At 66.1% G+C, this 55941-nt stretch carries 55 protein-coding genes and 2 tRNA genes (2 of these 57 running past the window's edge); 31 read left to right on the plus strand and 26 right to left on the minus strand.

The features are described 5' to 3' along the window. Window positions 1-460: the final stretch of a lytic transglycosylase domain-containing protein gene (locus ACQR50_RS09870; protein ID WP_428968180.1), read on the plus strand. The gene continues 1406 nt to the left of window position 1, outside the view; the window shows 460 of its 1866 coding nt (coding positions 1407-1866); the start codon falls outside the window, past its left edge; its stop codon occupies window positions 458-460. A gap of 113 nt (window positions 461-573) precedes the next feature. Continuing rightward, a complete protein-coding gene (gene moaB, locus ACQR50_RS09875) occupies window positions 574-1101 on the plus strand; it encodes a molybdenum cofactor biosynthesis protein B (RefSeq protein ID WP_428968181.1) in 528 nt (175 codons plus the stop codon). On the opposite strand, the gene ACQR50_RS09880 is transcribed toward moaB, so the two are convergent. Continuing rightward, window positions 1102-1434 carry a VOC family protein gene (locus tag ACQR50_RS09880; RefSeq protein ID WP_428968182.1) on the minus strand — a complete coding sequence of 111 codons (333 nt, stop codon included), beginning with the start codon at window positions 1432-1434 and terminating at the stop codon, window positions 1102-1104. It abuts the gene before it with no gap. Between the two features lie 102 nt (window positions 1435-1536). Here ACQR50_RS09880 and ACQR50_RS09885 point away from each other — a divergent pair, with 102 nt between their 5' ends. Together ACQR50_RS09885 and ACQR50_RS09890 are read left to right on the plus strand one after the other, a co-directional pair. Then, window positions 1537-2604, plus strand: a complete 1068-nt coding sequence (locus tag ACQR50_RS09885) for a PA0069 family radical SAM protein (RefSeq protein WP_428968183.1) — start codon at window positions 1537-1539, stop codon at window positions 2602-2604. Window positions 2605-2652: 48 nt separating this feature from the next. Beyond that, complete coding sequence (locus ACQR50_RS09890; RefSeq protein ID WP_428968184.1) at window positions 2653-2787, plus strand: hypothetical protein; 135 nt, start codon at window positions 2653-2655, stop codon at window positions 2785-2787. A 241-nt stretch (window positions 2788-3028) separates the two neighbouring features. Here ACQR50_RS09890 and dnaE read toward each other — a convergent pair whose 3' ends face one another. Continuing rightward, window positions 3029-6517 (minus strand): DNA polymerase III subunit alpha, encoded by a 3489-nt coding sequence (gene dnaE, locus ACQR50_RS09895; protein WP_428968185.1) that lies wholly within the window; start codon window positions 6515-6517, stop codon window positions 3029-3031. Between the two features lie 112 nt (window positions 6518-6629). Between dnaE and ACQR50_RS09900 the strand changes: the two genes are divergently transcribed. Continuing rightward, window positions 6630-7202, plus strand: a complete 573-nt coding sequence (locus ACQR50_RS09900) for an HdeD family acid-resistance protein (RefSeq protein WP_428968186.1) — start codon at window positions 6630-6632, stop codon at window positions 7200-7202. 47 nt (window positions 7203-7249) lie between these two features. On the opposite strand, the gene ACQR50_RS09905 is transcribed toward ACQR50_RS09900, so the two are convergent. The 5 genes from ACQR50_RS09905 to ACQR50_RS09925 all read right to left on the minus strand — a co-directional run bounded on the left by ACQR50_RS09905 (window position 7250) and on the right by ACQR50_RS09925 (window position 13384). Further along, window positions 7250-7729 (minus strand): glutathione peroxidase, encoded by a 480-nt coding sequence (locus tag ACQR50_RS09905; protein ID WP_428968187.1) that lies wholly within the window; start codon window positions 7727-7729, stop codon window positions 7250-7252. Continuing rightward, window positions 7726-8319 (minus strand): GNAT family N-acetyltransferase, encoded by a 594-nt coding sequence (locus ACQR50_RS09910; RefSeq protein WP_428968188.1) that lies wholly within the window; start codon window positions 8317-8319, stop codon window positions 7726-7728. The genes ACQR50_RS09905 and ACQR50_RS09910 overlap by 4 nt, the downstream gene beginning before the upstream one ends. Beyond that, entirely contained in the window at window positions 8316-9035 is a 720-nt protein-coding gene (locus ACQR50_RS09915; protein WP_380773210.1) for an ABC transporter ATP-binding protein, read from the minus strand. The genes ACQR50_RS09910 and ACQR50_RS09915 overlap by 4 nt, the downstream gene beginning before the upstream one ends. Then, the gene (locus tag ACQR50_RS09920; protein WP_428968189.1) at window positions 9028-10278 is read right to left on the minus strand and encodes a lipoprotein-releasing ABC transporter permease subunit; all 1251 of its coding nucleotides are present in this window, start codon (window positions 10276-10278) and stop codon (window positions 9028-9030) included. Before ACQR50_RS09920 ends, ACQR50_RS09915 begins: the two co-directional genes overlap by 8 nt. A 664-nt stretch (window positions 10279-10942) precedes the next feature. Continuing rightward, a complete protein-coding gene (locus ACQR50_RS09925; protein WP_428968190.1) occupies window positions 10943-13384 on the minus strand; it encodes a TonB-dependent receptor in 2442 nt (813 codons plus the stop codon). A gap of 245 nt (window positions 13385-13629) precedes the next feature. Here ACQR50_RS09925 and ACQR50_RS09930 point away from each other — a divergent pair, with 245 nt between their 5' ends. Further along, entirely contained in the window at window positions 13630-14106 is a 477-nt protein-coding gene (locus ACQR50_RS09930; RefSeq protein WP_184104078.1) for an Hsp20 family protein, read from the plus strand. A gap of 307 nt (window positions 14107-14413) precedes the next feature. Here ACQR50_RS09930 and ACQR50_RS09935 read toward each other — a convergent pair whose 3' ends face one another. After that, on the minus strand, window positions 14414-16063 hold the full coding sequence (locus tag ACQR50_RS09935; RefSeq protein WP_428968191.1) for a CTP synthase: 1650 nt from the start codon (window positions 16061-16063) through the stop codon (window positions 14414-14416). A 106-nt stretch (window positions 16064-16169) separates the two neighbouring features. Then, window positions 16170-16535, minus strand: a complete 366-nt coding sequence (gene secG, locus ACQR50_RS09940; RefSeq protein ID WP_042482793.1) for a preprotein translocase subunit SecG — start codon at window positions 16533-16535, stop codon at window positions 16170-16172. A gap of 287 nt (window positions 16536-16822) precedes the next feature. Between secG and ACQR50_RS09945 the strand changes: the two genes are divergently transcribed. The 8 genes from ACQR50_RS09945 to eda all read left to right on the plus strand — a co-directional run bounded on the left by ACQR50_RS09945 (window position 16823) and on the right by eda (window position 24063). After that, on the plus strand, window positions 16823-17143 hold the full coding sequence (locus tag ACQR50_RS09945) for a MarR family transcriptional regulator (RefSeq protein ID WP_042482995.1): 321 nt from the start codon (window positions 16823-16825) through the stop codon (window positions 17141-17143). Further along, complete coding sequence (locus ACQR50_RS09950) at window positions 17079-17453, plus strand: SH3 domain-containing protein (protein ID WP_428968192.1); 375 nt, start codon at window positions 17079-17081, stop codon at window positions 17451-17453. The genes ACQR50_RS09945 and ACQR50_RS09950 overlap by 65 nt, the downstream gene beginning before the upstream one ends. Next, window positions 17450-18376 carry an N-acetyl-gamma-glutamyl-phosphate reductase gene (argC, locus tag ACQR50_RS09955; RefSeq protein WP_428968193.1) on the plus strand — a complete coding sequence of 309 codons (927 nt, stop codon included), beginning with the start codon at window positions 17450-17452 and terminating at the stop codon, window positions 18374-18376. The genes ACQR50_RS09950 and argC overlap by 4 nt, the downstream gene beginning before the upstream one ends. 9 nt (window positions 18377-18385) lie before the next feature. Then, a complete protein-coding gene (zwf, locus tag ACQR50_RS09960) occupies window positions 18386-19849 on the plus strand; it encodes a glucose-6-phosphate dehydrogenase (RefSeq protein ID WP_428968194.1) in 1464 nt (487 codons plus the stop codon). Between the two features lie 100 nt (window positions 19850-19949). Next, the gene (gene pgl / locus ACQR50_RS09965) at window positions 19950-20660 is read left to right on the plus strand and encodes a 6-phosphogluconolactonase (RefSeq protein ID WP_056437543.1); all 711 of its coding nucleotides are present in this window, start codon (window positions 19950-19952) and stop codon (window positions 20658-20660) included. Further along, the gene (gene edd / locus ACQR50_RS09970; protein WP_428968195.1) at window positions 20657-22474 is read left to right on the plus strand and encodes a phosphogluconate dehydratase; all 1818 of its coding nucleotides are present in this window, start codon (window positions 20657-20659) and stop codon (window positions 22472-22474) included. The genes pgl and edd overlap by 4 nt, the downstream gene beginning before the upstream one ends. Window positions 22475-22495: 21 nt before the next feature. Then, on the plus strand, window positions 22496-23461 hold the full coding sequence (glk, locus tag ACQR50_RS09975) for a glucokinase (RefSeq protein WP_428968196.1): 966 nt from the start codon (window positions 22496-22498) through the stop codon (window positions 23459-23461). Continuing rightward, window positions 23458-24063 (plus strand): bifunctional 4-hydroxy-2-oxoglutarate aldolase/2-dehydro-3-deoxy-phosphogluconate aldolase, encoded by a 606-nt coding sequence (gene eda, locus ACQR50_RS09980; protein ID WP_042482810.1) that lies wholly within the window; start codon window positions 23458-23460, stop codon window positions 24061-24063. The genes glk and eda overlap by 4 nt, the downstream gene beginning before the upstream one ends. 90 nt (window positions 24064-24153) lie before the next feature. Here the strand turns inward: eda and ACQR50_RS09985 are convergent, their stop codons facing one another. Next, window positions 24154-25068 (minus strand): LysR family transcriptional regulator, encoded by a 915-nt coding sequence (locus tag ACQR50_RS09985; protein WP_428968197.1) that lies wholly within the window; start codon window positions 25066-25068, stop codon window positions 24154-24156. 94 nt (window positions 25069-25162) lie between these two features. On the opposite strand from ACQR50_RS09985, the gene bla reads away from it, so the two are divergent. Further along, window positions 25163-26026 carry a subclass B3 metallo-beta-lactamase gene (gene bla, locus ACQR50_RS09990; RefSeq protein ID WP_428968198.1) on the plus strand — a complete coding sequence of 288 codons (864 nt, stop codon included), beginning with the start codon at window positions 25163-25165 and terminating at the stop codon, window positions 26024-26026. Window positions 26027-26029: 3 nt separating this feature from the next. On the opposite strand, the gene mltG is transcribed toward bla, so the two are convergent. From mltG to fabD, 6 genes are all read right to left on the minus strand, one after another. Further along, window positions 26030-26998 carry an endolytic transglycosylase MltG gene (gene mltG / locus ACQR50_RS09995; RefSeq protein WP_428968199.1) on the minus strand — a complete coding sequence of 323 codons (969 nt, stop codon included), beginning with the start codon at window positions 26996-26998 and terminating at the stop codon, window positions 26030-26032. A gap of 313 nt (window positions 26999-27311) precedes the next feature. Beyond that, window positions 27312-28568 (minus strand): beta-ketoacyl-ACP synthase II, encoded by a 1257-nt coding sequence (gene fabF, locus ACQR50_RS10000; RefSeq protein WP_056438398.1) that lies wholly within the window; start codon window positions 28566-28568, stop codon window positions 27312-27314. A 120-nt stretch (window positions 28569-28688) separates the two neighbouring features. Beyond that, window positions 28689-28925, minus strand: coding sequence for an acyl carrier protein (locus ACQR50_RS10005; protein ID WP_007403554.1), 237 nt, complete (start codon window positions 28923-28925; stop codon window positions 28689-28691). 131 nt (window positions 28926-29056) lie between these two features. Then, on the minus strand, window positions 29057-29797 hold the full coding sequence (fabG, locus tag ACQR50_RS10010) for a 3-oxoacyl-[acyl-carrier-protein] reductase (RefSeq protein WP_219020126.1): 741 nt from the start codon (window positions 29795-29797) through the stop codon (window positions 29057-29059). A gap of 2 nt (window positions 29798-29799) precedes the next feature. Then, entirely contained in the window at window positions 29800-30228 is a 429-nt protein-coding gene (locus tag ACQR50_RS10015; RefSeq protein WP_428968200.1) for a GxxExxY protein, read from the minus strand. Between the two features lie 28 nt (window positions 30229-30256). Beyond that, window positions 30257-31216, minus strand: coding sequence for an ACP S-malonyltransferase (fabD, locus tag ACQR50_RS10020; RefSeq protein ID WP_428968201.1), 960 nt, complete (start codon window positions 31214-31216; stop codon window positions 30257-30259). Between the two features lie 257 nt (window positions 31217-31473). Between fabD and rpsF the strand changes: the two genes are divergently transcribed. The 4 genes from rpsF (at window position 31474) to ACQR50_RS10040 (ending at window position 33442) form a co-directional block, all read left to right on the plus strand. Continuing rightward, complete coding sequence (gene rpsF / locus ACQR50_RS10025; RefSeq protein ID WP_037567458.1) at window positions 31474-31884, plus strand: 30S ribosomal protein S6; 411 nt, start codon at window positions 31474-31476, stop codon at window positions 31882-31884. Further along, the gene (rpsR, locus tag ACQR50_RS10030) at window positions 31884-32108 is read left to right on the plus strand and encodes a 30S ribosomal protein S18 (RefSeq protein WP_007403456.1); all 225 of its coding nucleotides are present in this window, start codon (window positions 31884-31886) and stop codon (window positions 32106-32108) included. Before rpsF ends, rpsR begins: the two co-directional genes overlap by 1 nt. A gap of 12 nt (window positions 32109-32120) precedes the next feature. After that, a complete protein-coding gene (rplI, locus tag ACQR50_RS10035) occupies window positions 32121-32714 on the plus strand; it encodes a 50S ribosomal protein L9 (protein ID WP_056437565.1) in 594 nt (197 codons plus the stop codon). A 386-nt stretch (window positions 32715-33100) separates the two neighbouring features. Further along, window positions 33101-33442, plus strand: a complete 342-nt coding sequence (locus ACQR50_RS10040) for a hypothetical protein (protein ID WP_428968202.1) — start codon at window positions 33101-33103, stop codon at window positions 33440-33442. 164 nt (window positions 33443-33606) lie between these two features. Here ACQR50_RS10040 and mutL read toward each other — a convergent pair whose 3' ends face one another. Next, a complete protein-coding gene (gene mutL, locus ACQR50_RS10045) occupies window positions 33607-35394 on the minus strand; it encodes a DNA mismatch repair endonuclease MutL (RefSeq protein ID WP_428968203.1) in 1788 nt (595 codons plus the stop codon). Between the two features lie 134 nt (window positions 35395-35528). Between mutL and ACQR50_RS10050 the strand changes: the two genes are divergently transcribed. From ACQR50_RS10050 to ACQR50_RS10085, 8 genes are all read left to right on the plus strand, one after another. After that, window positions 35529-36569: a rod shape-determining protein gene (locus ACQR50_RS10050; RefSeq protein WP_042482832.1), complete on the plus strand. Its 1041-nt coding sequence runs from the start codon at window positions 35529-35531 to the stop codon at window positions 36567-36569. A 24-nt stretch (window positions 36570-36593) separates the two neighbouring features. Next, complete coding sequence (gene mreC, locus ACQR50_RS10055; protein WP_428968204.1) at window positions 36594-37463, plus strand: rod shape-determining protein MreC; 870 nt, start codon at window positions 36594-36596, stop codon at window positions 37461-37463. Beyond that, the gene (locus ACQR50_RS10060) at window positions 37460-37984 is read left to right on the plus strand and encodes a rod shape-determining protein MreD (RefSeq protein WP_184106538.1); all 525 of its coding nucleotides are present in this window, start codon (window positions 37460-37462) and stop codon (window positions 37982-37984) included. Before mreC ends, ACQR50_RS10060 begins: the two co-directional genes overlap by 4 nt. Window positions 37985-37986: 2 nt before the next feature. Further along, complete coding sequence (gene mrdA, locus ACQR50_RS10065; RefSeq protein ID WP_428968205.1) at window positions 37987-40053, plus strand: penicillin-binding protein 2; 2067 nt, start codon at window positions 37987-37989, stop codon at window positions 40051-40053. After that, window positions 40050-41162: a rod shape-determining protein RodA gene (rodA, locus tag ACQR50_RS10070; protein WP_056437668.1), complete on the plus strand. Its 1113-nt coding sequence runs from the start codon at window positions 40050-40052 to the stop codon at window positions 41160-41162. The genes mrdA and rodA overlap by 4 nt, the downstream gene beginning before the upstream one ends. A gap of 105 nt (window positions 41163-41267) precedes the next feature. Next, a tRNA-Lys gene (locus ACQR50_RS10075) sits at window positions 41268-41343 on the plus strand. Between the two features lie 78 nt (window positions 41344-41421). Next, window positions 41422-41784, plus strand: a complete 363-nt coding sequence (locus tag ACQR50_RS10080; RefSeq protein WP_056438408.1) for a DUF6481 family protein — start codon at window positions 41422-41424, stop codon at window positions 41782-41784. Then, window positions 41781-42452, plus strand: a complete 672-nt coding sequence (locus ACQR50_RS10085) for a spermidine synthase (protein ID WP_428968206.1) — start codon at window positions 41781-41783, stop codon at window positions 42450-42452. Before ACQR50_RS10080 ends, ACQR50_RS10085 begins: the two co-directional genes overlap by 4 nt. Before the next feature lie 115 nt (window positions 42453-42567). Here ACQR50_RS10085 and ACQR50_RS10090 read toward each other — a convergent pair whose 3' ends face one another. The 6 genes from ACQR50_RS10090 to ACQR50_RS10115 all read right to left on the minus strand — a co-directional run bounded on the left by ACQR50_RS10090 (window position 42568) and on the right by ACQR50_RS10115 (window position 47997). Next, window positions 42568-42744, minus strand: coding sequence for a DUF4169 family protein (locus tag ACQR50_RS10090; RefSeq protein WP_428968207.1), 177 nt, complete (start codon window positions 42742-42744; stop codon window positions 42568-42570). After that, complete coding sequence (locus tag ACQR50_RS10095) at window positions 42744-44123, minus strand: phospholipase D-like domain-containing protein (protein WP_428970682.1); 1380 nt, start codon at window positions 44121-44123, stop codon at window positions 42744-42746. Before ACQR50_RS10095 ends, ACQR50_RS10090 begins: the two co-directional genes overlap by 1 nt. Before the next feature lie 154 nt (window positions 44124-44277). After that, a complete protein-coding gene (locus ACQR50_RS10100; protein WP_428968208.1) occupies window positions 44278-45312 on the minus strand; it encodes a sulfate/molybdate ABC transporter ATP-binding protein in 1035 nt (344 codons plus the stop codon). Then, window positions 45309-46154, minus strand: coding sequence for a sulfate ABC transporter permease subunit CysW (gene cysW / locus ACQR50_RS10105; RefSeq protein WP_428968209.1), 846 nt, complete (start codon window positions 46152-46154; stop codon window positions 45309-45311). The genes ACQR50_RS10100 and cysW overlap by 4 nt, the downstream gene beginning before the upstream one ends. Continuing rightward, window positions 46151-46927, minus strand: a complete 777-nt coding sequence (gene cysT, locus ACQR50_RS10110; RefSeq protein ID WP_428968210.1) for a sulfate ABC transporter permease subunit CysT — start codon at window positions 46925-46927, stop codon at window positions 46151-46153. Before cysT ends, cysW begins: the two co-directional genes overlap by 4 nt. Before the next feature lie 59 nt (window positions 46928-46986). Next, window positions 46987-47997 (minus strand): sulfate ABC transporter substrate-binding protein, encoded by a 1011-nt coding sequence (locus ACQR50_RS10115; RefSeq protein WP_428968211.1) that lies wholly within the window; start codon window positions 47995-47997, stop codon window positions 46987-46989. Between the two features lie 228 nt (window positions 47998-48225). Here ACQR50_RS10115 and ACQR50_RS10120 point away from each other — a divergent pair, with 228 nt between their 5' ends. Further along, window positions 48226-49665, plus strand: a complete 1440-nt coding sequence (locus tag ACQR50_RS10120; RefSeq protein WP_428968212.1) for an NAD-dependent succinate-semialdehyde dehydrogenase — start codon at window positions 48226-48228, stop codon at window positions 49663-49665. A 13-nt stretch (window positions 49666-49678) separates the two neighbouring features. On the opposite strand, the gene ACQR50_RS10125 is transcribed toward ACQR50_RS10120, so the two are convergent. After that, window positions 49679-50044: a winged helix-turn-helix transcriptional regulator gene (locus ACQR50_RS10125; protein WP_428968213.1), complete on the minus strand. Its 366-nt coding sequence runs from the start codon at window positions 50042-50044 to the stop codon at window positions 49679-49681. 92 nt (window positions 50045-50136) lie between these two features. Between ACQR50_RS10125 and ACQR50_RS10130 the strand changes: the two genes are divergently transcribed. The 3 genes from ACQR50_RS10130 (at window position 50137) to ACQR50_RS10140 (ending at window position 51544) form a co-directional block, all read left to right on the plus strand. After that, complete coding sequence (locus tag ACQR50_RS10130) at window positions 50137-50745, plus strand: NAD(P)-dependent oxidoreductase (protein ID WP_428968214.1); 609 nt, start codon at window positions 50137-50139, stop codon at window positions 50743-50745. A gap of 141 nt (window positions 50746-50886) precedes the next feature. After that, window positions 50887-50962 (plus strand) — tRNA-Lys (locus tag ACQR50_RS10135). A gap of 57 nt (window positions 50963-51019) precedes the next feature. Next, on the plus strand, window positions 51020-51544 hold the full coding sequence (locus tag ACQR50_RS10140) for a hypothetical protein (protein WP_428968215.1): 525 nt from the start codon (window positions 51020-51022) through the stop codon (window positions 51542-51544). 43 nt (window positions 51545-51587) lie between these two features. Here ACQR50_RS10140 and ACQR50_RS10145 read toward each other — a convergent pair whose 3' ends face one another. Together ACQR50_RS10145 and ACQR50_RS10150 are read right to left on the minus strand one after the other, a co-directional pair. Continuing rightward, window positions 51588-53159, minus strand: a complete 1572-nt coding sequence (locus ACQR50_RS10145; protein ID WP_428970683.1) for a S10 family peptidase — start codon at window positions 53157-53159, stop codon at window positions 51588-51590. A 430-nt stretch (window positions 53160-53589) separates the two neighbouring features. Next, a protein-coding gene (locus tag ACQR50_RS10150) for a M1 family metallopeptidase (protein ID WP_428968216.1) crosses the window boundary here: on the minus strand, window positions 53590-55941 show its 3' portion. It continues 234 nt past the right edge of the window; 2352 of the gene's 2586 nt are visible here — the last part of the coding sequence; its start codon lies beyond the right edge, outside the window — the gene reads right to left on this strand; its stop codon occupies window positions 53590-53592.

Consider the following 55941-nt stretch of genomic DNA (forward strand, 5'->3'; position numbering starts at 1 on the left):
CAGCGCGCTGACCAAGCCGTCGACCAATATGGATATCGGCCAGCGGCATCTGGAACGCCTGCGCGACATGACCGGCGTGACCGGGGGCCTGCTGCCCAAGGTGATCGCGGCCTATAATGCCGGGCCGAAGCCGGTCGGCGAGTGGAACAGCTTGGTCCACGACAATGGCGATCCGCTGCTCTATATCGAGAGCATTCCCTATTGGGAGACGCGCGGATACGTCACCATGGTCCTGCGCAATTACTGGATGTACGAGGGCCAGACCGGCAAGCCGAAGTCGCCCAGCCGCGCGGCATTGGCGCAAGGGCTGTGGCCGCGCTTCCCGGGCTTGCCGGGTGCTTCGGCGATCCGCCTGCAACGCCCGAACGTCGCACAGGCGAGCGTAACGCCCAAGACGACCCTCGCACTGAATGCGACGGTCAGCCCGCAGTCGAATACGACGATGCCTCAGGCGAACTGATCGAGGCCGGGGACTCCCTTGGCCTTCGACTTCGCTCGGGCTGAACGAAGTCGAAGGCCACGCCCTGCCAACCAAGCCGCCCCCAAAATCCGCGCCGAGACGTTCACTCCGCCATGCCTATCGACCCGACCCGCAGCTTCACTCCCGTCCGCATCGCGGTGCTGACCGTCTCCGACACCCGCGCGCTGGCCGAGGACAGGTCCGGCGACACGCTGGTCGGCCTGCTTGCAGACGCGGGTCATGAACTGGCCGATCGCACCATCCTGCGCGACGATGCGGACCAGATCGTCGCCCAACTCAACCGCTGGATCGACGACGCCAGCATCGACTGCGTGCTGACCACCGGCGGCACCGGCGTCACCGGCCGCGACGTCACGCCCGAAGCCGTCGAACGCGTCGCGACCAAGATGATCCCCGGCTTTGGCGAACTCTTCCGCTGGCTGAGCTATCAGACCATCGGCACCTCGACCATCCAGTCCCGCGCCTGCGCCTGTGTGGCGCGCGGCACCTATATCTTCGCGCTCCCCGGCTCGACGGGTGCGGTCAAGGATGCCTGGAACGGCATCTTGCGCGACCAGCTCGACAGCCGCCACCGTCCCTGCAACTTCGTCGAGCTGATGCCCCGCCTGCTGGAGCGCTGATCAGTCCGCCTGCATCGCCGCCAATTCATGCCCGTCGACATCGCGGAAGTGAAAGCGCCGCCCGCCGGGAAAAGCGAAGATCGGCACGACGATCGACCCGCCCGCCGCCTCCACGGCGGAAAGCGTCGCCTCAAGATCGTCGACACGGATGACCGGCAGCGGGGCCTTCACCTTGTCCGATGCGGCATCGAGCCCGACATCGGTATCACCGCTCATCGTCGCGGCATAATCCGGCCCGAAGTCGGTGAAGGTCCAGCCAAACGCCTCTGCATAAAAAAGCTTCGCCGCCGCCCGATCGCCGACCGGCAATTCGAGATATTCCAGACGCGCCATTCGACCCTCCGTTCTTAATACGTTCCGATCATGATCGAATGGCTGCGGCGTAGCAAGTGTCCTATGCTTGCTCATTTGTTCCATTTATGTTCTATTCCAGCCATGTCGAAGATCGCGTCCCGAGGAGCCACCAATAACGCGACGAGCCGACGCTTCGCCCTGCCGGAGCGCGAGATGGACGGCGACTGGCTCGACGCGCAGTTGCTGGTCGACGGCGTGCCGCCGCCGCTGCGAACCAGCGTCACGGTCCTGACGCCACGGACGATCCTGACCCGCAACACCTCGCCCGACGTGCCGTTCAGCCAGTCGATCAACGCTTACGCGGGGTGCGAGCATGGCTGCATCTATTGCTTTGCCCGGCCGACGCACGCCTATCACGACCTGTCACCGGGGCTGGATTTCGAAAGTCGGTTATTTGCCAAGCCCGATGCCGCCGCCTTGCTTCGCGCCGAGCTGGCCAAGCCCGGCTACCGCGTCGCGCCGATCGCTCTGGGCACCAACACCGACCCCTATCAGCCGATCGAGGGCGAATGGCGGATCACCCGATCGATCCTGGAGGTACTCGCGGAGACGGATCATCCGGTGGCGATCACGACCAAGTCCGACCGCGTGGTGCGCGACATCGATATCCTGGCCCCGATGGCAGCGAAGGGGCTGGCAACCGTCTGCGTCTCGGTCACCTCGCTCGACGCCAAGGTCGCGCGGACGGTGGAGCCTCGCGCGCCGACGCCCGAGCGACGGCTGGCAGCCGTGGCGAAGATGGCGGCGGTAGGTATCCCCACCTATGTCTCGATCGCGCCCGTCATTCCCGCGATCACCGATCATGAGATCGAACATCTGGTCGCCCGCGCGGCGCAGGCGGGTGCCCGGCACGCCTTCTTCATCCCCATACGCCTGCCGCATGAGGTCGCCCCGCTGTTCCGCGCCTGGCTCGACACCCACTATCCCGAGCGCGCGGGCAAGGTCATGGCGATCATCCGGTCCCTGCGGGGCGGGCGGGACAACGATCCCGATTTCTTCACCCGGATGAAGGGGCAAGGGCCATGGGCGGAGTTGCTTCGGGTCCGCTTTCACCGTGCCTGTCGGCTGCATGGGTTAAACCTGGATCGGCCCCGGCTCGATACCAGCCTGTTCCGTCCGCCCAGAGGCCCGCAGGGTGAGCTATTCTGAGGATCGCCCAGCCTCTCCAAGGCGTTATGCGATGGAAGGAGAGATGCCATGATGACCGATCCCGAACAGACCGGCCCGGAAAACCTGCCCAACGAGGACGAAGCCGATACCTCCGGCGGCGGCTACGGCAATCACGGTGAGGCTGGCGAGGAGGAGCAGGATCGCCGCGAAGTCGGCGGCTGAGATCATCTGGGCTCGGGTCCAGAGCTATCGCGAAGGCCCAATTCCCATCGTCCACACGGGCCGCCCACCCCGGCAAAGGCCGGGGTCCAGCTACGACGCGATCGGTGCAAGCTGCCGACGCTTGTCAAGCTCGACCCCGGCCTTCGTCAAAATGTTGGAAGACCTTCGCCATGATAGAGGACCATCACCCGCTTTCGCACGAGGCACGGGGTTCGCCGCGCATCGGCTGATGCGCGCGCGCCTACCCCACTAAGGCCAACCGCGCCTCGGACGACTTCATCGCCACCGCCTTCACCCCGGGCAGATCCTCGATATGGCTGGCCAGTTCGGCGTCGAGCAGGAAATTACGGCCGAGCGTCAGCAAGGTATCGCCGTCCTGCCCCTCGATCCGCGCGCGTACTTCGCCCCGGCCGTTGCGCAGCGGGTCCAACATCGCATGCAGCGCCTTGAACGCCACCTTGTCGGTCACCGTCACTTCCACCACGAACTTGGCGGTGCTGGCCAAGCCGTCGAACAGCTGGACGCGCTTGATGCTGACGCGCGGCGCTTCCTCGCCCGGTCGGCGATCCAGCTCGACGGTGATGAGCGCGCAATGTCCCTCCTTCGCCGCCTTTTCCAGATCGGCCGCCACCGAATCGTCGAAACAGGTCGCCAGGAACTGCCCGGTCGCATCCGATAGTTGCGCCATCATGTAGCGCTTGCCGCGTGCCGAGGTCCGCCAGCGCGCATCCTCGACCAGCGCCGCCATGGTCGCGCCGATCCGCGCGCCGTCATCGGGGATGATCAGCTCGGTCAGCGAGGTATAGGTGCGCGCACCGTGCATCTTGGCGATATGCGCGTGGCGATCGACGGGATGCGCCGAGAAATAGAAGCCGAACGCCTCCTTTTCCTGCTCCATCCGCTGCGACAGGGTCCAGCGGGTGCCGGTCGGCAGCTTGATCGCGTCGCCCGCCACCTCGGTTTCGCCGAACAGGCCGCCCTGCCCGCTCGTCCGCCCCTCATGGGTGCGCGCGGCGATGGCGAGCACGGTCTCGGCCACCGCATGGACACCCGCCCGGTTGGGCTCGATCCCGTCGAACGCCCCTGCCGAGGCCAGGGTCTCCAGCTGGCGCTTGTTCATCAATCGCGGATCGACCCGCTTGGCCAGCGCATCGAGCGAGTCGAACGCACCACCCGCCTGTCGCTCGACGACCAGCTTCTCCATCGCGCCCTCACCCACCGACTTCAGCGCGCCCAGCGCGTAGCGGACGGCCAGGCCATCCTCATGCGCCTCGACATCGAATTCGGCCTGGCTGGCGTTGATGCAGGGCGGCAGCATCGTCACGCCCAGACGCCGCGCATCATCGACGAAGATGGCCAGCTTGTCGGTCAGCGCCATGTCGTAGCACATCGACGCGGCATAGAATTCATGCGGGTGATGCGCCTTCAGCCATGCGGTCTGATAGGCGAGCAGCGCATAGGCGGCCGCATGGCTCTTGTTGAAGCCATAGCCTGCGAACTTGTCGATCAAGTCGAACAGCTCATTGGCCTTTTGCGCGGGGATGCCGTTCACCTCCTGGCATCCCTTGACGAAGATGGCGCGCTGCGCGTCCATCTCCGCCTTCACCTTCTTGCCCATCGCGCGGCGGAGAAGATCGGCGCCGCCCAGCGAATAACCCGCCAGGATCTGGGCGGCCTGCATCACCTGTTCCTGATAGACGAAGATGCCATAGGTCTCGGACAGTATCTGTTCGAGCAGGGGATGCGGGTAGATGATCTCCTCGGTCCCCTGCTTGCGGCGACCGAAGCTGGGGATATTGTCCATCGGGCCCGGCCGATAGAGCGATACGAGCGCGATGATATCGCCGAAATTGGTCGGGCGTACGGCGGACAGGGTGCGCCGCATGCCCTCAGATTCCAGCTGGAACACGCCGACCGTGTCGCCCTTCTGGAGCAGGCCATAGGTCGCCTCATCGTCCCAGGCGAGCGCGCCCAGATCGACCTCGACCCCGCGCTTGGCGAGCAGCTGCACCGCCTTTTGCAGGACGGACAGGGTCTTCAGGCCGAGGAAGTCGAACTTGACCAGCCCAGCGCCCTCGACGAACTTCATGTCGAACTGCGTGACCGGCATGTCCGAGCGCGGATCGCGATAGAGCGGCACCAGCTGCGCCAGCGGACGGTCGCCGATCACCACGCCGGCGGCGTGGGTCGAGCTGTGGCGCGGCAGGCCCTCCAGCTTGGTGGCGAGGTCGAGCAGGCGGCGGACCTGGTTGTCGTTGGCGTACTCCTTCGCCAACTCCGGCACGCCGTTCAGCGCGCGCTTCAGGTCCCAGGGGTCGGTCGGGTGGTTGGGTACCAGCTTGGCAAGGCGGTCGACCTGGCCATAGCTCATCTGGAGCACGCGGCCGGTGTCCTTGAGCACGGCGCGCGCCTTCAGCTTACCGAAGGTGATGATCTGCGCGACCTGATCTCGGCCGTATTTCTCCTGCACGTAGCGGATGACCTCGCCACGCCGGGTTTCGCAAAAGTCGATGTCGAAGTCGGGCATCGACACGCGTTCCGGGTTGAGGAAGCGCTCGAACAGCAGGCCCAGCTTCAGGGGATCGAGATCGGTGATGGTCAGCGCCCAGGCGACGACCGAACCTGCACCCGAACCACGACCCGGACCGACGGGAATGTCGTGATCCTTGGCCCATTTGATGAAGTCGGCGACGATCAGGAAGTAGCCGGGAAAGCCCATCTGGATGATGATGTCGACCTCGAACGTCAGGCGTTCGTGATAGGCCTCGCGCCAGCCGGGTTCGCCCTCGCCCTCCAGTTCGGCGATGCGGTCGAGCCGGGCGTTCAGACCGGCGGTCGCGTCGCGGCGGAGCATTGCCGCCTCGCCCTCGCGGTCGCCCGCGAGGCTGGGGAGGATGGGCTTGCGCCACGGCGCCATCACCGCGCAACGCTGGGCGACGACCAATGTGTTTTCGATCGCTTCGGGCAGATCGGCGAACAGCTGCTTCATCATCTCGGCGGGCTTGAGCCACGCCTCGGGACAGCTTTTGGGGCGATCGTCCATTTCGACATAGGTCGAATTGGCGATGCACAGCATGGCGTCATGCGCGTCCCGGAAACCGCTATCGGTGAAACAGCAGGGGTTGGTCGCGACCAGGGGCAGGTTGCGATCATATGCCAGGTCGATCAGGTCCTGTTCGGCCGCCATCTCGATGGGATCGTCGCGGCGGGCGAGTTCGACATAGAGCCGGTCGCCGAAGATCGCCTGAAGCCGGTCGGCATAGGCTTTCGCCCGATCCGGCTGCCCCTCGGCGAACAGGCGGGCGATACCGCCCTCGCCACCGGCAGTCAGTGCGATCAGGCCCTTGCTGAACGTCTCCAGCGTGTCGAAGCCGACATGCGCGGCGAGTTCGATCGGGCGATCCAGATGCGCCGCCGACACCAGCGCGCACAGATTGTCATAACCGGTCACGTCCTGCGCATAGAGCGCGATCCAGTCGACCACCGCGCCGACATTGTCGGGCATGTCCGGACGCGCGATGCCCAGCATCGTGCCGATGACCGGCTGCACGCCTGTCTTCTTCGCGGCGTCCGAAAAGGCCATCGCGGCATAAAGACCGTTGCGATCCGTCAACCCGGCGGCGGGAAAGGCATTCGCCTTGGCCTGCGCCGCAATCGCCTTGGGATCGATCGCGCCGTCGAGCATCGTGAACGAGGAAAAGATGCGAAGCGGCACATATCCGGAATGCATTGCCCATCCCTACCCGACCGAGCGTGATTCGACCAGTGCGGAACCCGGCCGCCGGAACACTGCTCAAGCCGATCCGTTACGGCAACAGAAGGACTTATCCAGATCAGGGCGAATGAAGATGACCGATACCGACCGATCCTTTGCCACCTCCTTGCGGCCCGGCGCGGGTTGGGGTTGGATTTTGGCCTATGGCATCGTGTCGGCGCTGCTCGGGCTGGCCGCGTTCCTGTTTCCCGTTCCGGCGACCTTGGCCGCGACGCTGGTGATCGGGGCGTTCCTGATCGCATCGGGTCTGGTGTCGATCGGCGCAGGCATTTTCGGCAAGGGGCATGAGGGACGCGGCTATGCGATCGGGTTCGGCCTCGTAACGCTGATCATCGGACTGATCATGGCGTTCGAGCCCGCGACGGGTGCGATCTCGATCACGCTGCTCGTGGCGGTGTGGCTGGGCTTGCGCGGCGCGCTGGAGATCGGGCTGGGCGCGCGGATGCGGCGGCGGCGCGGGTGGATGATCGCGCTGGGGGTGCTGAACATTCTGCTGGCGCTGTTCGTACTGGCGACGCTGCCGTGGAGCGCGATGACGCTGCCGGGTTACATCCTGGGGCTGAGCTTCCTGTTCGGCGGGATCACCGCCATCGCCTCGGCGCTGGATCATAAGAAAGGCGCGAGCGCGTTTTCCATTTGAAGGTGTTGCGTGGCCTTCGACATCGCTCGGCTGAACGGAGATAGAGGCTAAAGCAACCCCTCGATATCCTTGACCATATCCTCGGGCTTGGTCGTCGGCGCATACCGCCCGAGCACCTGCCCATCCCGGCCGACGAGAAACTTGGTGAAGTTCCACTTGATCGCCTTCGTCCCCAGCACGCCCGGAGCTTCCGTCTTCAACCACTGGAACAGCGGATCGGCGTCGTCGCCATTGACGTCGATCTTCGCCATGACGGGGAAGCCGACATCATAGGTCAGCGAGCAGAAGCTCGCGATTTCCGCCGCATCGCCCGGCTCCTGTGCACCGAACTGGTTACAGGGAAAACCCAGCACGGTCAGGCCCTGCCCCTCGAAACGACGGTGCAGCGCCTCCAGTCCCTCATATTGCGGGGTGAAGCCGCATTTGGACGCGGTGTTGACGATCAGCAGCACGCGCCCCGCATAGCGCGCCATGTCCACGACCGAGCCATCCGCCGCCTTGACGGTAAAATCCGCGATACCGCTCATGCGTGCTTCCCCAGCAGATAGTCGAGATTGGCGCGGACGCCCGGCCATTCGCGGTCGATGATCGAATAGACGACGCTGTCGCGGATGCGGCCATCGGCCATCACCTGATGCCCGCGCAGCACGCCATCCTTTTTCGCACCCAGCCGCTCGATCGCCCGCTGGCTGCGCGCGTTGAGCGCGTCGGTGCGAATCTGAATCGCCTGGCACGCCATCGCCTCGAAGGCATGGCCCAGCAGCATCCGCTTCGCCTCGGTATTGACGCCGGTCCGCTGGACCCGGGTGGCGTAGAAGGTGCCGCCGATCTCCAGCCGTCGATGCTGCGGCGCAATCCGCATATAGCGCGTCGTACCGACCACCTCGCCGCCCGGCGTCTCGACCGTGAAGATCAGGGCGCGGCCGACGTCACGCTCCTTCAACGCCGCCGCCAGCCAGCGCTCGGGCGTCTTCATCATCGACACATTGGCGTAAAAGATGTTCCACAGGTCGCCTTCTCGCGCCGCCTCGACCAAAGCGGGCAGGTCGGCCTCGACAAAGGGGCGAAGCGTGACGTGGCGGCCGGTCAGCGTCGGCGTCTCGGTCCAGACGCTCATTGCAGGCGGCCTTCGTGCAGGCGAACCACCCGGTCCATCTTGAGCGCCAGCCGCTCGTTATGCGTCGCGACCAGCGCCGCAGAGCCCTCGCCGCGCACCAGCCGCAGGAACTCGGCCAGCACGATTTCGGAGGTATGCTCGTCCAGATTGCCGGTCGGCTCGTCGGCCAGCACCAAGGGCGGCTGGTTGGCGAGCGCGCGGGCGACGGCGACGCGCTGCTGCTCGCCGCCCGACAGCTGGCTCGGCCGATGGGTCAACCGGTGGCCCAGTCCCAGCGCGGTCAACAGTCCCTTGGCGCGCGCCTCGGCATCGGCGGGCAGCTTACCCTGGACGAGTTGCGGCAGGACGACATTCTCGATCGCGTTGAAGTCGGGCAGCAGATGGTGGAACTGATAGACGAAGCCCAGATGATCGCGCCGCGCGATGGTGCGGCCATGCGAGTCGAGCTTCGACACCTCCTCGCCCGCGATACGGATCGAACCGGAAAAACCGCCCTCCAGCAGGCCGACCGCCTGGAGCAGGGTCGATTTGCCCGAACCCGACGGCCCGAGCAGCGCCACGATCTCGCCCGGCGCGATGGCCAGGTCGACGCCGCGCAGCACCTCGATCGTCTGGCCGCCCTGCGTGAAGCTGCGCGACAATTCTCGGGTCGCCAGTACCGGCTCGGCGGCGTGGGGCTGGGCCACCGTTCCCATGCGGATGATCGGATCATTCATAGCGCAGCACCTGAACCGGGTCCGTGCTCGCCGCCTTCCAGGCGGGGTAGAGCGTGGCGAGGAAAGAGAAGACGAGCGCCATCGACGCGATCACGACGATCTCGACCGGATCGGTCTTGGACGGCAGCTCGGTGAGGTAGCGGATCGACGGGTCCCAGAGATTCTGCCCCGTCACGAACTGGACGAAGTTCACCACGCCCTGGCGATAGAACAGGAACACCGCGCCCAGCCCCAGCCCGGCGACCGTCCCCAACGCGCCGATGGTGGTGCCCACCGTCATGAAGATGCGCATCAGGCCACCCCGCGTCGCACCCATCGTCCGCAGGATCGCGATGTCGCGCGTCTTGGCGCGGACCAGCATGATCAGCGAGGACAGGATGTTGAACACCGCGACCAGGATGATGATCGACAGCACGGTGAACATCGCCACCCGCTCGACCGCCAGCGCCTCGAACAGCTGCGCGTTCATCGTCCGCCAATCGGCGATGACCGCACGGCCGCCCAGCTTGTCCGCCAGCGGGGCGAGGATCTGGCCCACCCGGTCGGCGTCGACCGTCTGTACTTCGACCATGCCGACCGTGTCGCCCATCAGCAGCAGGGTCTGCGCATCCTCAATGGGCATGATGACATAGGCCTTGTCATAGTCGTACACGCCGATCTCGAAGATGGCGCCGACCGTATAGCTGACGATGCGCGGCACCGTGCCGAACGGGGTCGTCTGCCCCTGCGGACTGATCAGCGAGATTTCCGAGCCGACCTGTGCGCCCAGCGCCTCGGCCAGGCGGCTGCCGATCGCGATGCGGCCGCTGCCCGGCGTGACGCTGTTCAGATTGCCCATGTTGATCTTGGAGCGGATGGCCGAGTTGCCACGGATGTCGGCGACGCGCATGCCGCGGACCAGCACCGCCTCGACCCGGCCGTTATAGCTGGACATCAGCGGCTGTTCGATCATCGGCACCGCGCTGGTGACGCCGGGCGTGGCGCGCGCATCACGCACGATGTCGCGCCAGTCGGGCAGGCGTCCGCCCACCCCCTGCACCACCGCATGGCCGTTGAGACCGACGATCTTGTCGAACAACTCGGCGCGAAAGCCGTTCATGACGCTCATGACGATGACGAGCGCGGCGACGCCCAGCATGACCGCGACCAGGCTGATCGAGGCGACCAGGAAAATGAACGCCTCTCCCTTGCCCGGCAGCAGATAGCGCCGGGCGATCATCCGTTCATAACGTGACAGGATCATTGATGTCCGATCGATCCATGGAGAAACTGAAAAGCCCAAGGGCTGTACGGGCGGCGCCCGGTGCTGGCAATGCCGCGCCCGGTCCGCGCTGGCAAACGGCCGACCCGCCCCATTGTTGCGCGCGCGCCACACAAGCGGCGCAATCGTAGCAAGGATGCCGCAAGAGGGATGACAAGCGGCCCTGCCGTGCCGTACCACAATCTCACTGAGACACAGGCAGCAACGGCCGTGGTTCGGGGATTGCTCCAACGCTCACCCAACGAGGTTGATGCGGGAGCGGAAAAAGGGGGCTGACGAGCGATCGTCACGCAGGCGCCCGGATCGGAAACGGTCCGGGCGTTTGGCATTTCCGGCACGATCACATGCCATCCCTCGAAAAGCCGCCGGAACCGGCTGGGAAACGGGGAGCTTCCAAACTTCCGTCCCCAGATGCCGGCCCGGCGCCCGTTCACGGGACTGTCGCTATACCAGATCAAGATGAACCGAATGTGGACGGGTCGGGTGATTCGGCCTTTTCAATCCTCCCCATCTCGGATGGGGAGGGGGACCGCTCGCGTCAGCGAGGGGTGGAGGGGCAAGCGACGCTCGCGAACATCCCTGCCCCTCCACCACCGGGCTGACGCCCGGCGGTCCCCCTCCCCAAGCAAGCTTGGGGAGGAATTGATCAGAACGACTTGGAAATCGTGAACCCGTAGGTCCTCGGATCGCCCGGCTGCCCCACGATCAGCCCCGTCGACCCCGACTGGGTCGCCAGCAATTCATAGTAATTGTGATCGAACAGGTTACGCACCCAGACAAAGGCGTTCCAGCTGCCCGGCGCCTTGAACCCGGCGCGTATGTTGGACAGGCTGTAACCATTGATATCGGTATAGGCCGAACGCGACGGGTTGGACGAGAATTTCGACCGGTAACTGCCGTCGTAACCCAGGTAGAATTGCCCCTCGGTCCCCGCCACGGTCGCAGGCAGGTCATACTCCGCACCATAGGAAAAGGCCCAGCGCGACACGCCCGGCAGCCACTGGCCCGAGATGTCGCAATAGGGCAGCGACGCCCCCGGCGTGCCCGCCGCCGCCGGGGTGCCGACGATCTGGCCGTTCACCACCGGCAGCGCGGTGCCCCCCGACAGCTCGGGCGGGCATGGCGCATTGGTGAAGCGGGTATAGCGCGCGTCGGTAAAGGCCGCATTGGCATAGACGTTGAACCGGCTGGTCGGACGGAAGGCCGAGTCGATCTCCACCCCGCGCGTCCGCACGCGGCCCGCATTGGCCAGATAGCCGCGCAGGACGTTGACCTGGAGGTTGTTCACCGTCGCCTGATAATCGCCGATCTCGGTCCAGAAGCCCGCGATGTTCACGGTCGCGCGGCGGTCGGCGAACTGGGTCTTCAGCCCCAGCTCGAAATGATTGACCTTTTCGGGACGCACCGTCTGCGTCGCCAGGATCGGGTTGTTCTGCGCATCGAGCGGCAAGCCCGACAGGTTGATGCCGCCCGACTTATAGCTGCGCGCATAGGTCGCATAATAATGGACGTTCGGGTTGAACTCATAGGCGACGGTCAGATCGCCCGACAGGTTCCAGTTGGTGAAGGACGGCGTGTAATTCTGCGGCGCGAGAACCCCGCGCTGGTCGCTGGTCAGCGTGGTCGAACCCGCCCCGTTGGTCACCAGCGAGACATAGGAGCCATCCTTGCGATCGTAATTGAGCCGCAAGCCGGGTGAGACCGACAGGCGATCGTCGACATGCCAGGTCAGCTTGCCGAACAGGGCGGCCGAGGTGTTCGTAAAGCCGATCGTGTTGCGCGAGGTCAGGCCGTTCAGCGTCGCCGGATTGCGACCGCCTGCACTGGTCGGGTTCAGCAGGAAGGCGCTCGCCGCCGGTCCCTGGACCTGAAGCCCCTGCGTGTCGATCGACTGCCAGAAATAAAAGGCGCCCAATACATAATCGAGCGTCCGCTTGCCGTTCGACGCAATGCGCAGTTCCTGGGTCACCTGGCTTTGCTGCGACGGATTGGCCGAGACGGTGGTGATGGGCAGGCCGATGAAGTCGCGGTCGTTCGACGGGTCCCAATGCCAGAAGCGCCAGGCCGACACGCTGGTCAGCGTCGCGTCCCCCACATCCCAGTTCGCAACCAGCGACAGACCGCCCAGTTCCTGCCTGGCGCGCAGATCGGTATCGACATCGGTCAGCCGGTCGAAGGCATTGGTCGACGGCACGGTATAGCCCTGCGCCGCCGCCAGTGCGGCATATTGCCGGTTGAGTGGGCGCTGCGTCGCCCCCACCCGCGCATAATATTGGACGCAGCAATTGGGGTTCTGCCGCGCATAATCGCCCGACAGGGTCAGGTCGAGCGTCGGTGTCGCGTGCCAGAGAAACTGGCTGCGCAGCGACAGATTGTCCTGGCTGTTCTGCCATTCCTGCTGGCGCGTATTGTAGATGGTACCGCGCCGCGTGGTGATCGAGGTCGACAAGCGGACCGCCACCTTGTCGTCGACCAGCGGACCGGACACCGACGCCTTGCCCTGGAAGAAGTCGTAATTGCCCGCGCTCAGTTCGACCCGCGCCTCGGGCGTGAAGCTCGGCGGACGGGTGATGATGTTGATCGCGCCCGCCGTGGTGTTCTTTCCATAGAGCGTGCCCTGCGGCCCGCGCAGCACCTCGATCCGCTCGGTATCGGTGAAGTCGAACGTCGCCGAGGCGATGCGGCTGTAATAGACCTGATCGACATAGATGCCGACGCCCTGTTCGATCCCGTCATTGGTCAGCCCGAACGGCGCGCCCAGCCCGCGGATATTGGCGGCGGAATTGCGCGGGTTGGTCGAGTAGAATTGCAGCGTCGGCTGGATCTGGGTCAGGCGATTGACATTGTACGTCCCCGTCTCGGCCAGCGCGGTGCCGCCGATCACCGACATGGCGATGGGCACCGACTGGATCGTCTCGGCCCGGCGGCGCGCGGTGACGACGACATCGCCCCCGCCCTGCTGCGCGGTGCCCAGCCGTCCTTCGTCGCGCCGGGGCTGGGGGGTCTGCTGTTCGGCATTCGGATCGGCTTGCGGATTGGCAGCGGCGGTCGTCTGCGCCGCCAGGATCAAGGCCAGGGTCAAGGACATGGAAGCTCCCCTTTTGATTTCATCTCCTATTCACACATCGTTCTAGTAGGCATTCAAGCCCGCCATGGCTTGGGATGAGCGAAGATTTGCTTTTCGATCCTCAAACGCTCTTGAAGCGCATTCCGTATGAACCATATCGGTTCGCGTGCGGTGCCGGTATCGGGCCGCACGGATAGGTCGAACCGCCCCGCGCCGGAGTGGATCGGCCGATCCCGTTTCAATTCGCTTCTGATGGAGGTTTTGACATGCGTATCGACCTGACTCCGTATCGCCGCTCGACCATCGGCTTCGACCGGCTGTTCGATCTGCTGGAGGCCAATTCGCGGGCCGCTTCGGCGGAGAATTATCCCCCCTTCAACCTCGAGCGTCTGGCCGACGACCGATACCGCATCACGTTGGCGGTGGCCGGTTTCGCGCGTGACGAGATCGAGATCACCGCGCAGCAGAACATGCTGCTCGTCACCGGCAAGAAGGATGACAAGGCGAACTCGCCCAACTTCCTGCATGTCGGCATCGCCAATCGCTCGTTCGAGCGGCGCTTCGAACTGGCGGACTTCGTGTTCGTCGAGGATGCGCGCCTGAACGACGGCCTGCTCGTCATCGACCTCGTTCGCGAGGTGCCCGAGGCGATGAAGCCCAAGACGATCGCGATCAAGACGGGCCAGCCGCTCGCCGCGGTGGAGCATCACGCCGGTGAGGCCGACGAGGCCAAGGCGGCGTAAGCAAGCTCGACGTCTTTCCCTCCCTAAAGACGTCGCGGGGCGTCCGGACCGACGGGTCCGGGCGCCTTTTGTTTGGAGCTGAGCGCATAGAGCTAGCCCTGCTCCTCGCCAGGCTCGCTTAGGGAGGCGGACCATCGCGCCAGCGATGGTGGTGGGGCGATGACGGACCGGCCATGCCCCTCCACCACGCCCTTCGGGCGCGGTCCCCCTCCCCGAGCGAAGCTCAGGGAGGAATAGATTTGCTCCCGTTCACGCCCCGCCCAAAAGAAAAACCCCGCCTCCATCATCTGGGGGCGGGGTTCTTAAATCACACCAACCGGCTCTGCTTGACCGCCGCTTCGATGAAGCTGGCGAAGAGCGGGTGCGGGTCGAAGGGCTTGGACTTCAGTTCGGGGTGGAACTGCACGCCGACGAACCAGGGATGGTCCGGCCGCTCGACGATTTCGGGCAGCGTGCCGTCGGGCGACATGCCGCTGAACACCAGGCCGCCCTTTTCCAGCGCGTCCTTATAGGTGGTGTTCACCTCATAGCGGTGACGATGCCGTTCCGAGATGTCTTCGCCGCCATAGATCGACGCGACGACGCTGTTGCCCGCCAGCTTGGCGTCATAGGCACCCAGGCGCATCGTGCCGCCCATGTCGCCGCTGGCCTCGCGCTTCTCCAGACCGTCGCGGCCCATCCACTCGGTGATGAGGCCGACGATCGGCTCGGAGGTCGGACCGAACTCGGTCGAGGAGGCGTCGGCGATGCCCGCCAGGTTCCGCGCGCCTTCGACGCAGGCCATCTGCATGCCGAAGCAGATGCCGAAATAGGGCACGCGACGTTCGCGAGCGAAGCGCACCGCCTCGATCTTGCCCTGCGCGCCGCGCTCGCCGAACGCGCCGGGGACCAGGATGGCGTGGCAGGGTTCCAGCTGCTGCGCGATTTCGCTCTCGTCGCCCTCGAACAGCTCGGCGTCGATCCAGCGGATATGGACCTTCACCTTGTTGGCGATGCCGCCATGCACCAGCGCTTCGTTCAGCGACTTGTACGCGTCCTGCAGGCCGACATATTTGCCGACCACGCCGATCGTCACTTCGCCTTCCGGGTTGACCAGACGGTCGACGATCTCGGTCCAGCGCGACAGATCGGGCGCACCCTCGGGCTCGATACCGAAGGCGCGGAGCACTTCCGAATCGAGACCTTCGGCATGGTACTGGAGCGGCACCGCATAGATGCTCTTGGCGTCCAGCGCCGGGATCACGGCCGAGGGCGGCACGTTGCAGAACAGGCCGATCTTGGCACGATCCGAGGCGGGCAGCGGATGCTCGCAGCGGCAGACCAGCACGTCAGGAGCGACGCCCAGCGCCGCGATCTCGCGCACCGAATGCTGGGTCGGCTTGGTCTTCAGCTCGCCTGCCGCCGCGATGTACGGCACCAGCGTGACGTGGATGCTGATCGACTTGCCGCGGCCCAGCTCGTTCTTGAGCTGGCGGATCGCCTCGATGAAGGGCAGCGACTCGATATCGCCGACCGTCCCGCCGATCTCGCAGAGGATGAAGTCGATCTCCTTGCCGTTCTCGTCGAGCGTATCGGCCTTGGCGAACGCCTTGATCGCATCGGTGACGTGCGGGATCACCTGGACGGTGGCACCCAGATAGTCGCCGCGCCGCTCGCGCTCGATGATCGTCTTGTAGATCCGGCCCGAGGTCACATTGTCCGACTGGCGCGAAGACACGCCGGTGAACCGCTCATAGTGACCCAGGTCGAGATCGGTCTCGGCCCCATCGTCGGTCACATAGACTTCGCCATGCTGATACGGGCTCATCGTGCCCGGATCGACGTTGAGATAGGGATCGAACTTGCGGATGCGAACGCTGTAGCCGCGTGCCTGCAAGAGAGCCGCAAGAGAGGCCGCCATGAGGCCTTTGCCGAGCGACGAAACCACGCCGCCGGTGATGAAGATATACCGCGCCATGGGAAGAATCGCCTAGCTTGGATGGGGTGGATACGACAACAGCAAAGATGCGCGCCGCCGGAAAATATCGGCGGCGCGTTGGCCTATGCTGCGATGGAAACGAGGTTTAGCGGGCGAGCGGAACCGCCGAATTGTCCGCCGGGGCCTGGGCAGGAGCCGCACCGGTCGGGACCGGGGCGGGCGCGGGCTGGGTGATGGGCGCCTGAGTCGCGGGCGTGCGAGCCAGCGAGGTATCGATGGCGGGCGCGCCGCGCGTCGCGGCCAGTACGGCCAGCAGGATCGAGAAGCCGACGAACGCAGTCGCCAGCACCGCCGTCGCACGGCTGAGGAAGTCCGCCGCGCCGCGCGCCGACATCAGCCCCGACGGGCTGCCCCCCATGCCCAGACCGCCGCCTTCCGACCGCTGCATGAGGATCACCGTGACCAGGGTCGCGGCGATGATGGCGTGGATGACGAGCAGAAATGCGAACATGAGGCGCGTATGATCCCGAACAAGGGGTGTGCGAAAGCGCGCACATAGGCGACGTACGTGGCGGGATCAACCATGCGGCTGGCCGACGCCCCCTTCCCTGCCATCCGATGGGCTGAAAAGGTTCCGGAAAATCCCTGACCCAAGTTGTTCATCTCATCGGAACAGGAGTGAAACCACCGCGGATAAGCGGCGTTATGACAACGAAACAACGCCCGGCAAAGCCCGGCACAGCCATTGGAATCGCCATCGTGTCCAACCCGCACGACCCGCAGTCGCTGTTCGCCTGGATGAGCGCCCTTGTCGATTATGTCCGGTCGGGCGAACCCGATCTGACCAATCGGCAAATGGCTTTGCTGCTCGTCGTATATCTTCGCCCCGGCCCCCATACGGTACGCGGTTTGGCGCGCGCCTTGAACGTCTCGAAACCTGTCGTTACCCGCGCCTTGAATAGACTGGGAACGCTGGGCTATCTGCGCCGCCAACGCGATGATAGCGACAAGCGTAACATCTTTGTCGCCAGGACACCTGAAGGGGCGGACTTTCTTGAAGAATTCGGACATTTCATCGGCGCTGGCGACGCCCCAGCCCTCCAGCGGGCCAACGCGTAAGAGCTTCGCCCTGCAGGGACGCACCGTCGGGCTCGACCCGCGCACCCATGCGGTTCGCCCCGATCTGGCCGATGTCCGGCTCGCTGAATACGTATTCGCGCCCCATTATGCCGCGCCCCTGCCCTACAGGACCCACGCGCCGGTGACACTGCGCGAGGGACGTGCCACGAACAGTACGGTCCTGGCCGAGTTGCGGTCGGGCGAGACGTTCGAGGTTCTGGAACTGGCGGGCGGCCATGCCTGGGGCATCGCGCCGAATCTCGGGCTGGTCGGCTATTGCGATGCGGGGCTGTTGGAGCGGGTGCAGTGACGAAGACGGTATTCATCGATGGCGGCGCGGGCACGACCGGGCTGGAGATCGCCGACCGGCTGGCGGGGCGCCCCGACCTGTCGATCCTGACCCTGCCCGATGATCGCCGCAAGGACGCCGACGCGCGCCGCGAAGCGATCAACGACGCCGATTTCGTCATCCTCTGCCTGCCCGACGATGCCGCGCGCGAGGCGGTGTCGCTGATCGCCAATGACCGGACCCGCGTGGTCGATGCCTCGACCGCGCACCGGACCGCCTCGGGCTGGGTCTATGGTTTCGCCGAGCTGGAGCCGGAGCAGCAGGACAGAATCGCCGCGGCGCGGTTCGTGTCCAATCCCGGCTGCTATCCGACCGGCTTCCTCGCCGTCGTCCGCCCGCTGGTGCGCGCCGGGATCATTCCGGCGGACTTCCCGGTGACGGTCAATGCCGCCTCGGGCTATTCGGGCGGCGGCAAGGCGATGATCGCCGAATATGAGACCGCCACCGAGCGCGCCTTCCGCCCCTATGGCCTGAGCCTCGCGCACAAGCACGCGCCGGAGATGCAGCGTCATTCGGGCCTGACCCATGCGCCGATCTTCGCGCCTGCCGTGGTCGACACCTATCGCGGCATGGTCGTCGAGGTGCCCCTGCCCCTTTACGCGCTGCCGGGCGCGCCCTCGCTCGACCGCGTGACGCAGGCGCTGGTCGAGGCCTATGCCGACAGCCGCATCGTGCGTTTTTCGGCGGATGCCGTAGCGGCGGTGAATATCGAGGAAAATGCCGGAACCGACCGGATGACCTTGCGTGTCTGCGGCAATGCGGCCACGGGACAGGCGCGACTGATCGCCACGCTCGACAATCTGGGCAAGGGTGCCGGGGGTGCGGCGGTCCAGAACCTGAATATCATGGCCGGGCTCGATCCGACCGCCGGCCTCGTGCTCTAAGGAGACGTCATGACGCGCAATCCCGTTGGCAAGCTGCTGCTGTTCGGCGCGACCGGCGACCTGTCGCAGCGGATGCTGCTGCCCTCGCTGTTCAACCTGCATTCGGACGGGCTGCTGCCCGAGGGGCTGACGATCACCGGCACCGCCCGGTCGGATCATGACGATGCCAGCTTCCGTGCGTTCGCGGCCAAGGCGCTCGACACCTTCCTGCCGGACGACCGCAAGGACGCCGACAAGATCGCCAGCTTCCTGGAGCGCGTGCAGTATCAGGCGCTCGACGCCTCCTCGACGGACGGCTTCCCGGCGCTGGCGGAGAAGGTCGGCGACGTGTCGAACGGCCTCGCCATCTATCTGTCGACCGCGCCCAGCCTGTTCGAGTCGACCATCAAGGGCCTCGAATCGGTCGGCCTGGCGGGCGATACGGTGCGGATCGGTCTGGAAAAGCCGCTCGGCTACGATCTCTCTTCGTCCAAGGAGATCAACGACGCGGTCGCCTTCGGCTTCCCCGAGGAGCGGACCTTCCGCATCGACCATTATCTGGGCAAGGAAACCGTCCAGAACATTCTGGCACTGCGCTTCGGCAATTTCTTCTTCGAGCCGATCTGGAACGCGCACGGCATCGACAATGTGCAGATCACCATCGCCGAGACGGTCGGTCTGGAGGATCGCGCGGGCTATTACGAGGGCGCAGGCGCGCTGCGCGACATGGTGCAGAACCATATCCTCCAGTTGCTCGCGCTCGTCGCGATGGAGCCGCCCGCGCGCTATGACGGCACCGCGATCCGCGACGAAAAGGCCAAGGTCTTCCGCTCGCTGCGCCTGATGACGCCCGAGGAAGTGCCCAACAACACCGTCACCGGCCAATATGCCGATGGCGCCGTCGGCGGCAAGATCGTCGGTTCCTATGCCGACGAGCTGGGCAAGCCGTCCAAGACCGAGACCTTCGTCGCGATCAAGGCGCATGTCGACAATTGGCGCTGGCAGGGTGTGCCCTTCTACCTGCGCACCGGCAAGCGCATGGCCGCGCGCCGGTCCGAGATCGCGATCCAGTTCAAGCCCGTACCGCACTCGATGTTCGCGGGGCGCGGCGGCCTGCTCCAGCCCAACACGCTGGTCATCCGCCTGCAGCCCGAGGAATATATCCAGCTGCTGGTGATGGCGAAGGAGCCGGGCCTCGACCGCGACGGCATCCGCCTGCGCGAAGTCCCGCTGAACCTGTCGCTCGACGCCGAGTTCGCAGGGACCCGCCGCCGCATCGCCTATGAGCGGCTGCTGCTCGACCTGATCGAGGGCGACCAGACACTGTTCGTCCGTCGCGACGAGGTGGAGGCGCAATGGACCTGGATCGACGCGATCCGCGCCGGTTGGGACGCCAACGACGTCAAGCCCAAGACCTATCCGAGCGGCAGCTGGGGCCCCTCCTCCGCCATCGCGCTGACCGAGCGTGACGGGGTGCACTGGCAGGACGACTGATCGCCGCCGCCCCGGTCGCGAGGGCGAAGACTTTGGCGCGATATGGCCCGTCCGTGCGGCGGGTCCTATCTTGCGCCCCGAATATCTAGGACAGGATGACATGACCGACGAAATCGAATGGTGGGATTATGAAGACACCACCGAAATGGCGAACGCGCTGGCGGGCGACATCCAGTTCATCATCGAAAGCGCGATCGAAGCGCGCGGCGCGGCGGTGATCGCGCTGTCGGGCGGCAAGACGCCGATCCCGGTCTATGAGAAGCTGGCCCAGGCCAAGCTCGACTGGAAGCGCGTGACCATCGTCCCCGCCGACGAGCGCGTCGTGCCGCTGGGCGATCCGCTGTCCAACGTCACCATGATCGGCAAGATCTTCCTGCCCAAGGGCGCGCGCGTCATGCCGATCGTGCCGCAGGCGACGTCGGACTATAAGGCCGCCGGCCGCTCGGCCGATGCACTGATGCAGGAACTGCACTGGCCGCTCGACCTGGTGCTGCTGGGCATGGGCGCGGACGGGCACACCGCATCGATCTTCCCCGGCCCCGACTATGACGAAGCGCTCAACGGCCCCAAGGAGCGCCGCGCGCTGGGCCTGATGCCCGACCCGCTGCCGCCCGAAGCACCGGTCGCGCGCGTGACGCTCAGCCGGGCGGGCATCGTCTCGGCCCGTTCGATCATGTTCGCCATCTCGGGCCCCGCCAAGAAGAAGGTGCTGGAAGACGCGATCAAGGAAGGCGCATCCTCGCCTTATCCGGTCGGGCGCGTCCTGGCCGAAGTCGAATTGCCGATCGACATCCACTGGAGCGAGCAATGAGCCTCAACGCCGCCGTCTCTGCCGTCACCGACCGGGTCATCGAACGCTCGCGTCCGGGCCGCCAGGCCTATCTTGACCTGATCGCGCATGAGGCCGAGACGGCGGTGCGCCGCCCCAATCTGGGCTGCGCCAACCTCGCCCATGCCTATGCCGGGACCGAGGAAGACCGCGACGCCATGAAGGCGGATCGGGGCATGAATATCGGCATCGTGTCGGCCTATAACGACATGCTGTCCGCCCACGCCGTCTATTATCGCTATCCCGAACTGATGAAGGTCTGGGCGCGCGAAGTCGGCGCGACCGCGCAGGTGGCGGGCGGCGTGCCCGCCATGTGCGACGGCGTGACGCAGGGCTATGCGGGCATGGAACTGTCGCTGTTCAGCCGCGACACCATCGCGCTGTCGACGGCGGTCGCGCTGAGCCACGGCACCTTCGAGGGTGCCGCCCTGCTCGGCATCTGCGACAAGATCGTGCCCGGCCTGCTGATGGGTGCGCTGCGCTTCGGCCATCTGCCGATGATCCTGGTCCCCGGCGGTCCGATGCCGACCGGCCTTCCCAACAAGCAGAAGGCCGCCGTCCGCGAAGCCTTTGCCGAGGGCAAGGCGGGCCGCGACGAACTGTTGGACGCCGAGATCGCGGCCTATCATTCGAAGGGCACCTGCACCTTCTACGGCACCGCCAACACCAACCAGATGATGATGGAGGTGATGGGCCTGCACATGCCGGGCGCTGCCTTCGTCAATCCGGGCACCAAGCTGCGCCAGGAACTCAGCCGCGCCGCCGTCCATCGCCTCGCCGCGATCGGCCAGCGTGGCGACGATTATCGCCCGCTGGGGGCTTGCGTCGATGAGAAGGCCATCGTCAACGCGGCGGTCGGTCTACTGGCGACCGGCGGCTCGACCAACCATCTGATCCACCTGCCCGCCATCGCGCGCGCGGCGGGAATCATCATCGACTGGGAGGATATGGACCGCCTGTCGGCCGCCGTGCCGCTGATCGCGCGCGTCTATCCCAACGGCTCGGCCGATGTGAACGGGTTCGAGGCGGCGGGCGGCATGCCCTATGTCATCCGCGAACTCCTGTCCGCCGGGCTGCTCCACCGCGACATCATGACGGTGGCGGGCAAGGACCTGTCCGATTACGGCCAGACGGCGGTCATCGCGGATGACAAGCTCAGCTGGACCCCGGTCGGCGACAGCGGCGACGAGACGATCCTGCGCCCCGCCGCCGCGCCCTTCTCGGCCGATGGCGGCATGCGCATCCTGTCGGGCAATCTCGGCCGCGCCTGCATCAAGGTGTCGGCGGTCGAGCGCGAACGCTGGATCATCGAGGCGCCTGCCCGCGTCTTCTCCGACCAGTCCGAAGTCCAGGCCGCGTTCAAGGCGGGCGAGCTGGAGCGCGACGTGGTGGTCGTGGTCCGTTTCCAGGGCCCCAAGGCGAACGGGATGCCGGAGTTGCACAAGCTGACCCCGCCGCTGGGCGTGCTCCAGAACCGGGGCTTCAAGGTCGCGCTGGTCACCGACGGCCGCATGTCGGGCGCCAGTGGCAAGGTGCCCTGCGCCATCCATCTCAGCCCCGAGGCGATCGGCGGCGGCGCGATCGGCCTCATCCGCGACGGCGACATCGTCCGTCTGGACGCGGTTGATGGCACGCTGAACGCGCTGGTCGATCCGGTGGAATGGGCCGCGCGCGAGCAGGCGGCGACGCCCGCCCCGGCACAGGGCATGGGCCGCGAGCTGTTCGCGCTGTTCCGCCAGGCCGCCGACGAAGCCGAGAAGGGCGCATCGCCCATTCTCGCGGGCGCCGGCCTGTAAAAATATAAGGGGGAGGACATCATGGAAATCGTAGCCGTCGACATCGGGGGCACGCATGCGCGTTTCGCGATCGCCGAGGTCGAGAATGGCCGGGTGGTCAAGCTGGGCGAGCCGTGTACGCAGAAGACCGCCGAGCACGCCTCGCTCCAGACCGCGTGGCAGGCGTTCGAGGCGCATCTGGGCCGTCCGCTGCCCAAGGCCGCCTCGCTCGCCATTGCCTCGCCGATCACCGGCGACGTGATCCGCATGACCAACAATCCCTGGGTCATCCGCCCCTCGCTGATCCCTGAGCGGCTAGGTGCGGACGTCTATACGGTCATCAACGATTTCGGCGCGGTCGGCCATGCCGTCGCGCAGGTGCCGGAGGAGGACTTCCTCCATATCTGCGGCCCCGAGGAGCCGATGCCCGCCAACGGCGTCGTCACCGTCTGCGGCCCCGGCACCGGCCTGGGCGTCGCGCAGGTCCTGCTGACGCCCGAGCGTTACCATGTCATCGAGACCGAGGGCGGGCATATGGACTATGCCCCGCTCGACGGCATCGAGGATGCGATCCTGAAGCGCCTGCGCCGCACCTATACCCGCGTATCGTGCGAGCGGATCTGCTCGGGACCCGGCATCGTCGCCATCTATGAGACGCTCGCCACGCTGGAGGGCCGTGCGGTGCCCAGCCGCGACGATCGCGAAATCTGGACCGAGGCGCTGGAGGGCACCGATTCGATCGCGCTGGCCGCGCTCGACCGTTTCTGTCTCGCGCTCGGCGCGGTCGCGGGCGACTTCGCGCTGGCGCAAGGCGCCAAGACCGTCGTGATCGCGGGCGGCCTCGGCTACCGGATCAAGGACAAGCTGCTGCGTTCGGGCTTCGACCAGCGCTTCGTCGCCAAGGGCCGGTTCCAGTCGCTGATGGCGCGTATCCCCGTCAAGCTCATCACCCATCCCCAGCCCGGCCTGTTCGGTGCAGCCGCGGCCTTTGCCCAGGAGCATTCATGACCGACATCGCCACCATCATGCGCACCAGCGCGGTCATCCCCGTGCTGGTCATCGACGACGCCGCTACCGCCAAGCCGCTGGCCGAGGCGCTGGTCGCGGGCGGGCTGAAGGTGCTGGAGGTGACGCTGCGCACCCCCGCCGCGCTGGAGGCGATGGCCGAAATGAAGAAGGTGCCCGGCGCGATCGTCGGTGCCGGCACCGTCGTCAACGAGCAGCAGCTGCGCGACGTGGCGGATGCGGGCGCCGAGTTCATCGTCTCGCCCGGCCTGACCGATCGTCTCGGCGCGGCGGTGATCGAGAGCGGCATCCCCTATCTGCCCGGTATCGCCAATGCGGGCGACATCATGCGCGGGCTGGACCTGGGCCTGACCCATTTCAAGTTCTTCCCCGCCGAGACGAGCGGCGGCCTGAAGGCGCTGAAGGCGCTGGCCGCGCCCTTCTACCAGGCGCGCTTCTGCCCGACCGGCGGCATCACCGAGGCGAGCGCGCCCGACTGGCTGGCCTTCGACCGCGTGCTGTGCGTCGGCGGCAGCTGGGTGACGGGCGGATCGATGGCCGATGTGGAGGCCAAGGCCCGCGCGGCGGCAGCGCTGCGGGGTTGATAGGTCCGGGGCTGCCCCTCCACCATCGCTGATGCGATGGTCCCCCTCCCCATCTGCGATGGGGAGGATTTGGCGGTCCCCCTCCCCAAGCTATGCTTGGGGAGGGGGACCGCCGCGAAGCGGTGGTGGAGGGGCAGTATCGTCCACCGCCCCGACCAACCACTGCCGAAACGCCTTCATCGCCAGCCCTTCCTTCCGCGACAGCAATCGCGTCAGCCAGTACCGCCCGGCATCGATTTCCACATCGAATGGCTGAACCAACCGCTCATTCGTCAACTCGCGCCCGAACATAGCCGTCGGCGCGAGCGCGACACCCAGCCCCGCCATCGCCGCCGTCACCATCAAGGCCGAACTGTCGAACATGGGTCCACGCAGTGCCGGTGCCGGGACGCCTGCTGCGGCGAACCAGCTTTCCCATTCGCTGACCCGATAGGACCGCAACAACCGCTCCCGCGCCAGATCGCCCGGCTCCCTCAACCGCGCGGCCACCAGGGGCGCGCAAAGCGGCGTCAGCGGTGCGGCCATCAGCGGCTCGGCATGGGTGCCATGCCAGGCCCCGTCGCCGAAGCGGATCGCGTAGTCCAGCCCCTCCCCCGCCAGATCGACTCGGTTGTTGTTGATCGACACGCGAACATCGATGTGCGGATGGGTCGCCGCAAAAGCGTCCAGTCGCTCGAGCAGCCATCCGGTCGCGAAAGTCCCCACCACCCCGATGTTCAGCACATATTGGAAACGGCCGTCGGCAAACCGGTCGAGCGTCGCCCCGATCCGGTCGAACGTCTCGGCCAGGACCGGCACCAGCGCCTGTCCGTCATCGGTCAGCGCCAGTCCTCTCGGCAGACGATGGAACAGCCGCGCGCCCAGTCTCTTTTCCAGTGCCGCGACCTGATGGCTGACCGCCCCCTGGCTGACACACAGTTCGATCGCGGCGCGCGTGAAGTTCAGATGCCGCGCCGCCGCCTCGAAGGCTCGCAGGGCGTTGAGGGGAAGCTGTGCGCGGTCCATGCCCCATCATGAAATCCGCTCATGGCTGTGTCGAGGGAAGATGCTTTGTCGTGCGGAGCAAAGCGATCCATCCTGCCGGGCAAGGAGACACGCCATGCTCGCCAGACCGACCCTGCTCTCGCTGATCGCCATCGTCACCGCGCCCGCCATGCCGCAAACGCCCGATCCGCTGACCAAACCGATCGTGACCGAGCACACGGCGGAATGGCTCGCACCGCGCCCGCCGGTGAAGGTCTTCGGCACCACCTATCTGGTCGGCTTTGGCGGTTTGAACGTCGCGCTGATCGATACGGGCCAAGGCCTGATCCTGATCGACGGCGCGCTGCCCCAGGCCGCACCTTCGATCTTGGCCAATGTCGCCAAGCTCGGCTTCCGCCCGCGCGACATCAAATATATTCTCAGCACGGAGCCGCATTTCGACCATGCGGGCGGTCTCGCCGCGCTCGCGCGCGACACCGGTGCCACGGTCGTCGCCAGCCCCCGGGGCGCGCAAGGGTTGCGCACCGGGCGGCTGGCCATGGACGATCCGCAGCGTGGGTATGACAGTCGCTTTCCGCCCGTCAGCACGGTGAAGGTCCTGCGCAACGGCGAGCGACTGACCTTGGGCAACACCATTGTCACCGCGCGGGCGACGCCGGGCCATACCATGGGCAGCACGAGTTGGAGTTGGCGTGCCTGCGAAAGCCAGCGGTGCAAGGCGATCGTCTTCGCCGCCAGCCTGAACCCGGTATCCACCGACGATTATCGCTTCTCCGCCCCGACGAACAAGGCGGTGGTCGCGGCCTTTGCGCGCGGTCAGGCGGCGATGCGCGCCCTGCCTTGCGACATTCTGATCACCGCCCATGCCGATCAGGACGGCGCGACCAGCCGGTTCCTGACGACGCCGGGCGCTTGCCGCGCCTATGCGTCGTCGTCACAGCGCAAACTCTCCCAGCGCCTCAGGCAAGAGGCGCGCTGATCGTCACATCTCGCCGCGCTGGCGGCGGATCGCGTACCATTTCTGCACATTGGCATTATGCTGCGCCAGCGTGTCGGCGAACACATGGCCGCCCGATCCGTCCGCCACGAAATACAGCGCCTTGCTGTCCGCCGGGTTCAACACCGCGTCGATCGAGGCACGACCCGGATTGGCGATCGGACCCACCGGCAGGCCGGGGCTGGCATAGGTGTTGTAGCCGTTCTTGGCATGGAGTTCGGACCGCAGGATGCGACGGCCGAGGGGACGCCCCTTGGTGATCGGATAGATCACCGTCGGATCGGCCTGAAGCGGCATGCCGATGCGCAGACGGTTGCCATAGACCGCCGCGACCGTCCGCCGTTCGGACGGCTTGCCGGTTTCCTTCTCGACGATCGAGGCGAGGATGATCGCTTCCTGCGGCGTCTTGACCGCGATACCCGGCTTCCGGTCGGCCCACGCCTGGGCGAGATAGGTCTTCATCGCCTTCTGCATCCGCGCAACGATCGCGGCACGGGTATCGCCCTTCTGATAGGCATAGCTGTCGGGCAGGACCGAACCCTCGGCAGGAACGGGCACATCGCCGGTCAGGCCATCGGCCCGCATCAGGGCGTCATGGACGAGGACCGAGGGATAACCCTCGGGCACCGGCACCAGCCGCTGACGCACCTTGCCCTCCTGGAGCAGGGTCAGGACATCATGCACGCTGGCATGTTCGGGGATGGCATATTCGCCCGCCTTGATCGCCCCGCCGTCGCCGAAGACCCGTGCGTACAGGCGAAAACGACCGGCCGAACGGATCGCCCCTGCCTTTTGCAGTTCATTGGCGGCACGCGCCAGGCTCGCCCCCTCGGGCACAACGACCGCGAGCGGCTTGTCCGCCGGACCGTTACCCGCCCAGTCATGCGCGACCCAGGCGAAGACGGCGATGCCGATCAGCCCCAGCAGCAACCCGATACAGCCGACCTTGCGCATATCTCACCCGGTTTTTGACGAGGGCGCAGTGCCCCGGACATGGAACAACCCCGGCACCGATCCGGGTCCGCTTTGCTGGCCGCCCGATGGCGCGGGCTTGAGCGTTTTGCAAGCGGACCCGGCGGTGGCCGGGGTTTTCTTTGGATAAGCCCATCCTCCGTTCGCACTGAGCGAAGTCGAAGTGCAGGCCCTGAACTCACCCCGTATCCCGTGGCCTTCGACTTCGGCGCTATGCGCCGAAGTTTATTCTGAGCGGCTGGCGCGCCAGCCGGCCGAAGGGCTCAGGCTGAACGGAAGTTGGGGTTCGGGCGAATTAGATCGCCTTCATCACCAGCGAAGCGTTGGTGCCGCCGAAGCCGAACGAATTGTTCAGCACCGCCTTCACTTCCCGCTTCTTGGCCGTGTGCGGCACGAGATCGACGCCCTCGGTGCCCTCATCCGGGTTGTCGAGGTTCAACGTCGGCGGCACGATCTGGTCACGCAGCGCGAGGATGCAGAAGATGCTCTCGACCGCACCGGCCCCGCCCAGCAGATGGCCGATCGCCGACTTGGTGCTCGACATGGACGCCCCCGACAGGTCGTCGCCAAAGACGCGCTTGGCCGCGGCCAGTTCGATCGTGTCGGCCATGGTCGAGGTGCCATGCGCGTTGATATAGTCGATGTCCGACGGCTCCATGCCCGCCTTGCGCAGCGCCATGCGCATCGCATTCTCGGCGCCCTTGCCTTCGGGATGCGGCGCGGTGACATGATAGGCGTCGCCCGACAGACCGTAACCGACGACCTCGGCATAGATCTTCGCGCCGCGCGCCTTGGCGTGCTCATATTCCTCGAGCACGACGACGCCCGCGCCCTCGCCCATCACGAAGCCGTCGCGGCCCTTGTCATAGGGGCGGCTGGCTTCGGTGGGACGGTCGTTCATGCTCATGTTGAGCGCGCGTGCCTGAGCGAAGCCCGCCACGCCGAGCGGGTTGATCGTGCTTTCCGCACCGCCCGCCAGCATGATGTCGGCATCGTCGTCGCGGATCATGCGCGCCGCGTCACCGATCGAATGCGCGCCGGTCGAGCAGGCGGTGACGACCGCGTGGTTCGGGCCCATCAGGCCGTATTTGATGCTGACCTGGCCCGAGATCAGGTTGATCAGGCGGCCATGGACGAAGTGCGGGCTGACCCGGCCGGGGCCGCGCTCGTGCAGGTTGACCGATTCGATCTCAATGCCCGGCAGACCGCCGATGCCCGAGCCGATCGACACGCCCGCGCGCAGGCGCATCTCTTCGTCCATCTCGGTCAGACCGGCATCTTCCAGCGCCTGACCGGCGGCGTCGATGCCATAGACGATGAAGGGATCGACCTGGCGCTGGACCTTGTGGTCGACGCGCTTGTCGGGGTCGAAGCCATATTCATGGTCCTTGGGCTTCACCTCGCACGCGATGGTGCATTTCTGGCCCGTGGTATCGAACCGCGTGATCGGACCGGCGCCGGACTTGCCAGCGATCAGATTGGCCCAGGCGGTTTCCACGTCCGCGCCCAGAGGCGTGACAAGACCCAGTCCGGTTACGACGACGCGCCGCATATTCCACTCCATTCCCAAACGAAAACGGCTCCCCGCCCGCTAGTCGGGGTCGGGGAGCCGCTTGAAACCTGGTCTTGCGACCCGTTCGGCCCGCAGATCATGCGGGCCGAGGCCCCGGTATTAGGCCTTGTTCTCGTCGATATACGTGATCGCGTCCTTGACGGTCGTGATCTTCTCGGCGGCATCGTCCGGGATTTCGACACCGAACTCTTCCTCGAACGCCATGACGAGCTCGACGATGTCGAGGCTGTCGGCACCGAGGTCGTCGATGAAGCTCGCGTCCTCGGTCACCTTGTCGGCTTCGACGCCGAGATGCTCGACGACGATCTTCTTCACGCGGTCGGCGGTCTCGCTCATGGTAATCCCTTCTCGTAATTCATCGGGGGTTGATACTTCCTGAACGCACGTAGAACGCGCGCCCTAGTCTGGCAAGCCCGTCCAGCGACGGACTTGGGCCAGGATAAGGTCATTCGTGGCAAATATGCCTTTTACAGCATCGCCATGCCGCCGTTCACGTGCAGCGTCTGGCCGGTGACATAGCCCGCTTCCTTCGACGCCAGATAGACGACGGCGGCACCGATATCCTCGCCCTTGCCCAGATCGCCCGCCGGGATCTTGCCGAGCAGCGCGGCCTTCTGCGCCTCGGGCAGCACGTCGGTCATCGCCGAGCGCATGAAGCCGGGGGCGACGCAATTGACGGTGACGTTGCGGCTGGCGAGTTCCTGCGCCACCGCCTTCGACATGCCGACGATGCCCGCCTTCGACGCGGCATAGTTGGCCTGGCCGGGATTGCCGGTCGCGCCGACGATCGAGGTGATCGAAATGATGCGGCCGAAGCGCGCCTTCATCATCGGCTTGGCGGCGGCGCGGATCAGGCGGAAGGTCGCCTCCAGGTTGACGCTGATGACTTGGTCCCACTCCTCGTCCTTCATCCGCATGGTCAGATTGTCGCGGGTAACGCCCGCATTGTTGACCAGGATGTCGAGCTTGCCGCCCAGCGCCTCGACCGCCTGCGGGATCAGCGCATCGACCGCAGCGGGGTCGGACAGGTTGCACGGCACCGCGACATGATCGCCGCCCAGCTCGGCGCGAAACGCCTCCAGCTTGTCGATATTGGAGCCGGACAGCGCCAGCTTCGCCCCCTGCGCCGCCAGTGCCCTGGCCACCGCCGAGCCGAGGCCACCCGATGCGCCGGTCACGAGGGCGGTCATTCCTGTCAGGTCGAACATGCTTATTCTCCGATTCTTTGGTTCACGCGGAGACGCGGAGACGCGGAGGAAGTGTGGGAATTGACGATCCGTCGCACCCCTTCTCTCAGCGTTGCGCCGCCAAAGTTAATCAGCAGACCAACCGGTTGCCCGGTCAGCCTCAGATAGGTCAAGAGTTGCTTGGCGTGAGCGGCGGACAGCCGCTCGACCGATTTGATCTCGACGAGCAATCGCTCGTCAACGAGGAGATCGATGCGGAAGGCGGCATCGAAGATCATGCCATCGAAATGAATGTCTACCGGACGCTGGCGGGCAACCTTAAAGCCCATCCGCTCCAGCTTGCCTGCCAATACGGTTTCATAGACGCTTTCCAGCAAACCAGGCCCCAGGTCACGATGCATATGCAACGCGACATCGATAACGGCCCCACTGATCTCGTCTATGTCCCGCATCTCCGCGCCTCCGCGTCTCCGCGCGAAATCAAAGCTTCGCCAGCAGCCCCTCGATATCGTCCATCGTCACGACACTGACCGCATCGGCGTCGGGGGCGATACGCTTGACCATGGGGCCGAGCACCTTGCCACCGAACTCGACGCACTGCGTCACGCCCGCGTCCTGCATCGCCAGCACCGATTCGCGCCAGCGGACCATGCCCGTCACCTGCGCGACCAGCAGCGCGCGGATCGCGCCGGGATCGGCGACGGGGGCTGCCTCGACATTGGCATAGACCGGGACCAGCGGCGCGCGGATCGTCGCCTCGGCCAGCGCGGCGTCCATCGCATCGGCGGCGGGCTGCATCAGCGGGCAGTGGAACGGCGCCGACACCGGCAGCAGGACCGCGCGCTTGGCCCCCAGATCCTTGGCCAGCGCCACCGCCTTCTCGATGGCCGCGCGGTGGCCGGAGATCACGACCTGGCTCGGGTCATTGTCATTGGCGACCGTGCAGACCAGTTCCACGCCGCCCTCGGCCAGGATCGCATCGACCGCCGCACCGGCAATCGTCTTGGCCTTTTCCAGGTCCGCGCCGAGCAGCGCGGCCATCGCGCCCTCACCCACCGGCACCGCCGCCTGCATCGCCCGGCCGCGCAGCTTCAGCAGGCGCGCCGTCGTCGGCAGGTCGATCGCATCGGCCGCACACAGCGCGGTATATTCGCCCAGCGAGTGGCCCGCGACGAAATCGGCCTTCTCGGACAGCCGCACGCCGCCTTCCTTCTCCAGCACGCGCAGGGTCGCGATGGCGTTCGCCATGATCGCGGGTTGCGCATTCTCGGTCAGGGTCAGCTCGTCGGCGGGCCCCTCGACCATCAGGCGATAGAGATGCTGGCCGAGTGCCTCGTCGACCTCCTGGAACACCTCGCGGGCGACGGGGCTCGCCTCGGCCAGCGCCTTGCCCATGCCGACGGCCTGGCTGCCCTGGCCCGGAAAGATGAATGCACGCATGTCGGTTCTGCCATCAAACAGTAATAGGATGGCCCGCGCGGTAGAAAGGTCGCCCGCCGCTGGCAAGTGTGCGCCCCTTCCCCGCTTGCCTTTTGCCGCCAAATCGCTATGAGCCGGCGCACCATTGGGCGGGAAGCACCTGCTTCACCCGCCCTCATGCCATTTTTTGGCGTGACGGTATTGAAGTATGGAAGACAGCCGGAGGGGTGTCCCACATGGGGTGGGCATCAGCGATCGGCCAACATAAGGTAAGCTGCATGGCTCTTTACGAGCACGTGTTCCTTGCGCGCCAGGATCTGGCACAGGCGCAGGTGGACGCGCTGGCGGAAGCCGCCACGAAGATCGTCGAGGACAATCAGGGCAAGGTCGTGAAGACCGAGACCTGGGGCCTGCGTTCGCTGGCGTACAAGATCGCCAAGAACCGCAAGGCGCATTACGTCATGCTCGAAATCGACGCCCCCGCCGGTGTCGTCGCCGAGCTGGAGCGCCAGACCCAGATCAACGAAGACGTGATCCGCTACATGACCGTCAAGGTTGACGGCCATGAAGAAGGTCCGTCGGTGATGATGCGCAAGCAGGAGCGCGACCGCGAGCGTCGTGCCGATCGTGGCGAACGCCCCGACCGCGCTGACCGCCCCCGTCGTGATCGTGAAGAGGAAGCCGCATAATGGCCCGCCCGTTTTTCCGTCGCCGCAAGAGCTGCCCCTTCTCCGCGAAGGACGCGCCCCGGATCGACTATAAGGACGTCCGTCTGCTGCAGGGCTTCGTGTCCGAGCGCGGCAAGATCGTGCCGTCGCGCATCACCAGCGTGTCGGCCAAGAAGCAGCGCGAGCTCGCCCAGGCGATCAAGCGCGCGCGTCATCTGGGCCTCCTGCCCTACGTCGTGAAGTAAGGGGTCTTACAGATGAACGTTATTCTGCTTGAGCGCGTCGAGAAGCTCGGCGCCATCGGCGACGTGGTTTCGGTGAAGGACGGCTATGCCCGTAACTTCCTGCTGCCGCGCAAGAAGGCGCTGCGCGCCAACGAAGCCAACAAGAAGGTGTTCGAGGCCAACCGCGCCCGCATCGAAGCCGAGAACGCGAACCGTCGCGCCGAGGCCGAGGTCGAGTCGAAGACCTTCGAGAACGCCACCGTCACCCTGATCCGTCAGGCGTCGAACGTCGGCCAGCTGTACGGCTCGGTCGCGGTGCGTGACCTGGTCGAGGCGCTGGTCGCCGACGGCCACAAGGTGAACAAGAGCCAGATCGTGCTCGACCGTCCGATCAAGGCGATCGGCCTGTACGACGTGCGCGTCGCGCTTCACCCGGAAGTGGCCGTGACCGTCAAGGTCAACGTCGCCCGCTCGCCGGAAGAAGCCGAGATGCAGGCGCAGGGCGTCGACGTCATGGCCTCGATGTTCGAGCGTGACGAAGCCGGCTTCACCGAGGATTACGATCCCAACGCAGAGCCCGGCGCCACCGCCGAGGTTCAGCCGGAGCAGGAAGAAGCGCAGGGCTAATCCCCAGCGCTTCGGCCCTCCGCCGAAAAAGACAGGGCCGTCCGGCATGTCCGGGCGGCCCTTTTTTGCGTCTTGGGGACGACACCATGGTGCACGGCACGCTGGCCGCGCAGGACGACGTTACGGACAGGCCACGCAGGCGCTGACCACGGCGGCCAGCGGGATCAAAGCGAAAATGAGCGGCATGATATGTTTCATGGTAAAACTGCCTGTCTGTCCAATGACCGGTAAATACACGGCCAAGTGCAAAAGTTTCGTTACGGTGAACGCCGAAACGAAAAAAATCTCAACTCATCGCCCTATGGGCTCGGTTCATCGCCAGAACAAGAGGTGTGTAAACTGGATCAGGACGATTTTGAAACGGCGCGCCATGGCAGGAAGGCTTCATGATATCGAAGACCGATCGCTGGGCGCTCCCCTTCGTCCATATCTGGCGAAGAAAGGCGGGGTTCCGCCTGCGCGCCGATTGGCCCTTGCTATGGCGGTTCGCGGCCATGGAGGATTGGCCGCCATGCGCCCTGTTGGGCGATGATTTCGACTGGGCGAATAAGACCGGGACAGGCTTTGTCGCGGATCATGGCGACGAGACCTTGTATCTGATCGACCGGGACTGGTTCGGATGGCCCGATCCGCCGCAGTGGAGCCTGGCTTCCTATGATCGGCGACGGGATCGATATTATTTCTGGGGCGATTTCAACGAATGCCCCCCGGCGTGGCGGCTTCCCTAACGGTCCGCCCGCCTCAAGTCCTCGACCTTAAACCGGGAAAGATACCATCACGTCCAAATCTGGCGAGCGGGCGGAGACCATGACCAGCAACGTCACGGCCATGATGCCCCCCACCGAGATTGGCGCGACGTCCGGCAGCGCCGCGCGGAGGTAGTTCGGCGGTCCTACTTCCGCCCGAACAGCTTCTCGATATCGCCATGCTGCAACTTCACCCAGGTCGGGCGACCATGGTTGCACTGGCCGGAATGCGGCGTGACTTCCATTTCGCGCAGCAGCGCATTCATCTCGGCGACCGAGAGGATGCGGCCTGCGCGCACCGAGCCGTGACAGGCCATGGTGGCGGCGACATGATCCAGCCGCTCGCGCAGGGATAACGCCTGGTCGAAGGCGGCGAGTTCGTCGGCGAGGTCGGCAACCAGCCCCTTGGGATCGCTCTGCCCCAGGAGCGCTGGCGTCGAGCGGACCAGCATCGCGGTCGGACCGAAGCGTTCGAGGTCGAGGCCGAATTCCGCCAGTTCCTCGGCGCGCGCTTCCAGCCGGTCGCAGGCGGGTTCGTCCAGCTCGACCACCTCGGGGATCAGCATGGCCTGCGACGCCACCCGACCACCGGTCAGCGCGGCGCGCATCCGCTCCAGCACCAGCCGTTCATGCGCGGCATGCTGGTCGACCAGGACCAGGCCGTCCTCCGCCTCGGCGACGATATAGGTCTTGGCGACCTGCCCCCGCGCGACGCCCATCGGATATTGGCGAACCTCCGGCGGCGGCGCGAAGGCCGCTTCGGCACGGGCGAGCGGCGGGGGAGCCGAAAAGCCGGGGCGCGGCGCAAAGAGAGATTGGCGCTCCATGACCCGAGTTTCGGGCGCGGACGATGCCCAGTCATCGGCCACCGGCGCGGCGGCCAAGGGCGCGGCGACACTCTCGGCCTGCCACATGGCCAGTGCCGAGTCCGGCGGACGCTGCACGCTGCGATGGCCGGCTTCGTCCAGCGCGCGACGCAGGCCGGATACGATCATGCCCCGGATCAGCGCAGGGTCCCGAAAGCGCACCTCGGTCTTGGCCGGATGGACGTTCACATCGACTTCGGACGGCGGCATGTCGAGGAAGAGCGCCACGACTGCGTGCCGATCCCGTGGCAGCATTTCGGCGTAAGCCCCTCGGATCGCGCCCATTAACAGGCGATCGCGGACCGGTCGGCCGTTGACGAACAGATATTGATGATCGGCAATACCCCGGTTGAAGGTCGGCAGCCCCGCCACCCCGCCCAGCGACACGGTGTCGCGCACCCAGTCGATCGCGACCGAATTCTCCGCCAACGCCCGGTCGGTCAGGCCAGCGACGCGGCCGGGCCGCTCCTCGCCGCCCGGCACGGTCAGCACCCGCCGACCGTCATGCTCCAGCGTGAAGGCGATATCGGGCCGCGCCATCGCCAGGCGGCGCACCATGTCGAGGCAGGCGGCATATTCCGACCGCGGCGAGCGCAGGAACTTGCGCCGCGCCGGGACCCGCGCGAACAGATCCTCGACCACGATCCGGGTCCCCGGCGGCACGGCGGCGGGGCCGTCGCGCAGCACCTCGCCATTGTCGACCACCCGGCTCCACCCGTCGCGGCCCGCGGGTCGGCTTTCGATCGTGACCCGTGCGACGCTGGCGATCGAAGGCAGCGCTTCGCCGCGAAACCCCAGCGTCAGGACCGATTCGATCGCTTCGTCCGGCAGCTTGGACGTACAGTGCCTTTCCAGCGCCAGCGCCATATCCGCGGCCGACATGCCGCACCCGTCATCGGCCACCTCGATCCGGCCGATGCCCCCCTGACCGATCGTTACCGCGATCCGGCTCGCCCCCGCATCGATTGAATTTTCGACCAATTCCTTCAACGCACTGGCGGGCCTTTCCACCACTTCACCGGCCGCGATACGATTGACGAGATGGGGAGGCAGACGCCGTATTGACATGCGGCAAACCCTAGCCCAAGCGACGGCATCCCGCGACCCCGCAAATGACGGTGCAGGTGCCTGTAACGGCTCTTGGCGGCGGTTCGGGATATGAAATGCGCCCACCCGGTCCACCAGACGGAACGAAAGCCTCAATGCCTCTCCCCCGCTTCCTGAAATTCATGTCGCAAGACATGGCGATCGACCTCGGCACCGCGAACACCGTGGTCTATGTCCGCGGACGCGGCATTGTGCTGAACGAGCCGTCCGTCGTCGCGGTCGAGACGATCAACGGCATCAAGCGTGTGAAGGCGGTCGGTGACGACGCCAAGCTGATGATGGGCAAGACCCCGGGCAATATCGAGGCGATCCGCCCGCTTCGCGACGGCGTGATCGCGGACATCGACGTCGCCGAACAGATGATCAAGCACTTCATCCTGAAGGTGCACGGCCCCCGCAAGTTCGCGCGCTGGCCCGAGATCGTGATCTGCGTGCCGTCGGGTTCGACCAAGGTGGAACGCCGCGCGATCCGCGACGCCGCGTCGAACGCGGGTGCGAGCCAGGTCTTCCTGATCGAGGAGCCGATGGCCGCCGCGATCGGCGCCGACATGCCGGTGACCGAGCCGATCGGCTCGATGGTCGTTGATATCGGCGGCGGCACGACCGAAGTCGCCGTCCTGTCGCTGCGCGGCCTGGCCTATACGACCAGCGTGCGCGTCGGTGGCGACAAGATGGACGAGTCCATCGTATCCTATGTCCGCCGCAACCATAACCTGCTGATCGGCGAAGCCACCGCCGAGCGGATCAAGCAGGAGGTCGGCATCGCGCGTCCCCCGGCGGACGGCATCGGCGTGACGATCCAGATCAAGGGCCGCGACCTCGTCAACGGGGTACCCAAGGAAATCCAGATCAACCAGGGCCAGATCGCCGAGGCGCTGTCCGAGCCGGTGGCGACCATCGTCGAGGGCGTCCGTGTCGCCCTGGAGAACACCGCGCCCGAACTGGCCGCCGACATCGTCGACCAGGGCATCGTCCTGACCGGCGGCGGCGCGCTGCTCGAAGGGCTGGACGAGGTGCTGCGGGACGAGACCGGCCTGCCGGTGACGGTGGCGGAAGACCCGCTGACCTGCGTCGCCCTGGGCACCGGCCGCGCGCTGGAAGACCCGATGTATCGCGGCGTCCTGCTGAACGGCTAACCTCCAGCATAAGGGGACCGGCGCATGGCGCCCGCCCGCGACCGTCGCACCGGTTTCTCGCGACGGCGGCAATATGGAGCTTTCCTGGCCTATGTGCTCGCGGTGGCGGGTGCGGTGGTGGGTGCGGTGCTGCTTGTCGCATCGACCTTCAACCCGCCCGCCTTTGCCGCCCTGCGCATGACGCTGGGCAGCATGACCGCGCCCATCTCGGGCACGTTCGTCGCGATCGGGGACGCGGTGAGCAGCGTTCCCGACGCGATCGGCCATTATTTCTTCGTCCATTCCGAAAACGACCGGCTGCGCGCCGAACTAGAGCAGTCGCGCAAGGTCCTGCTGACGGCGCGGACCATCGCCCATGACAATCGCCGCCTACGGCGTCTGCTGGCGGTGCGCGACCGTACGCCCGACACCGTCGTGACGGCACGGCTGGTCAGTTCGACGGGGGCCAGCGGCCGCCGCTTCGCGCTGCTCAACGCAGGTCGCTGGCAGGGTGTGGAGCCCGGCATGGCGGTCCGCGGGCCGGAAGGACTGATCGGGCGCATAACCGAGTCGGGGCCTGCCGCCGCGCGCGTCCTGCTGCTGACCGATCCCGAAAGCATCGTGCCCGTGCGGCGTACCCGGGACGGCATGCCCGCCATCGCGGTCGGGCGTGGGGACGGCACGCTCGACGTCCGGTCGGTGGCGACCAATGTCCGGCTGGGCAAGGGCGACCTGTTCGTGACTTCGGGTACCGGCGGGCTCTATGCCCCGAACATTCCGGTCGCACGCGTCCGCACCGATGGCGGCGATGTCGCGGTGGCGCGTCCCTTCATCCATCCCGACACGCTGGATTTCGCGATCGTTCAGCGTGCCTTCATGCCGATGCCGCCATCAGCGCCGGCACCCCGGCCGTGACCCTCGACGCCTATAACCCCTTCGACCCCGGACTGCCCCCCGCCCGCGCCCGTGCGCTGCCGTGGCTGACCGTGATGGCCGGTTCGCTGACCGCCATCGTGCCGGTGGTGGCGATCGTGCCGTTGCAGCCGCCGATGGGCCTGCTGATGCTGCTCGCCTGGCGGCTGGTCGCGCGTTTTGCGCTGCGCCTGTGGGCGGCCGCGCCGCTTGGGCTGTTCGACGACCTGGTATCGGGGCAGCCGCTCGGCTCCGCCGTTCTGCTCTGGTCGCTGACGTCGCTGGCGATCGACCTGTTCGAGCATCGGCTGGTGTTCCGCGACTTCTGGCAGGACTGGCTGATCGCCAGCGGCGCCATCGCCTTCTGCCTGATCGCGGGGCGCTTCCTGGCGGTGCCGGTCGGCGCGCAGGTCGATGCGCCGCTGCTCATCCAGATCGCCATCACCATCCTGCTGTTCCCGATGGCGACGCGCCTGGTCGCGTGGATCGATCGCAAACGCGGCCGGAATGAGGTAGGGGCCTGAGCATGGATCGCCCCGGCCGGATCATGACCGAGGCCGCGCAGGCCTATAGCTTTTCGCGCCGCGCCTTCGTGCTGGGCACGGCGCAGGCGGGCGTCGGCCTGATGCTCGCCGGACGGATGGCGTGGCTGTCGATCGCGCAGAACGAGAAGTACAATCTTCTCTCCGAGAGCAACCGCGTCAACACGACGATGATCCCGCCGCGACGCGGCTGGCTGATCGATCGGCATGGCATGCCCATCGCCAATAACCGGACCGACTTCCGCGTCGACATCATTCCCGACCGGCTGGAGGACAAGGACCGGGTGCTGGAACTGCTCCGCCGGATCCTGAAGCTGGACGACGAGGCGATGAACCGCATCCGCCTCGACCTGGAACATGCTGCGGGTTTCCAGCCGGTTCAGGTCGCCGAGCGGCTGGACTGGGAACGCTTCGCGGCGGTCAGCGTCCGCCTGCCCGAGCTGCCCGGCGTGCAGCCGACGCGCGGCTTTGCCCGGTTCTATCCGGCTGGCCCCGCCGTCGCGCATCTGACCGGCTATGTCGGCACGCCGACGGCCGAACAGTTCAAGGCGACGCATGACCAGTTGCTCGTCACCCCCGGCTTCAAGCTGGGCAAGGACGGGCTGGAAAAGATGCTGGAGCCGTATCTGCGCGGCAAGCCCGGCGCCAAGCGGGTCGAGGTCACCGCACGCGGCAAGGTTGTGGCCGAGCTCGCCACCCGCCCCGACACGCCCGGCCGCAATATCCGCCTGACCATCGATGCGGGGCTTCAGGAATATGCCGCCCGTCGCCTGGGCACCAATTCGGGGTCGGCGGTGGTGCTCGACTGCCGCACCGGCGAGACGCTGGCGATGGTGTCGATGCCCGCCTACGACCCCAACAGCTTTTCGGACGGGATCAGCCATCTCGAATGGTCGATGCTGTCGGAAAACGATCACGTGCCCTTGATGAACAAGGTCACGCAGGGGCTGTATCCGCCCGGCTCGACCGTCAAGCCGATGAACGGCCTGGCGCTGCTGGAGGCGGGCGTCGGGGCGAATGACCGGGTGCTCTGCACCGGCGCGATGCGGGTCGGCACCGGCGTGTTCCACTGCCACAAGCGGGGCGGGCACGGCGCGCTGAACCTGAAGGGTGCGATCGAGCAGAGCTGCGACATCTATTTCTACGAGATGATCCGGCGCATGGGTTATGATCGGATCGCACCGATCGCGCGGATGGTCGGGCTGGGCCAGAAATTCGACCTGCCGCTCAGCACGCAACGTTACGGCACCGTGCCCGATGCGGCCTGGAAGCTCAAGAAATATAAGACGAAATGGACCGTCGCCGACGGCCTGAACGCCTCGATCGGTCAGGGCTATGTGCTGGCCAATCCGCTGCAACTGGCGGTGATGGCGGCGCGGCTCGCGTCCGGGCGGCATCTCCAGCCCAGCATGCTCGCGCATCAGGTTCATCTCGACGCACCTGCCCTGCCCGTCGCCTCCGAGCATCTGGCGGTGGTGCGCGACGCCATGTTCGGCGTGGTCAACCAGGGCGGCACCGGCGGTGCGGCGCGGATGCTGGTGCCCGGGGTCAGCCTGGCGGCCAAGACCGGCACCGCGCAGGTCCGCCGCATCACCATGGCCGAGCGGCGCATGGGCGTGCTGAAGAACGGACAGCTGCCCTTCAAGCTGCGCGATCACGCGCTGCTCGTCTGTTTCGCGCCCGCCGACAATCCACGCTACGCCGCCGCCGTCGTGCTGGAGCATAACGGCCATACCGTGCGCAATCTGGACGCGCCGCTGATCGGGCGCGACATCATGACCTATCTCTTCGACCGCGACCGGGCATTGGCCTCGCTGGCGGAAGGCGAACCGACCTGGGGCGGCGACATCGCCACCCGGATGCGCGCCGAGGAGGCCGCCTACCGCGCGGCACATGCGCCCCAGCCCGCTGCCGCCGCGACCAAGACCGATGCGGGTGCCGCGACCGATGCCCCCGCCGTCGAGGCCGCGACCAATGTTTCCGACGCGCAGGCCGAGGCGATGGCGACGCGCGAAACCGATCCCGAAGACGCAGGCGACCCCAATCCATGAGCGGCCCCCGCATCATCCCCGAACCGATCGCGCAGCTGCCCTGGCGGGTCATCCTGCTGGTCACCGCCATCGGCTGTTTCGGGCTGGTCGTCCTCTATTCGGCAGCGGGCGGCTCGCTGACCCCCTGGGCCAAGCCGCAGGGCGTCCGCTTCTTCGTCCTGCTGGCCGGATCGCTGGTGCTGTCGCGCCTGCCGCTCGACCTGTGGCGGCGGATCGCCATGCCGGGCTACCTGGTGCTGGTGGTCGCCCTGGTGCTGGTCGAACTGCTCGGTGCGGTGCGCGGGGGCAGCCAGCGATGGCTGGACGTCGGCTTCATCCGCCTCCAGCCGTCCGAGTTGATGAAGCTGTTCATCGTGCTGGGCGCCGCACGCTTCTATGAACTGATGCCGCCGGCCGAGACACGGCGTTTCTCCGGCATATGGCCCGTCGCGGCGATGATCGCGGTGCCCGCCGCGCTCGTCATGAAGCAGCCCGACCTCGGCACCGCACTGATGATCTGTGCGGGCGGCGCCACGGTCATGTTCCTGGCGGGCGTGCCGCTTCGCCTGTTCATCGGCGGGGCGATGGCGCTGGCGGTCGCGGCGCCGCTGGCGGTGAATTTCGTGCTGCACGATTATCAGCGCAACCGCGTGCTGATCTTCATGAACCCGGAAAGCGATCCGCTGGGCACCGGCTATCATATCAGCCAGTCCAAGATCGCGATCGGATCGGGCGGCATCTGGGGCAAGGGGTTCCTGAACGGCACCCAGAGCCATCTGGACTATCTGCCCGAGGGGCATACCGACTTCGTCTTCGCCACCATGGCGGAGGAATGGGGGCTGGTCGGCGGCTGTTTGCTGATCCTGGCCTTCATCCTCGTCATCCGCTGGGGCCTGAACGTCGCGCAAGCGGCACAGACGCGCTTCGCCCGGCTGACGGCGGCGGGGCTGTCCACCACCATCTTCATCTATGTCATGGTCAATCTGATGATGGTCATGGGCCTGGCACCCGTGGTCGGCATCCCCCTGCCCCTGGTCAGCTATGGCGGGTCGTCGCAGATGACGGTGCTGTTGTGTCTGGGCATCCTGATGGCGATCGACCGCGAAAATCGTCGCCCCGCACGCTGGTAAGGCAAAAAATCGGCAAAAAGCATTTGCAAAGCGGCGGAGGCCTGCTAAAGGCGCGCCTCCCGATCACGAGGCGGGCCGCCGGACGGCCTGACGAGCGTGACGAACGGACGCATAGCTCAGTTGGTAGAGCAGCTGACTCTTAATCAGCGGGTCCTTGGTTCGAGCCCAAGTGCGTCCACCAGTTTCTCCAACGGCCCTGCAGCGATGCGGGGCCGTTGTGCATTGGGCTCCCATGGCCCTCCAGCGGGATGAAGGATTGATGGCAGGATATAAGGTTCCCGGTTTCGCCGATCGCGCATCGGCTTCGCGCGACGCAAAGGCCGCCGCGCTGGAAAAGCTGCGCAACAAGGCGGCGCCCGACCCCGAGGTCGTCGCAGCCCGCGCCGCCGCCCGCGCGGCCAAGGAAGCCGCCGAGGCCGAACGCCGCGCCGCGCACAAGGCCGCGATCGAGCAGGAAAAGGCCGCCCGTGAGGAAGCCCGCGCCAAGGCGAAGGCCGAGGCCGAAGCCGCCGCAGAGGCCGCTGCCGCCGCCGCTCGCCCGCCGGTGGTCCCGACCGCCGCCGAGCTGAAGGCCGCACGCGACGCACGCTACGCCGCACGCAAGGCGCGCCAGGGCAAATGACCCCGCGCGAGCTGCTGGGCATCGCCGAGGTGCCGGGTGGCGAGCCCCTGCGGCTGTTCCGCCGGGGCAAGGACTTCATGATCGTGCTCGATCGCAACGAGCTGATGAGCACGCGCATGAGCGGCTCGGAAGTGGCGCTGGGCACGATGACCTGCGATCGGCTGGGCGGGCGCAGCGCGCCGCATCTGCTGATCGGCGGCTATGGCATGGGCTTTACCTTGCGCGCCGTACTGGCCCGGCTGGGCCGCGATGCGCGGGTGACGGTGGCCGAGCTGGTCCCCGGCATCATCGAATGGGCACGCGGGCCGATGGTCGAGCTGACCGCCGGGTGCCTGGACGATCCGCGCGTGACGCTGGCGATGGGCGATGTCGGCAATGCGATCTATGTGGGGCGCGGCACCTATGACGCGATCATGCTCGACGTCGACAACGGCCCCGACGGGCTGACCCGCCCGGCCAATGACGGGCTCTATTCGAACCGGGGACTGGACGAGGCGCGTATGGCGCTGCGTCCCGGCGGCGTGCTGGCCATCTGGTCGGCCGCGCCCGATCCGGTCTTTACCCGGCGGCTGTCGCGTGCGGGTTTCCTGGTCGACGAGGTCAAGGTCCGCGCCCGCGAGAATGGCAAGGGCGCGACCCATACCATCTGGTTCGCGACGCCGCGCTGAGAACGCAACGCCGCCCTCACCCTTCCCACCCGCTTAGGTGGGCGGGCCCCTTCCCTCTCCCGATGGGAGAGGGAGGGAGGCGCGAAGCGCCGGAAGGGTGAGGGTGTTCGGCAGATCAATCCTCCCGCTTGGCACCGTCCAGCTCTTTGCGAACCCGCTCCTGCTCCAACGCGTCCCGCCGCTTCTCGGCCTTGGTCCGTCCGAACCGCGCGCGGTTCTCCGCCGCCTGCTGTTCGGCGGCCTTGCGGGCCAAGCCCTTGCGTGCCTCACGGAAGTTGACGACCTCCCCCATCAGTGCCGCCGCAGCCGCCGGAACAGTCCCTTGCGCTGGCTGAACGCCTCGAACATCTCGTCCGGGCCCTCGGGGTCGAGCACTTCATTGTCGGCCAGCCATTCCTCGACGCTCGACAGGTCCGGCACCTCATAGGGGCGCAGGCTCCGCCCTGCCTTCCCGCGCAGCGTCTCAACCGCCGCGATCAGGGAGCCGGTGCGGGCAACGGCATCGCCAACCAGCCTGGGCGCGATGCCCAGATGCTCGCCCAGCAGATCGTCCCGGATCGCCGCGATCCGCCGCCCGGCGGGGCTGTCCGCCTCGACCGCGATCGCCAGGTCGCACTCGGTATCCAGCCGCATGGATCGATTGTTCAGGTTGGACGAGCCCAGCCGGAAGACCTGGTCGTCGCAGATCAGGATTTTGGCATGGCAATAGATCGCCTCGCCGCCGGCGGTGAAGGGATGATACAGCCGCAGCCGCCTATGCCGGTCGCGCCGCCGCAACGCCTCGACCAGCCGGGCGCGGGCGGTGTCCATCGCGATGGGCTCCAGCCAGCCTTGCGCGGTCAGCGGGTTGATGATGACGAATTCCGGGCCATTCTCTTCGTCCAATCGCCGGGCGATCGCCTCGGCCACCCGGCGCGAGGCGAAATACTGGCTCTCGATATACACGTAGCGCTCGGCCCGTGCGATCTGGGCGAGGAACAGCGCCTCGTTCTCATGGACCGGGGTTTGATCGTCCATCTCCGGCATGGTGCGGGCGATGGCGACCGGCTGGTTGGTGAAGTCGGGCTCCAATCCTTCCGGCCAGCAGCTTGCGCCCGGCACGGCAGGCCCCATCGGCTTGCCGCCCGCCGCATGCCAGCGTTCCCGGAACAGCTCGCCCAGCGCGTGCGTCACCGGGCCCTCCACCGCGCTGATCGCGTCGTGCCAGGGCTTGTAGGGCTGGCCGCCGGGCCGCTTGCGACCGGGATCGTCATCGCGGTGCTCGCGCGTGTCCCAGCGCTCGCTGGTCATGTCGATGCCGCCGCAAAAGGCGAGCTGGTCATCGATGATGACGATCTTCTGGTGATGCGAGGCGGCGATCGGGTGATGGCCGTCCAGCTTGGTGTGGATGCGCTTGTGCGCCATCCACTTCAGGACGGTGAAGAAGGTCTTCCCCCGGAACAGCGACTTGATCGCGCCGGTGTCCCAGCGGAGCAGGAAAATCTCCAGCTCGGGCTGGCGCTGGACGAGCGAGTAGATGAAGTCGCCGACCGTCTCGCCGGGTGCCTCGTCATGATCCAGGACAATGCGCGCGTCGAAGTCCCAGCCGATCAGCAGGATCTGCCGCCGCGCATTCAGCATCGCGCGGCGGGCCATCCGGAAATATTCCTCCGCATCGACGATGACTGCCATGCGATCGGCCTGCTCGATCCGCCAGCATTCCTGTCCGACCTTCAACGACGATCTCCCCTGTTGACGTCCGCGTCATGCCCCGACGACCCGGCACTGGCAAATGCCGAAACGGCCAATTCCCGCAAAAGGTCAGGGGATCGAACGCGAAAAGGGATCAGAAAATGCGGTAGCGGACCGGGCGGATCGACAGCGATTGTCCGGCAGGTGCTTCCTCCGCGACGGGCAAGTCGAAGGTCAAGGGCTCGGCGATACCAGTAAGCTCGGCCGTGATCCGGCGGGACCGCCCAATGGGGCGGCTCGCCAATATGGTGACGGGGAGCGCGTCGGCGGCGCCCGGCTCGGCCAGTTCGACATCGTGCGGGCGGATATGGATTTCGCCCCCGCCCTGCCCGCGCGCTTCGTCGGGGACGGTCGCCAGCCCGTCGCCGATAACGGCCGCGCCATCCCGCCGCGTGACGGGCAACCGGTTGGTCTCGCCGATGAACGACGACACGAAGGCGGTGGCAGGCGCACCCTGCACCTCGGCGGGCGTGCCGATCTGCTCGATCACGCCGCCACGCATCACGACGATGCGGTCGGCGATTTCCAGCGCCTCTTCCTGGTCGTGCGTCACGAAGATGGAGGTCAGCCCCGTCTCGTCATGGATGCGCCGCAGCCAGCCGCGCAAGTCCTTGCGCACCTGCGCGTCGAGCGCGCCGAACGGCTCGTCGAGCAGCAACAGGCGCGGCTCGATGGCAAGCGCGCGGGCCAGCGCCACGCGCTGACGCTGGCCGCCCGACAGCTGCGCGGGGTAACGATCGCCCAGTTGCGGCAATTGGATCAATTCCAGCAGCTCTGCGACCTTCTTGGCGATCGCGGCCTTGGCGGGCCTGTCGCGCCGCTTGCGTACCGTCAGGCCGAAGGCAATGTTGTCGGCGACGGTCATGTGGCGGAACAGCGCGTAATTCTGGAACACGAAGCCGATGCGACGCTCGGCGGCGGGGGTGCCGGTCATGTCCTGTCCGTCGAACAGGACATGACCCTCATCCGCAAAGTCCAGCCCGGCGATGGTCCGCAACAGCGTGGTCTTGCCCGACCCCGAGGGGCCAAGCAGCGCCAGGAACTCGCCGGGCCTGGTCTCCAGGGTGACACGATCCAGCGCGGTGAACCCGCCGAAGCGGCGGGAGATATTGTCGACGACGATGCTCAATGCGCGGCTCCCGCCCGGTGGATGCCGAAACGCCATTCCAGCACGGTCTTCACTCCCAAGGTCACCAGCGCGAGCGAGGCGAGCAGAGACGCCACCGCGAACGCGCCGACAAAGTCATATTCATTGTACAGGATTTCGACGTGCAGCGGCATGGTGTTGGTCAACCCCCGGATATGCCCCGACACGACCGACACCGCGCCGAACTCACCCATCGCGCGGGCGTTGCAGAGCAGCACCCCGTAAAGCAGGCCCCAGCGGATATTGGGGAGCGTGACATGCCAGAAAATCTGCCACCCATTCGCACCCAGCGAGCGCGCCGCTTCCTCGTCGTCGCGGCCTTGCTCGGCCATCAGCGGGATTAGTTCGCGCGCCACGAAGGGGAAGGTCACGAACACCGTCGCCAGCACGATGCCGGGCACCGCGAAGATGATCCGCACCCCATGCTCGGTCAGCCACGGCCCCAGCCATCCTTGCGCCCCGAACAGCAGGACGAAGATCAGGCCGGACACCACCGGCGACACCGAAAAAGGCAGGTCTATCAATGATATGATAAGACTTTTCCCACGGAAGTCGAACTTGGCGATGGCCCAGGACGCCGCCACCCCGAACACCGCGTTGATCGGCACCGAGATGGCAGCAACCAGCAGGGTCAGGCGGATCGCCGCGAGCGCATCCGGGTCGACCAGCGCGTCGAGGAAAACCCTCCATCCCTTCGCAAGAGCCCCCGCGAAGACCATGACCAGAGGCAGGAACAGGAACAACGCCAGAAACAGAAAACCGACACCGATCAGCGCGCGCCGCGCCCAGGGGCTTTCGATGGTCGTAGGGTTGGAATTGCTCATCGCGTCCCCCGCTTGGCGCGCCACGCCTGGAGCAGATTGACGAACAACAGCATCGCGAAGGACAGGACCAGCATCACGCAGGCGATCGCCGTCGCACCATTATAGTCGAACTGCTCCAACTGGGTGATGATCAGCAGCGGCGCAATCTCCGATTTGAAGGGCATGTTGCCCGCGATGAAGATGATCGATCCATATTCCCCCACCCCCCGCGCAAAGGCGAGTGCGAAGCCGGTCAGCAAAGCCGGGGCAATGGCGGGCAGGATCACCCTGCCAAAGGTCTGCATGCGAGAGGCGCCGAGCGTCGCGGCGGCCTCCTCCACGTCGCGACCCAGATCGGCGAGAACCGGTTGAACCGAGCGAACAATGAACGGCAAACCAATGAAAACAAGGGCAATCGTTACACCCAGAGGCGTATAGGCGACCTTGATCCCAAGCGGCGTGAGCAGCGACCCGACCCAACCATTTTCCGAATAGAGCGACACGAGCGCGATGCCCGCCACCGCCGTCGGTAGCGCGAAGGGCAGGTCCACCGCCGCGTCGATCAGCTTCTTGCCCGGAAACTCATAGCGGACGAGGATCCAGGCGATCAGCAGCCCGAACACCGCATTGATCGCCGCAGCCGCCAGTGCCGCGCCGAAGCTCAACTGATAGGCGGCCAGCGCGCGCGGCGACAGCCCGACTTCGACAAAGCCCTCCCAGCCCATGCCCGCCGCCCGGATGACGAGCGCCGACAACGGGACCAGCACCACCAGCCCCAGCCAGAAGATGGTCATGCCCATGGTTAGGCCGAAGCCCGGTAGCGCCGAACGGCGCTTCCTCCGCAACACCGTGATCAGCGCCGCTTGGCCTGGCCGCCATAAATGGCGTCGAACACCCCGCCATCCGCGAAGAACCGCTTCTGCGCCGCCGCCCAGCCGCCAAAATCCTGGATCGTCACCATTTCCAACTTGGGGAAGGTGGCGGCGTGCTTGGCCAGCACCGCCTGATCACGCGGGCGGTAGAAGTTGCGCGCGGCGATCTCCTGGCCTTCCGGCGTATAGAGGAACTTCAGATATTCGGTCGCGACCTGTTCGGTACCATGCGCCTTGGCATTGGCATCGACCACCGCGACCGGCGGTTCGGCCAGGATCGAGATGGACGGCGCCACGATGTCGAACTTGCCCGCGCCCAGTTCCTTCTCGGACAACAGCGCCTCATTCTCCCATGCGATCAGCACATCGCCCAGCCCCCGCTCGACAAAGGTCGTCGTCGCCCCGCGCGCGCCGGAGTCCAGCACGGGCACATGGGCATAGAGGTCGGCGACATATTTCTGCGCCGCCGCGTCCGAACCGCCCGCCTTCTTGCCATAGGCCCAGGCCGCCAGGAAATTCCACCGCGCGCCGCCGCTCGTCTTCGGGCTCGGCGTGATGACCTGCACGCCCGGCTTCACCAGATCGGCCCAGTCGCGAATGCCCTTCGGGTTGCCTTTGCGGACCAGGAACACGATCGTCGAGGTATAGGGTGCGCTATTGTCGGGCAGGCGGGTCTGCCAGTTGGCGGGCAGCAGCTTGGCCCGCTCGGCGATCGCGTCGATGTCATAGGCCAGCGCCAGCGTCACCACATCGGCGGACAGCCCGTCGATCACCGAGCGCGACTGCTTGCCCGACCCGCCATGGCTCATCCGGAACGACACGGTCTTGCCGGTCCTGGCCTGATAATCCTTGGCGAAGGCGGCGTTGACGTCCTTGTACAGCTCGCGCGTCGGATCGTAGCTGACGTTCAGCAGTTCGACCGAGCCCTTGCCGTTGCCCCCGCCCGAACAGCCGGACAGACCGACCGTACCGATCATCAATGCGGCCATCATGGCCGGAAATGGTGCTCGCATCTGGATCCGTCCCTTTCGTTTCGGCGCGTAACCTATCTCGATCCCCCTGATAGGAAATGCCGTAAAGCTTGGGACGCACAAAGCCCTGCTTTTGCTCCCTCGATCCTGACAGAAGCCCATTTCGGCTCTGCCCGGCCTTGTATCGACGGGGCACAAGGCCGATCTCCGGCGCGCATTCGACCCCCTAGCCTTTTCGAAAGGACCCACATGACCGCCCAGCAACTTGATGTAAAAACCGGCCTTTATATCGGCGGCGAGTGGCTGGGGCCGGAGGGGCGCGATACCCAGGCGGTGCTGAACCCGGCGACCGGCCAGTCGCTGGGCGAGCTGCCGCTGGCGACCGCCGCCGACATGGACCGTGCGCTGGAGGCCGCCGCGCGCGGGTTCGAGCAGTGGCGTAAAGTCGCGCCGCAGGAGCGCGCCGCCGTCCTTCACCGCACCGCCGCCCTGGTCCGCGAGCGCGCCGAGGAACTGGCGCGACTCGCGACGCTAGAGGAAGGCAAGCCGATCGTCGAGGCGCGCGGCGAAGTCGCCGCCACCGCCGCCCTGCTCGATTTCCATGCAGGGGAAGCGGTGCGTATCTATGGGCGCGTCCTGCCGCGTCCCACCGGCACGCGCTCGCTGGTACTGCACCAGCCGGTCGGCCCGGTCGCGGCCTTCTGCGCCTGGAACTTCCCCGTGATGAACCCGGTGCGCAAGATTTCGCCCGCCATTGCGGCGGGTTGCTCGGTCATCCTGAAGCCCAGCGAGGAAACCCCCGCCAGTGCCATCGCGATCATGCGCTGCTTCCAGGATGCGGGCCTGCCGGGCGATGTCGCGCAGCTGGTCTTCGGCGTACCCGATGCGGTGTCGCGCCACCTGCTCGCCTCCCCGGTCACCCGCAAGCTCAGCTTCACCGGGTCGGTCCCGGTCGGCAAGCACCTGCTGAAGCTTGCCGCCGATACGGTGATGAAGTCGACCATGGAGCTGGGCGGCCATGGCCCGGTGCTGGTCTTCGACGATTGCGATCTGGACAAGACGCTCGACCTGCTGGTCACCCACAAATTCCGCAATGCGGGCCAGGTCTGCGTCGCCCCCACCCGCTTCCATGTGCAGGAGGGGATTTACGAGCGCTTTGCCAAGGGCTTTGCCGAACGCGCCGCCGCCCTGAAGATCGGGGACGGCCTGTCGAATGACACGCAGATGGGGCCGATGGCCAATCCCCGCCGTCCGCAAGCGATCGGCGCGATGATCGAGGACGCCGTGCGGAACGGCGCGCGCAAGCTGACCGGCGGCGAAGCCAAAGGCGGGGACGGCTTTTTCTTCTCGCCCACCGTGCTGGCCGATGTCTCGCTCGATGCGCAGGCGATGAACGAGGAGCCGTTCGGCCCGATCGCGCTGATCCGCCCCTTCGCCACCACCGAGGATGCGATCGCCGAAGCCAACCGCCTGCCTTTCGGTCTGGGCGCCTATTGCTTCACCGAGAATGGCCGCCGCCAGAACCAGCTCGCCGACGAGATCGAGGCGGGCATGGTCGCGATCAATACCGTCCGCCTCAGCTGGGGCGATGCGCCCTTTGGCGGGGTCAAGGAAAGCGGCTATGGTTCGGAAGACGGCCCCGAAGGCATTGCCAACCATATGATCACCAAGGCGGTTCATATCGCCTGATGAAAGAGCGGGGTCAGGCCCGCGCGCGATAGGCCGCGCGGGCCGCCTCTACCTCAGGCTGATGCGTGTCCGCCCAGCCGATCAGCGCCCGCATCGGCACCAGGAACGACCGGCCCAGATCGGTCAGGCTGTATTCCACCCTTGGCGGCACCTCCGCATAGACCGTCCGCTCGACGAACCCGTCCTCCTCGAGCCGTCGCAGCGTGCGCGACAGCATCTGTTTCGATACATCGCCGATTCGCCGCAACAAGACGTTGAACCGCAGCGTCTCCGGCTCCAGCGCGGCGAGGACCAGCAGGCTCCATTGATCGCCGATCCGGTCGAGCACGTCGCGGATCGGGCAGCCGCCCTCCCCGCTCAACGCCGTGGTCACATCCATGTGACCTGGTCCCTGCAAAATGACGTCTTGTGGTGCGGCGGCGCTCTGCATAGCTCCACGGTCTACAAAGTGGACCTTGGAAAGGAAAGACCATGAAGATCGCCCTGATCGGAGCCTCGGGTAACGCAGGCTCGCGCATCCTGAGGGAATTGTCGGATCGTGGCCATGCCGTGACCGCCATCGCGCGCAATACCGACCGGATCGCCACCCTGCCCGGCGTCGCCCCGGTTTCAGGAGATGTGAACGCACCGGATTCGCTGGCCGATACGCTGCGCGGGCATGACGCGGTCGTCAGTTCGGTCCACTTCGCCCCCACTGACGCGGCCGGACTGATCGGCACCGTCCGCGCGTCGCGCGTGAAGCGCTACCTCGTCGTCGGCGGCGCGGGCAGTTTGGAGATCGCGCCCGGCCAGCGCCTGATCGACCAGCCGGGTTTCTCGGACGCGTACAAGGCAGAGGCGAGCGCGGGCGCCGAATTCCTCGACCTGCTGCGCGGCGTCGAGGATCTGGAATGGACCTTCCTCTCCCCCTCCGCGATGTTCGTCCCCGGTGAGCGGACCGGCCAATTCCGGCTCGGCGCCGACACGCTTCTGTCGAACGAGCAGGGCAGCAGCATCTCGTTCGAGGACTATGCCATCGCGCTGGTCGACGAAATCGAGCAGCCCCGCCACATCCGCCAGCGTTTTACGGTCGGTTATTGAGGGACTTGCGCCACCCAGGCCGGACATGCCGCCGCGACTGCCAAAAAAATGTCAAAAACCCCCTTGGCAGGTCGGACATGCCCGGCTAATAGCGCCCCACCAGACGGGGACACGCTCCCCGCCATGCCGCAGACCGGCATCGGACGCATAGCTCAGTTGGTAGAGCAGCTGACTCTTAATCAGCGGGTCCTTGGTTCGAGCCCAAGTGCGTCCACCATTTTCTAGTCATTAGCAAGATATATCGGCTCCAATTGGAGTCCGATGTGCGATTTGCTTGCCGGATGATGACAGGCTCACCGTGTCGCGTCATTTTGATGGCATGAACGTCTCACCGTCGAAAACGACCGTCGCGGCGATATGCTTCGTTGCGCTGATCGTCATAGCTGGCGTCGCGGGGTGGCGCACGATGGAGCGGCGACATGTGTCGATCATGTTGAACATCGCGACCCTGCCAGTCTCGGTTAGTGATATTGCATGCTCCAGCTTCGGCTTCTCCGACGTGCTGGAACGATGCACCTTCCGCGCGGCCAGTTCCGACATCAGCGCGCTTTTGCGCGGATATCGCTTCCATACGACCCGCTCCTGCTTCTCCGCAGGACCGGATGTCGGCGGGCCATGCCTGGAAACCGCAGGACCCGAAACGAGCCATAGTTATTGTTGCGGTCCCGCGATCGGCCCGGACTTTCCGATTTCCCATATCTACGTTGCCGAGCCAAAGGAGTTTGACCAAGGCGGCATGGTAAAGGTCCTGACCGATAAAAGCCGGACGCGCGTGATGGTCGACCTCTATATCGAGTGACGTATCCGACGCAGCCAGAACCGGTCGCCATGGCGGGCAAAGCTCACCGCGATTGCCGCGCCCCCTGCCCTGACGGCGGCACCGGCGGGGTGGACGATTTCGCATCGCTAACCGCCTCGTCATACCAGCGCGACAGGTCGGCCTTCATGCTCCGTAGCGCATCGGGGTTGAGGTAGGTCATGTGACCGGCCGGATAATAGGTGAAGCGCAGATTGGCCTGCTGCGCGGGCTCCAGCATCATATGGCCCAGATCATTCTCGGTGCCGAAGAACGGGGTCGCCATGTCGTAATAGCCGTTCATCGACAGCACCTTCAGATACGGGTTCGCCCGCATCGCGGCGCCCAGGTCGATCGCGGTGTTGGGGTTGTTCTGCGACCCGTCGGGCGACTTGTGCTTCCAGTTCCAGGTCCAGCCTGCTGCGTCGCGCGCCGACAGGCGATAGGGCAGATCGGTCTTGTAGCCGAGCGTCGACTGCAGATAATCCTGGAAGGATGCGATATAAGCTCCTGAAATCGCGTCCGAAGAGGCGTCCGTCTCCGGCCGCTCGCCCGCCGCGTCGGTGTCGATGCCAAGGTAACGCGAGTCGAACCGGCCGACCGTGCGCGCCGACCCGCGCAGCAATTCCTTCTGGAAACGCGGCAGGTCGATCCGCAGGTTCGCGCGCTTGATATAGTCGGGCGAGATGCCGATCAGGCGGCTCATCTGTTCGGCGATCTGGTCGCGCTCCTGCGGCGAGATGCTCTGTCCCTTGGCCAGCGCCGACATATACGGCCCGACCGCAAAGGCACGCGCCTGCGCCACCACGGTCGCGACATCGGCAGGGCGATCGGCCAGGCGATTGTGATACCAGGCGGTCGCGGCATAGCTGGGCAGGTAATTGAGATAGACCTGATCCAGCCCCGGCTGGCGATAGCCGTAATTCATGATCGAGCTGAGCAGCACGACGCCGTTCAGCGCCATGCCCTTTTCCTGCAACTGATAGGCCAGCGCGCCCGAGCGCAGCGTGCCATAGCTTTCGCCGAGCAGGAATTTCGGGCTCATCCAGCGGCCATATTTGGTGACGTAACGCTGGATCGCGCCCGCAAAGACGTCGACATCCTCGTCGACGCCGTAGAATTGCGCGGGCTTCATATCGCCCAGCGGCCGCGAATAGCCGGTGCCGATCGCGTCGAGGAACACCAGGTCGGTCTTGTCGAGCAGCGAGTCCGGGTTGGGTCCGACATCATAAGGTGCCGGCCGCACGAACTCCGGGCTGGTGGTGCGGATGCGGATCGGCGCGAACGAGCCCATGCGCAGCCAGAAGGACGGCGATCCCGGCCCGCCATTGTAGAGGAACGTCACAGGCCGCTTGGTGCCGGGCTTGGTACCGTCGAGCGTATAGGCGGTGTAGAACATCGAGGCGGTCGGCTTGCCCTCGATGTCCCGCACGGTCAGCGTGCCCGCCGAGGCGACATAGGGATAAGCGCGGCCATTGATCGTCACGCTGTCGCGGTGGCGGACCTCGGTTTCCTCCAGCGGCGCGCGCGCCCAGGCGGCCTCCGCCTCGGCCTTGGCGGCTTCGTGATGTGGAGCCTTCTTTTCCCCCTCTTCCTGTGCGGCGAGCGGCGCGGTCATGGCGGTGGCGGCGAGGAGGAGGGTTAGGCTGTTGCGGATCACGAAGGGCTCACGAGATAGGTGACGGAGCCGTCATCGTTTCGTGTTTCGATATGGGAAGCAAGAGGTTGGGAGGATCTGGGGCGATTATCATACGCGCCGTCCAGCCTGAGCGACTTCGGAGGCTACGCCTTTAGCCCGAATTCACGCTGGTCCCCGGCGAAGGTCGAGGTTCCAGTTTCCACTTGGGCGCGATGGCGCGATGAATTGCGTGGCAGGCAAATGGGCACGGATCGCCTTGGCCTCCCACTCGCCGTTTTCATTCCCCCTCCGCCTCGAAGAAACTGGGCCCCGGCCTTCGCCGGGGAACAGAGGGGTTTGGGTTCTTCGTTGGTCTTCGACTTAGCTCAGGCTGGGCTGGCGGGGACACTGCCCCCGCCAGCCTCTTACATCAGCGCGCCAGCCAGGTCTGGACGGCGGGCTTCAGGCGATCCGCGACCGCCTTGCGCACAGCGATCTGCGAGATCGACCGCTTGGCCCCGCCGCGCGAGCCCTTGGGCAGGTTGGCGTTGGCCCAGGCCTCGATCTTGCCGGGCATGGCGGGATCGTTCGAACCCGCGCCGAGCCCGACGATGAAGGTCGCGCGGTTGCTCTCCTCCAGGAAGCTGTCGACCAGCGGCTTGTTCTGCACCGCCCAGTCGAACGCCATGTCGGGATGCGCCCCCGCGATCGAGCGGAGCAGCGCGGCACGCTGCGGCGGGGTGAAGGTGTTGTCCTTCAGCACGCTCAGCGCACGGCGTGCCGCGGAATCGTCCTCGGCATAGCCCAGCAGCGAGACATAACGGTTCTTGACCACCGGATTGCGCTCGGCTTTGGCCAGTTCGTACAGCCGGTCCCATTCGTCCGCCGTCGCGCGGGTGGCATAGGTCGCCAGGATCGGCTGGCGGATGGCGCCCGGAATGGCGTTGGGGTTCTTGGCGAGCGCGGTGACATAGCCCCGTGCGCGCGCCGCGACCATCGCATCGCCGCTGGTGCCCAGCTGCCCGATCAGCGTCTCGCGCAGGTTGGAGACGAGCGCACCATCCTCAGGCTTGGGCTCGAACCCGATCCGCGCCAGCACCGGCGACAGGATCGCCGCCGTGCGCGCACGCAGCGGCGTTTCGAGCGGCGTGCCCTCGTACAGGCCGTTCAGCCGCGCCAGTTCTCCGGCGACCGCCTGCCATTCCAGCGGATCGGCCTCAGGCTTCACCTGCGCCATCAGGTCGAACCAGCGGCTCAGATCCTGATAACCGCCCGCCGCCAGCGCATAATCGTCGCCCAGGGTCCCCAGACGATCGTTCAACGCCAGCTTCGCATAATCGCGCACGATCGCGGCATGACCCGCATCGTCATACATGACGCGCGTATAGGAGCCCTTGCCCTGGTTCAGCACCAGCGTGCCGCAACCGCCGACCGTCACCGGGGCGGGTGCCGCGCCGGTGACGATGGCCGTCGTCTCGGCCCCGCCGATGGTCGCCACGCGGATCGGCACATGCCAAGTCTGCGCCGCCTTCGACGCCTCATCCAGTCCGAACCGGCCCTGGGTCAGCGTCGCGACGGTCTTGCCGCCCTCGCAGCGTGTGCCCTGCAGCGTGATCAGCGGCACGCCGCCCTGCAACGTGAAGTCATGCGCGATGGTCGCGACATTGGTGCCCGATGCCTTGGACAGCTCCTCCCAGAGCTGGTCGGTCACCGTATTCTGATACTTATACTTCGCCATATAGGCGCGGATGCCCTTGCGGAACGTATCGGCGCCCAGCGTCGATTCGAGCATCCCGATCACCGCCTGTCCCTTGAGATAGGTGATGCCGTCGAAGGACTCGCCGATCTGGTCGACCGTTTCGACCTTGCGGATGATCGGGTGGGTGGCGCTGGTCGCGTCGATGCCCATCGCCGACTCGCGCTCGCCCGACACGGCGGCCGCCGCCGCTTCCCAAGCCGGGTTCAGGTCGTTGCTGGCCTTGCCCTCCATCCACGAGGCGAACCCCTCGTTCAGCCACAGATCGTCCCACCAGCGCATGGTGACGAGGTCACCGAACCACTGATGTGCCATTTCATGCGCGACGACGGTATGGATACGCTGGCGGTTGCTTTCGCTCATCACCTGCGGGTTGAAGAGCAACTCATTCTCGAAATAGAAGATCGCGCCCCAATTCTCCATCGCGCCGAAGAACTGGCTGGAGCCCGGCCCCGCAATCATGTCCATCTTAGGCAGCGGATAGGGCGTGCCGAAATAATCATTGTAATAGCTCAACAGCTTGGTCGCCGCGCCCAGCGAATAGTCGCCCTGGTCGACCACGCCCTTGCGGCTGACCACGCCGATCTGGACGCCGTTCGCGTCCACCGTCTTGCGGTCCAGATTGCCCGAGCCGAAGAACAGCAGATAGCTGGACATCACCGGCGTCTCGCCGAAGCGATAGAGCTGGCTGCCGTCGGCTTGCGTCGTCACGGCCTCGGCGGGCATGTTGCTGATCGCGCGCTGCCCCTTGGGCGCGGTGGCGGTAAGCCGGAACTTCGCCTTGAAGGCGGGCTCATCCCACATCGGCGCGAAACGGCGCGCGTCGGGCGCCTCGAACTGGGTCGCCAGCATCCGGTCGGCCGAGCCATCGGCATTGCTATAGTCGATCGCGAACAGGCCATTGGCCGAACGGTTGATCGTCCCCGTCCACGCAAAGCCGACCTTGTGCCGCCCGACGCTCGCCGCCTGCGGCAGGGTGAGGGTCAGCGTCTGGGCGGCCTTGTCAGCCACGAAAGGCATCGGCTT

Origin of the sequence: Sphingomonas sp. Xoc002, from assembly GCF_050408055.1 — a bacterium.
Taxonomy (GTDB): Bacteria; Pseudomonadota; Alphaproteobacteria; order Sphingomonadales; family Sphingomonadaceae; genus Sphingomonas; species Sphingomonas yabuuchiae.

What these genes read in the sequence shown, in the direction of transcription:
- glk (WP_428968196.1), top strand. Translation starts at nt 22,496, where the DNA reads ATGGAAATCGTAGCCGTCGACATCGGGGGCACGCATGCGCGTTTCGCG.
- cysT (WP_428968210.1), bottom strand. Translation starts at nt 46,927, where the DNA reads ATGACCATCTTCTGGCTGGGGCTGGTGGTGCTGGTCCCGTTGTCGGCG.
- ACQR50_RS10085 (WP_428968206.1), top strand. Translation starts at nt 41,781, where the DNA reads ATGACCCCGCGCGAGCTGCTGGGCATCGCCGAGGTGCCGGGTGGCGAG.
- ACQR50_RS10120 (WP_428968212.1), top strand. Translation starts at nt 48,226, where the DNA reads ATGACCGCCCAGCAACTTGATGTAAAAACCGGCCTTTATATCGGCGGC.
- fabF (WP_056438398.1), bottom strand. Translation starts at nt 28,568, where the DNA reads ATGCGGCGCGTCGTCGTAACCGGACTGGGTCTTGTCACGCCTCTGGGC.
- bla (WP_428968198.1), top strand. Translation starts at nt 25,163, where the DNA reads ATGCTCGCCAGACCGACCCTGCTCTCGCTGATCGCCATCGTCACCGCG.
- rpsR (WP_007403456.1), top strand. Translation starts at nt 31,884, where the DNA reads ATGGCCCGCCCGTTTTTCCGTCGCCGCAAGAGCTGCCCCTTCTCCGCG.
- dnaE (WP_428968185.1), bottom strand. Translation starts at nt 6,517, where the DNA reads ATGCATTCCGGATATGTGCCGCTTCGCATCTTTTCCTCGTTCACGATG.
- ACQR50_RS09935 (WP_428968191.1), bottom strand. Translation starts at nt 16,063, where the DNA reads ATGGCGCGGTATATCTTCATCACCGGCGGCGTGGTTTCGTCGCTCGGC.
- ACQR50_RS09880 (WP_428968182.1), bottom strand. Translation starts at nt 1,434, where the DNA reads ATGGCGCGTCTGGAATATCTCGAATTGCCGGTCGGCGATCGGGCGGCG.
- ACQR50_RS10115 (WP_428968211.1), bottom strand. Translation starts at nt 47,997, where the DNA reads ATGATGGCCGCATTGATGATCGGTACGGTCGGTCTGTCCGGCTGTTCG.
- ACQR50_RS09925 (WP_428968190.1), bottom strand. Translation starts at nt 13,384, where the DNA reads ATGTCCTTGACCCTGGCCTTGATCCTGGCGGCGCAGACGACCGCCGCT.
- fabG (WP_219020126.1), bottom strand. Translation starts at nt 29,797, where the DNA reads ATGTTCGACCTGACAGGAATGACCGCCCTCGTGACCGGCGCATCGGGT.
- fabD (WP_428968201.1), bottom strand. Translation starts at nt 31,216, where the DNA reads ATGCGTGCATTCATCTTTCCGGGCCAGGGCAGCCAGGCCGTCGGCATG.
- ACQR50_RS10095 (WP_428970682.1), bottom strand. Translation starts at nt 44,123, where the DNA reads ATGGCAGTCATCGTCGATGCGGAGGAATATTTCCGGATGGCCCGCCGC.
- ACQR50_RS10080 (WP_056438408.1), top strand. Translation starts at nt 41,422, where the DNA reads ATGGCAGGATATAAGGTTCCCGGTTTCGCCGATCGCGCATCGGCTTCG.
- ACQR50_RS10145 (WP_428970683.1), bottom strand. Translation starts at nt 53,159, where the DNA reads ATGACCGCGCCGCTCGCCGCACAGGAAGAGGGGGAAAAGAAGGCTCCA.
- moaB (WP_428968181.1), top strand. Translation starts at nt 574, where the DNA reads ATGCCTATCGACCCGACCCGCAGCTTCACTCCCGTCCGCATCGCGGTG.
- ACQR50_RS09930 (WP_184104078.1), top strand. Translation starts at nt 13,630, where the DNA reads ATGCGTATCGACCTGACTCCGTATCGCCGCTCGACCATCGGCTTCGAC.
- ACQR50_RS09885 (WP_428968183.1), top strand. Translation starts at nt 1,537, where the DNA reads ATGTCGAAGATCGCGTCCCGAGGAGCCACCAATAACGCGACGAGCCGA.
- mreC (WP_428968204.1), top strand. Translation starts at nt 36,594, where the DNA reads ATGGCGCCCGCCCGCGACCGTCGCACCGGTTTCTCGCGACGGCGGCAA.
- rodA (WP_056437668.1), top strand. Translation starts at nt 40,050, where the DNA reads ATGAGCGGCCCCCGCATCATCCCCGAACCGATCGCGCAGCTGCCCTGG.
- ACQR50_RS10040 (WP_428968202.1), top strand. Translation starts at nt 33,101, where the DNA reads ATGATATCGAAGACCGATCGCTGGGCGCTCCCCTTCGTCCATATCTGG.
- ACQR50_RS10125 (WP_428968213.1), bottom strand. Translation starts at nt 50,044, where the DNA reads ATGGATGTGACCACGGCGTTGAGCGGGGAGGGCGGCTGCCCGATCCGC.
- ACQR50_RS09945 (WP_042482995.1), top strand. Translation starts at nt 16,823, where the DNA reads ATGAGCGCCCTTGTCGATTATGTCCGGTCGGGCGAACCCGATCTGACC.
- ACQR50_RS09890 (WP_428968184.1), top strand. Translation starts at nt 2,653, where the DNA reads ATGATGACCGATCCCGAACAGACCGGCCCGGAAAACCTGCCCAACGAG.
- pgl (WP_056437543.1), top strand. Translation starts at nt 19,950, where the DNA reads ATGACCGACGAAATCGAATGGTGGGATTATGAAGACACCACCGAAATG.
- ACQR50_RS10130 (WP_428968214.1), top strand. Translation starts at nt 50,137, where the DNA reads ATGAAGATCGCCCTGATCGGAGCCTCGGGTAACGCAGGCTCGCGCATC.
- secG (WP_042482793.1), bottom strand. Translation starts at nt 16,535, where the DNA reads ATGTTCGCATTTCTGCTCGTCATCCACGCCATCATCGCCGCGACCCTG.
- ACQR50_RS09900 (WP_428968186.1), top strand. Translation starts at nt 6,630, where the DNA reads ATGAAGATGACCGATACCGACCGATCCTTTGCCACCTCCTTGCGGCCC.
- rpsF (WP_037567458.1), top strand. Translation starts at nt 31,474, where the DNA reads ATGGCTCTTTACGAGCACGTGTTCCTTGCGCGCCAGGATCTGGCACAG.
- ACQR50_RS10015 (WP_428968200.1), bottom strand. Translation starts at nt 30,228, where the DNA reads ATGCGGGACATAGACGAGATCAGTGGGGCCGTTATCGATGTCGCGTTG.
- rplI (WP_056437565.1), top strand. Translation starts at nt 32,121, where the DNA reads ATGAACGTTATTCTGCTTGAGCGCGTCGAGAAGCTCGGCGCCATCGGC.
- ACQR50_RS09920 (WP_428968189.1), bottom strand. Translation starts at nt 10,278, where the DNA reads ATGATCCTGTCACGTTATGAACGGATGATCGCCCGGCGCTATCTGCTG.
- zwf (WP_428968194.1), top strand. Translation starts at nt 18,386, where the DNA reads ATGACGCGCAATCCCGTTGGCAAGCTGCTGCTGTTCGGCGCGACCGGC.
- eda (WP_042482810.1), top strand. Translation starts at nt 23,458, where the DNA reads ATGACCGACATCGCCACCATCATGCGCACCAGCGCGGTCATCCCCGTG.
- cysW (WP_428968209.1), bottom strand. Translation starts at nt 46,154, where the DNA reads ATGAGCAATTCCAACCCTACGACCATCGAAAGCCCCTGGGCGCGGCGC.
- ACQR50_RS09915 (WP_380773210.1), bottom strand. Translation starts at nt 9,035, where the DNA reads ATGAATGATCCGATCATCCGCATGGGAACGGTGGCCCAGCCCCACGCC.
- ACQR50_RS10050 (WP_042482832.1), top strand. Translation starts at nt 35,529, where the DNA reads ATGCCTCTCCCCCGCTTCCTGAAATTCATGTCGCAAGACATGGCGATC.
- mutL (WP_428968203.1), bottom strand. Translation starts at nt 35,394, where the DNA reads ATGTCAATACGGCGTCTGCCTCCCCATCTCGTCAATCGTATCGCGGCC.
- ACQR50_RS09985 (WP_428968197.1), bottom strand. Translation starts at nt 25,068, where the DNA reads ATGGACCGCGCACAGCTTCCCCTCAACGCCCTGCGAGCCTTCGAGGCG.
- ACQR50_RS10090 (WP_428968207.1), bottom strand. Translation starts at nt 42,744, where the DNA reads ATGGGGGAGGTCGTCAACTTCCGTGAGGCACGCAAGGGCTTGGCCCGC.
- ACQR50_RS09905 (WP_428968187.1), bottom strand. Translation starts at nt 7,729, where the DNA reads ATGAGCGGTATCGCGGATTTTACCGTCAAGGCGGCGGATGGCTCGGTC.
- edd (WP_428968195.1), top strand. Translation starts at nt 20,657, where the DNA reads ATGAGCCTCAACGCCGCCGTCTCTGCCGTCACCGACCGGGTCATCGAA.
- mrdA (WP_428968205.1), top strand. Translation starts at nt 37,987, where the DNA reads ATGGATCGCCCCGGCCGGATCATGACCGAGGCCGCGCAGGCCTATAGC.
- ACQR50_RS10005 (WP_007403554.1), bottom strand. Translation starts at nt 28,925, where the DNA reads ATGAGCGAGACCGCCGACCGCGTGAAGAAGATCGTCGTCGAGCATCTC.
- ACQR50_RS09910 (WP_428968188.1), bottom strand. Translation starts at nt 8,319, where the DNA reads ATGAGCGTCTGGACCGAGACGCCGACGCTGACCGGCCGCCACGTCACG.
- mltG (WP_428968199.1), bottom strand. Translation starts at nt 26,998, where the DNA reads ATGCGCAAGGTCGGCTGTATCGGGTTGCTGCTGGGGCTGATCGGCATC.